Origin of the sequence: Pontivivens nitratireducens (assembly GCF_014235845.1) — a bacterium.
Classification (GTDB): Bacteria; Pseudomonadota; Alphaproteobacteria; order Rhodobacterales; family Rhodobacteraceae; genus Pontivivens; species Pontivivens nitratireducens.
In genome coordinates this window covers 1-42143 of the sequence record NZ_JACJUQ010000019.1, presented here as the reverse complement: position 1 = coordinate 42143, position 42143 = coordinate 1, and the positions used below count along the sequence as shown (strand labels likewise).

Genomic DNA, 42143 nt, shown 5'->3' with positions numbered 1-42143 from the left:
CCGGAGAACTTCCTGGCAGCCATCAAGCTCGCAGCGATCCGCATCTGGATTGCTGATCAATGAGTCCACACCCTAGGACGGGCTCGTCCGGCAGCAATAAGGCCCTAGGCTTCGAGCATCCGGCGCAGCAATTCGACATCGTCTGCGATCTGGCTGTCGGTCTGCTTCAGTTCCTCGACCCGCTTGACCGCATGGATCACCGTGGTGTGGTCCCGGCCCCCGAACTTGCGTCCGATTTCGGGCAGGCTCTTGGATGTCAGAGTCTTGGCCAGATACATCGCGACCTGACGGGGGCGGGCCACAACGCGGGCGCGCCGGGCGGACATCAGATCGTTCATGCGCAGGTGATAGTATTCCGCGACCTTGCGCATGATCTCCTCGATCGTGACCTTGCGTTCGGAGGCGCGCAACAGGTCGGTCAGGCATTCATGGGTCATGTCCAGATCAATGTGCCGCCCGACGAGGGACGCAAACGCATAGAGCCGCGTCAGCGCGCCTTCGAGAACGCGCACATTGCTGCTGATCCGATGCGCGAGGAAATCGATGACCTTCGGGTCGATGGTGACGTTTGGATGCTGCGCGCGCTGGGCGTCCAGCTTTGCTTGCAGGATGCCGAGCCGCAATTCGTAGTCGGTGGGGTGAATGTCCGCCACCAGCCCCCATTGCAGGCGCGACTTGATCCGATCCTCCATCCCGTCGATTTCCCCCGGCGCACGGTCGGCGGAGATGATGACCTGCTTGTTCTGGTCGATCAGGGCGTTGAAGGTGTGGAAGAATTCCTCCTGCGTGGAATCCTTGCCAGCGATGAACTGCACGTCATCCACCATCAGGACATCGACAGATCGGAACATCTGCTTGAACGAGATCGTATCACGAAACCGCAGCGCCTGAACGAAGCGGTACATGAACTGTTCCGCGCTGAGGTAGAGCACGCGGAAGCCGGGATTGTCCTGCTGAAGTTTCCAGGCAATGGCGTGCATCAGGTGCGTCTTGCCCAGTCCGACCCCGCCATAGAGGACCAGCGGGTTGAAGGCGACCTCGCCCCCCTCGGCCACGCGGCGCGCGGCGGCATGGGCCAGCTCGTTCGGCTTGCCCACGACGAAGCTGTCGAACGTGAAGCGCGGATCCAACGGCGATCCGGGCAGTTCTTCCTCCGCTGCGTGGGCGGTGGCTGTGGTTTTGGCCGATGGAGCGTTCAGGGGCGCGCTGCGCTGGCCCGCCGGAGTGGCGGCCTTGCGTGCTGCCGGGCTGACGCTGAAATCCAGACGGGTGACGCTGTACCCCTCGCGCGCAAAGGAGGAGCGGATACGCTCACCGTAATTGCGATCCACCCAGCGGCCGATAAAGCTGGTCGGTGCGGCGAAATGCGCGATGCCCTGTTCGATCTTGTGAAGCGCGAGCGGATCGATCCAGCTTTGATAGGCTTCCTTGCCGATCGTGGATTTCATATCCGTGCAAATCCGCCCCCAGGCATCGGTATCCGACATGTTTCGTCCCATCAAAATCCGGTTGTCACCGGACCACGCATCAGGCGGGCCGGCAGGCAAGAGTTTCAGTGCGGGCGTCGATCGCCCGGCGTTGGTTCTAGGTTTGTCGCCAAGGCAGCGCACCGGCCTTCCAGCCGTTGAGCTTTCCTCGCTGAGATTTGGAATCGAGATCACCCTCGAATCCCTCCGCGACATTGATGCAGCGAACGTCCCTGCCTGCCTGGGACATTTGCTGAGAGATCATCTGCGCCGCGTTCTGCGACCTGGCGCCGGAGCGGCAGATGAACAACAGCGTGTCGGGAATCTGCCCGCCAAGCTGATCGGTCAGTTCCTGAACGAAATTGGTATTCACGGCCATATCGGGGTAACGCGCCCACTGTACCAGTGCCATCGCGTTGCCCAGGTCCCTCGTGTCGGGGATGCCTACGAAACTCCATTCCGCCTGCGTTCGGACGTCAACAAGGGCCGCCGCAGGATTCGACCGCAGAATCTCGTACGCCTCTTGCGGTTTCATCTGTTCGATCTGCGACACGTTATGCCCTCCTCATTTGTCCGACGCGGTCTTCTCTTCGAAGCTGTCTTCGTCGTTCGAAGAAACTAGTCTGAGTCGGGTCTCGCACACAAGCGAAACCGAGACAAATTTCCGCGCTAAGATGTTGATATATTTGCGTTATCCAAGGAAAAGAGCCCCTCGCGAAGGGGGTTTTCCTTCGAAGGCGGGGCCATATGGAATCAATGGATAAGCCGGTGCGGTGCGTTGCCAGAACTTACGGATTGGGTGCGATTCTCGCAACAGGACCGAATGCGGAACATCCGAATGCGATGGTGAAGTGACGTCAGGGCGAATGGTGCGCCACGCGGATGCGGATCGAAGATTAGAGGGGCAAACGAAAAGGGCGCATCCGAAGATACGCCCTGTATTCACATTCGCCTGCGACGTCTGACCTCAGGCCATCGCCTTCACGCGGCTGGACAGCCGGGACACCTTGCGCGAGGCGGTGTTCTTGTGGATCACGCCCTTCGTCACGCCGCGCATGATCTCGGGTTGTGCATCCTGAAGCGCGGTTTTCGCCGCGGCCTGATCGCCACCGGCGATCGCCTCCTCGACCTTACGCAGATAGGTACGAATACGCGAGCGACGCGCCTTGTTGATCTCGGTGCGGCGCTCGAGCTGGCGCACGCGCTTTTTAGCAGAAGGCGTATTTGCCATGATTGATTCCGGTTCTTTTGATTCAAAGATGAGCCGCGCAAGTACACCCGTGCCCGTGGTCTGTCAACGCCATTGGCGGTGTTTGGGTTACTTGTCGCGGAATTTCGGGGTTCTCTTTTCAGCAAAGGCGGCCATCCCCTCGGATTGGTCCTCCGTGGCGAACAGGGAGTGGAAGACGCGGCGCTCGAACAGGATGCCCTCACGCTGCGTCATCTCGTAGGCGCGGTTGACCGATTCCTTGACCGCCATCACGGCAATCTGGGATTTCTCCGCGATTTTTCCCGCCGTCTTGAGCGCTTCGTCCAGCAGCTCCTTCGCCGGCACGACACGTGACACCAGACCGGACCGGTCTGCTTCCTCCGCATCCATGAAGCGACCCGTCAGGTTCATCTCCATCGCCTTGGACTTGCCCACCAGGCGGGTCAGACGCTGGGTGCCGCCCATTCCGGCCATGACGCCCAGGTTTATCTCCGGCTGGCCAAACTTAGCTGTGTCCGAACAGATGATGAAGTCGCACATCATCGCCAGTTCGCAGCCGCCCCCCAGCGCGAAGCCGGATACGGCGGCGATGATCGGCTTGCGCGTGCGGCCGACCGCGTCGGTTTGTTCGGTGAAGTAATCGGACACGAACATATCGACGGAGGACTTGTCCGACATCTCCTTGATGTCGGCCCCTGCGGCGAATGCCTTTTCCGATCCGGTCAGCACGATGGCGCGAACGTTGTCGTCGCGGTCCCACGCCTTCAGCACGTCCGCCAGCTCGGTGAGCAATTGGGCGTTCAGCGCATTGAGCGCATCGGGTCTGTTGAGTTTGATGAGTCCGACGTAATCGGAGACATCGGTTATGAGCATCTCATAGGCCACGCGAAATTCCTTTCCCTTGCCAACTGAGCCCAGCCGGGCGGGCCGGGCGGGGTTGTCGCGATTTGAAACGCCTAGCGGATGATTGCAAGTTGTTTCAGTCGTTACCCCTGACATACGGGACAGTGAAAACTCGACCGGCCCGCCTGCACGACCCGTTCGATCCGGGCCGCGCAACCGGGAGTTCGGCACGGCTCACCCTCGCGGCCATAAACCGCGAAAGAGTGTTGAAAATAGCCCAGTTCGCCGTCGGCCTGGCGGTAGTCGCGCAGACTGGAGCCGCCAGCAGCGATGGCATCCGTCAGGACGTCGCGGATGGTCTGCGTCACTGTTGCGATTTGTCGGGGCGTCAGGTCGCGCGCCAGTCGCATCGGGCTGATTCCCGCCCGCCACAGCGCCTCACAAACATAGATATTTCCCAGACCGGCCACGATTCGCTGATCCAGCAGGGCGGATTTGACGGGGGTGGCGCGGCCCTTCAGCTTTTCCGCCAGATAGGCATCGGAAAAGCCGTTGTCGAACGGTTCGGGGCCCAGCACGGACAGAAGCCTGTGCGTGTCCAATGCCCCGGTCGCCACCAGATCCATCGCGCCGAAACGGCGCACGTCGTTGAATGTGACACGGGTGCCGCTATCCATGTCGAAGATGACGTGGTCATGCTTTTCAGGCGCGGGATGATGGTGGTGGAAGCTGCCGGGAATCGTCGTCCCGCCGGGTTTCGCGATCAGCATCCGGCCCGACATGCCCAGATGCATGATCAGCGTCTCGCCCCGGTCGAGATCGGCCAGCAGATATTTCGAGCGTCGCCCCAGCCGGTCGATTCGTGCCCCGCTCAGGCGTTCCGCCATCCGTTCCGGGAAGGGCCAGCGCAGATCGGCACGGCGCACCTCCGCCCGCGCGATCACCTGACCCTCCATCACGGGGGCAAGGCCACGGCGGACGGTTTCGACCTCGGGCAGTTCGGGCATCGGGAATCCTTCGCGCTTGGCTGGACCCCATCTAGGGGCGCACTAGGTTCCACGCAATCTCTGCGACCCCAGAGCGCGCTTTCCAATCCCGCGCCAATCGCTAGGTTGCACCAACACGCGAGCGATGGAGCTGCCCAATGTCTACTGGTTCGAGGTCAAATGGTTCGGGTCCCGCCGATCCGAACACCACCCATTTCGGGTTTCAGAATGTGCCCGAGGGCGAAAAGGCGGGCAAGGTTCACGGCGTGTTCACGTCCGTCGCGTCGAAATACGACGTGATGAACGACGTGATGAGCATGGGCATCCACCGTATCTGGAAAGATGCGATGATGGATTGGCTGGCACCGCGCCCCCATCAGCATCTGCTGGACGTGGCGGGCGGTACGGGGGACATCTCGTTCAGGTTCCTCAAGCGCGGCGGCGGACATGCGACGGTCTGCGACATGACCGCCTCGATGCTGGAGGAAGGAAAGAAACGACCCGAAGCACAGGATGCGCCGCTGGAATGGGTGGTGGGCGACGCGATGGCGCTGCCCTTCGCGGACAACTCGTTCGATGTCTACACCATCAGCTTCGGCATTCGGAACGTCACGCGTCCGCAGGAGGCGCTGGCCGAGGCGTTCCGCGTGCTCAAGCCGGGGGGGCGCTTCATGTGTCTGGAGTTCAGCCAGATTCCCAACGACATGCTGCAAAAGGCGTATGACGCCTATTCCTTCAACGTGATCCCGCGCATGGGCAAGGTGATCGCGAACGATTCCGAGAGCTATCAGTACCTCGTCGAATCGATCCGCAAGTTTCCCGATCAGGAGGCGTTTGCGAGCATGATCCGTGCGGCCGGGTTCGAAAACGTCGCGTATCGCAACATGACCATGGGCATTGCCTGCCTGCATTCGGGGTGGAAGATTTGAACCCCATATCCAATGTCTGGCGCCTGATCCGAACCGGCGCCACGTTCGAGAGGACCGGCGCGCTGGACGTGGCAATGCGTGAGCTGGGCGCCCCCAAAGGTTTGCGGATCGCGGCGAAGATCGTGATGTGGCCGGTTCAGTGGCTGGGGGAGCAGGGCGATCCATCGCAGCCGCCCGTCGTGCGGGCGATCACCGCGCTGGGACCGTCCTATATCAAGTTCGGGCAGATCCTGTCCACCCGCCCCGACGTGACTGGTGACGACCTCAGCCAGCAGCTCAAGGTCTTGCAGGATCGTCTGCCTGCCTTCGATCTGGCCACCGCCCGTGCGGAGGTGGAACGGGAACTGGGCGCGCCCATCGACATGCTGTTCAGTGAGTTTAGCCCCCCCGTCGCCGCCGCCTCGATCGCGCAGGTGCACCGGGCGCGCGTGGCGGACACCGGACTTGAGGTTGCCGTGAAAATCCGCCGTCCCGGCATCGCCAGGGCGTTCGCGCGGGATATCAACGCCTTCTATTTCGCGGCGCGCACCATCGAATTGCTGTCGCCCAGATCGCGCCGGCTCAAGCCAACCGAAGTGATCGCCCATTTCCATGAGGTCGTGCAGCAGGAACTGGACTTCAGGCTCGAAGCCTCTGCCGGGGCGGAATTCGCGGCCAATTGCGCCAAGGACGACCGCTTCCGTGTTCCGGCGGTAATCTGGTCTCTTTCGGCGCAGACAGTCATGACGACGGAGTGGATCGAGGGGATCAATCTCAGCGAGGTCATAGCCCTGCGCGCGCAGGGGATCGACATGCAGGAGATGGCCGCCCGCATCGTGCAGGTCTTTCTGGGCCATGCCCTGCGCGACGGCTTTTTCCATGCCGACATGCATCAGGGCAATCTGAAGGTCGGCCCCGAAGGCGATCTGATCGCCTTCGATTTCGGAATCATGGGGCGGATAGATGCCTATACGCGCCGGATCTATGCCGAAATCCTGTTCGGCTTTCTGCGCAAGGATTACCTGCGTGTGGCTCAGGTACATTTCGAGGCGGGGTATGTCTCTCCCGATCATGATATGGAGGCGTTCGCCCAGGCGCTGCGGTCCGTGGCCGAGCCGATTTTCGGTCAGGATGCGTCGCACATTTCCATGGCCCGGCTGCTGGCGCACCTCTTCGACGTGACGGAGCGGTTCGGGATGGAAACCCGGACCGAGCTGATCCTGCTGCAACGCACGATGGTCGTGGTGGAGGGTGTGGCCCGCTCGCTCGATCCGAACATGAACATGTGGCAGGTCTCCCGCCCGGTGGTGGAGAAGTATATCCGCGACAATATCGGCCCCAAGGCTCTGGTGCGGGACCTCGCTGTAACCGCGCGGGTTCTCTCACGCTTCGGTCCCTTGTTGCCCCGAATGGCCGAGGAGGCGCTGATCCGAACGAACAACCCGCAGTGGCGCGACCGCGATCACACGGAATCGCGCCGCGATGGCATGGTCTATATGGTCGCAGGGGTCGTGTTGGGCGCTCTTGCCGTCATCGTGGGCGTGTGGATTGGGCAAGGGCTGTAAGCTCGGCCTGCAATGCCGGGCGATAGGCCTCGTGTCCCTGCTCGATGCGCCATTGGCAGTGACAGGCCATGCGCCAATGCAACGGGGCGATGGCCGTGTCCGGTATGGGGCCATACGCCTTGTGAAAGGCCTCACATTCGGCCGATGTCGCCACGCGCCCGCGCCCGAGGATCTGCATGGCGGGCGACAGGAACATCGCCACATCGTGCAGGGCAGGCCCGCGCGAGGGGCATTGCCAGTCGATCAGATGCGCCTGTCCGCGCTGCATCACGATATTGCCCGGTGCGGGATCGCCGTGCAGAAACACCTCCGGTCCGGTCAACGGGCTTGAATCCGGCATCGCCGCGCTCAGGCTTCGATCCTTGCAATGCATCAGGATCCCACGTCCGGCCTCCACCGCGCATCTGGGGGCCTCCGGCAGGCCCTTTGGCGCTTTGCGGGCGTGCAACGCGCGCAGTGTGGCCGCCGCGGCAGGGAAATCGCCGTCCCAGATCGTTCCGGCCACATATTCCGCAACGACAGCATGCGGGTATCGTCGCACCGGACGCGGGGCCAGCCCGGTTCCCTCCAGCGCGGTCAATGCCAGCCACTCCGCATCGGGGTCGCGCGCGAACAGGGGCGGGGCGGCCGTGCCATCGGTCATGCGAACGGTCAGATCCGGCGCCCCGGGAACCGCGACACGCCAGACATGGTGGCTCAATCCGCCCGAAAGGGGGGTCCACCTGCCCCCGATCTGCGCTCGTATCCCGGATAGGCCAGTCACTGGACCAAGATCTTGAACCGCTGCCCGGCCTGTACCTGCGCCCCGGCGGTCAGGTTATTCAGGGCGAGGAAGCGCTCACGTGCCAGACTGTCCACCTGCATCATCGCTATGAAATCATCGATCTGCTGTCCCGGCACTGCCGTCACGACCCGGATGCGGGTGGGTGACAGGTCGTCCAGCCGGGAGCGCGGCAGGATGCGGACGGTTTGCAGCGTGTCGAACAGGCTGTCCATCGCCGCGCGGTCCGCCGCAGGCGCGATCATGATGAACTCCAGCATCTCGCGCCCCAATGCGACCGCGACGAACCGCAAGGTCATCGGCCCCTGGAGCGAGCGCAGAGGAAAATCGACATAGGCTGTCTGTCGCCCGTTTATGACGCGGGTGCGCACTTCCGAGGCTTCGCCGCGAAGATCGTCAGCCTCCATCGTGGGCAGCCATAGCTCCGTCAGATACGCGGCAGGGGTCAACCCGCGCGACAGATCGCGCGCGAAGCTGATGTAGCGCCCCTCGGCATCGCCGGCGCGCACGACAATCTCACCCACGTCGAACGACAGCCCCGGTGGGGCGGTGATGGACAGACCCGTCACCGGATTGATCCAACGGTCACCCCGGATCAGGCCGTTGCGGCCATCCGCCCCCCAGATCAGGCCGTCAATCACGTCCAGATGCGCGTCACGCCCCATATAGCCTGTCAGGGTCGTGGGCAGCGCGGCTTCCACCGCAGCCACGCGTGCGGCGCTGGCGGGATGGCTGGACATAAGATTGGCCTGCGCAGGATCGAAGCGCCGGTGCGCCAGCGCGGCCTCAAGCGTTTCGTGGGCGATCATCGCCCGCAGGAAATCGACCATGGCTTGGGGCGCATAGCCTGCCTTTGCAAGATAGATCAGCCCGCGAGTGTCCGCATCGGCTTCCTGCTGTCGTGTGAACGCGGCAAAGCCGCTGGCAATCCGGTTTCCGGCGCGTTGAACGTCATCCATATCTGCCAAGACCGTTTCGGACAGCACCTGCCGTTCGACCTGCTCCATCCGCTCGGATCGGGCGGCGGAATGATGGGCGACCAGATGGGCAATCTCGTGCGCCATAACCGCTGCAAGCTCCGCCTCGCTATTGGCCAGGGCCACCAATCCCCGCGTCATGTAGATGGAACCGCTGCCCAGCACATATGCGTTCACCCGCGGCGTATCGAGCACATAGACATCCCAATCCGCGTTGACCGCAGGGGTCGCGCCGATGATCCGCTGCCCGACGCCCTCGACATATGTGCGCACATGCTGATCGGGGACCAGCCCATTGTTTTGCAACAGGATCATCGCATGATTGCGACGATCCGGATCCGATTGATCCAGAGGAGCACACCCGACAAGCGTCATCAGGCCCAGCAGCAGGAAAGTCACCGGTTTCAACATGCATACGATCCTTCGAGGGGCACGGGCGGTCGCCGGAACCGTATCCAGTTCGCGATTGCAGCGAAACCCCGCCCTCGCACGATTGACCATTCCACGCATGTGAGGCAGTGTCCGCGCCTGTGACCTCGTGGCTCAACTGGATAGAGCAGCCCCCTCCTAAGGGGCAGGTTGCAGGTTCGAATCCTGCCGGGGTCGCCAAAACTGCCTGAAAAATATGGCTTATTTACAGGGCTTTGTGCAGAAGCATGCAGAAAGTCCCGCGAGCTTTCGGGCCGAATTCTGCAGAAACGGCGGAAATCTCGTACAAAACCTGTACAAAATTCGCACGTCTTTGCGCGTTTTGGGGCCTTCCAATGAGCTGGCGGGTTGCGAACACATGCGCGGAACGAAAGTTCGGAAGCGCAACGCGCAAGCAGATCATCATGTTCTTGGCCGACAAGGCGAGTGATGACGGTTCTGGCATCTGGTGTTCCAAGGGGACGATTCAGCGACATACAGAGCTGGGCGAGACGACGGTCAAACGAACCGTGCGCGAATTCCTCAAAGAAGGCATTCTGGTCGAGACCGGCGCACGGACCTGCAAGAACGGATTCACCGTCGTCTACCGGATCGATCTGGCCAAAGTTGATGCGCTAGAACCGACCGCAGAGCCCGAGATTGAGACGGGGTCCACTGTGGCCCCCGTCCAGTCTGGCCCCGGTACGGGGGCCACAGTGGCCGGGGTACCGGGGCCACAACGGCCCCCAAACCATCCTAAAACCATCCATAAACCACCTACGCGCAAGCGCGAGGCGGCGGTGGAAGAAGAAGCTGAGAAGATTTTGGCCGCGTATCCACCTGATCGCCTTCGCGGCAAAGCTGCCTGCATCGCCCAGATCGAAGAAGCCATGAAGGAAGGGGTCGCACCGGAGGACTTGCGGCAGGCCGTCCAAGCCTATGCCAACGGTAGCGCAGGTTTCACTCGCTCCAAGGTCTGCTTTTCCGACAACTGGTTTCAGTCGCGGCGGTGGCAGGCCTATGTCGAGAAGCAGGCAGAAGACCGAGAAAAGACAGCAACGCTGCAGGCGGACCACCATGCGCGGCTGGCCTGCTGGATCAGTGATCGCAGCCCAATGTGCAAACACATCACGGGCACCCAGGTGACGGCGTTGCTTGCCTCAAAGCTGGTAACGCAAGCGCAAATCCAAGCCGCTGGCCTCAGATCATGAGCAGTACTAATTCCACCGAAGCGCAAACAGCAAGGCGACCCATGTCATACGCTGGCGCTGCTGACACGGGACCTTGCGAGGGGCGGCAAGCCTCCCCTTCGAACCCCACCGGTGCAGGCAAAGCCCGCACCAAAGAGCCGCTGACCGAGACCTTCGTCTTTCGGTGCACAGCGGCAGAGAAGGCCCAGTTGCGCGCCAAGGCCGAGGCCGCAGGCTTACCCGCCGCGACCCTGCTGCGCGAGGCGCTTGGCCTCACCGAAGCGCGCCGCCGCAAGCCCGTGCCGCGCGTCGATCCGGCGCTGGTGCTCGCTGTCGGACGCATCGGCGGCAATCTCAACCAGATCGCCCGCTGGCTGAACCGCGCGATGCTGGCGGGCCGCGTTGACCTCGACGCGCTGACCGTTGCTCGCCGCCTTCTCACCATCGAACGCCAGCTTGCCCAGATCGTCGAGGCCGCGCGCCGATGCTGATCAAGTTCTTCCGCAACGGTAAAGGCGCGGGCTCTGGTCCCATCGGCTACCTCGTCGCGGACAAGGTGCTGGCCTACGACGATAACCGCGACCTGATCCGCGATGCCGACGGCCAACCGATGACAGTGAACCGCGAACCTTTGCCCGAGGTGCTGCGCGGCAATCCCGACCGCACCGAAGCCCTGATCGACGCCAGCCGCCACCAGTGGACCTACCGCGCGGGTGTGATCAGCTTTGCCGCCGAGGATGCACCGACCGAGGAACAGCAGGCCGAGGTCATGGACGGGTTCGAGCGGCTGGCCTTCGCGGGGCTGGACCCGACGCAATATGACATGCTTTGGGTCCGACATACCCACGAAGACCGCGTCGAGCTTCACTTCTGCACGCCGCGTTTGGAGCTGACCTCGGGACGGAGCCTGAATATCGCGCCGCCCGGCTATGAGAAAGCCTTCGACAGCCTGCGAGACGTGATGAACCAACGCCATGGCTGGGCCGATCCGATGGAGTTGGAGCGTGTGCAAGAGGTCCGCGACACCATCGAGACCCCAACCCGCGCACAGGGGCGCGACGAGCTGCATGCGTGGCTGCAAGATCAGATCAGCGTCGGCCTGATCACCGACCGCGCAAGCATGCTCGACGCGCTCGCTGATGCAGGCTTTGACCTGCCTCGCGTCGGCAAAGCCTACCTGACCGCCCAAGACCCCGACACCGGCGAACGCTGGCGTTTGAAAGGAGAGATTTTCCATGCAGACTGGCAAGCCGACCCGGCTGAGCGAGAAGTTGAACGCGGAACTGGACACGATCCGGCAGGACTACGCCGCCTCGATGGCATCGCAATTGGAGAACTTCAGGACCGATTTGAGCAGCATTGCGACCATCGCGCATCGTACAATCGAGAGCGATACCCGCACCTTTCTGCGACAGAACAAGAGCTGGCTGACGATCTCGCCCTGGCTGATCACGGGGACGTTCTTGGCGGGGATCGCCTCGATGATGGCCGCGAGCTTGCTTTGGACGCTGATGTTGGCCAGCTCAGAGATGACGGACTTGGGCCTGACGCGGATCGACAGGGAGGATGGGACCTGGCTGGTGCTGGACCCGACGACAACGCGCGTGAGGACCTGCACACTGGGCGGCAGATCAGTGACCTGCATCAAGATCGAGGAGAATTAGATGACGACACCCCTGACAGCCTTGGAACGCGACTTGCTCGCCTGCGTCGAGCGGTTGGTGACGGCCTGCGAGGTCTCAGCAAAGGAATTGAGCGGCTTGGAAGCACGCTCGACGACCAAGATGCAGAGCCAACTGGATGGATTGGCCGCCTGCGTGTCAGTGCTGATTCAATCGCAAACAGCGTCCGTGGCTGCGTTGCACGGCTTGCTGAACGAGGGCTCGAATTACGGAAATCTGCGGAGGCAACTCGAGACCAGCTTCAAATTAGTGAAAGCCGCCGAAGAGAGGTTGAGACAGAGCTAGAAGAGCGGGAGGTTGAGATGGACCGGGGAATGACGCACTAGGGTCCAATGAGCGGCTCGATATTGGAAACGTCGACTGTTTTCGCCGCAACCGAGATGTCAAATATCGTCTGCAAGCTCACCCAGTAAGTTGGCGTTGTGTTGAAGACGCGCGCTAAGCGAAGTGCAGTATCAGGCGTGATCCCCGTTGTTCCTTTGATCAACCGCTCGATCCGAGTCCGTGGCACAGCCAGACGTCGCGCAAGTGCGATTGCCCCCAAGTCCAAGGGATCAAGGTAAAGTTCTTTCAGGACTTCACCGGGGTGTATTGGTTCCTTGAGTACGCTCATGGCCATGGTATCTTCAAAGCAAGGCCGAAATTCAACAACAAGAACCGATCTTGATCAAGTGGCCGAGTCTTCCGGTTGGCCTTCCCGCATCTGCATTTTTCAGCACTGTTTGCGAAAAACCTCCGAGCACCTGACGCCTTGAGAGCGCCAAATTTTGACTTGAGGAAAATGCGGGCAAACGGTATTAATGAGCAAAAAATTGACATCTTAAAATCAAGTACTTAGCGGAAATTCTCGCTTGAACTTACAAGGCACGACTGATCATGAAGGCCAAATCCACACCGGTGCTCCCACAAAAACTTACAGCAGTGGACCTGTTTAGTGGGGCTGGTGGACTGACGCTGGGACTGAAACAGGCGGACTTTAACGTGTTGGCTGGTGTCGAAAAGGAAAAAATCCCAGCCGCAACTTATAGGCTTAACCACCCTGATGTTCATTGCTTTGAAAATGACATACGTGAAGTCGGAGCGGCAGCGTTGTTGAAGACCATCGGCCTGAAACGGGGAGAACTAGACCTGCTGGCTGGCTGCCCACCTTGCCAGGGCTTTTCAACGCTACGAACTCGCAAGAAGTCAAATGCAGTCGCAGATGACCGTAACGATCTTTTGTTTGAGTTTCTGCGGATTGTTGAGGCTGTTTCACCTAAAGCTATCATGATGGAAAATGTGCCTGCTTTGGCGCAAGATAACCGCATGAAGACTTTCCTTAAGAGAATATCGGTCCTCGGTTACAAGGTGGGGCGGAAGAACGTAAGGGTGGAGGATGCTTCAGAATACGGCGTCCCTCAGCGCCGATACAGAATGATTTTGCTCGCATCCAAAATTGGCCAAGTTGAGGGTGCCGAAAAGTCAGAGACTATTACAGTTCGGAAATGTCTCGATGCCGTTCGGCTTGCACCAGTTGGTGAAGCAGGTGACCCACTGCATGACCATGTTCCAAACAGAGCTCCGCACGTAAAGGAAATCATCCGCAATATACCGAAGGACGGGGGATCGAGAACATCGCTTCCAGAACATCTGGTACTTGATTGTCATAAAAACAAGAAGTCTGGCTTTCGCGATGTTTATGGGCGCATGTCTTGGGACAAAGTTTCCCCTACGATGACAGGTGGCTGCGGGAATCCATCAAAGGGACGATACCTGCACCCGGAAGAAGATCGTGCAATTAGCTTGCGTGAAGCGGCATTGTTTCAGACGTTTCCTGCTGACTATCGGTTTGACCTCACTGAAGGTCGCGGCAAAGTTGCCTTAATGATCGGGAATGCGTTGCCCCCAGAATTCATTAGGCGGCACGCCATACAGATTGCAAAATCGTTGGCATACTGCTGACCCCAGACTAGGTGACAGCTAACCTTTACGAAATGGCTCGAATTCATCGAAGCCGATCCTAGAGATTTCCTGGCTCATATTCTGCGCAATTCTAAGTGCCCGCTTGTACTTAAGATTTGCGAGCCAGCGGTAGTCCGTATTGTTGGCATCCGGGACATGGTAAATTTCTCTCTGCTCATCATAGCATATTGGGATATGCCCTATGGCATCGTTTATCACACCAAAATCGAGAGACAGGGATTTGGTGTAGCACTTTGGCGGAACCGAAAGGCCCACGTAGTTGATAAGCGCTCCATTCCGTCCATGAGGAACAACGATATCAGGAGTATCACTATCCACGACTTCGAGCGGTACGAAGAAAAATAATCCTGCCCCACGAACAGTATCGCAGGTCGCTTGTAAGCATAGAAAATAGCCGCCGTCAGCATCCGAGAAAATGACTGATCCTAGCCCCAATTTTGGCGGTGCTTTTCGGTGTACCATACTGAGCTCGCTTGACTGAGAGTTAGTCAAGAACGAGAACTGCCGCATGGAGAAACTTGCCGTCTCAATGGTATCGCAGAACAGAGTAGAAAAACTCTTGGAAAACGCATCCTTTGGGGGCATTGGGCTGGCTTGCTTATCCTGTTGCCGCCCAACAGCTGCTTGCCTGTCCTTATCCGGCCAAGCGGAAAAACCACGTTCCATAATTGAAATGACATCGTCGATATGCAGCTTAAATTCCTTTTCTTGATCCTTTTTCGAGTACCGGAGTGTGAAATTTTCAGGGCTCTGAGGCATCTGACTTAAGCGACGTTTTATTGCGTCTACTGTTGTATATTTCGACGTGACTTTGGACTTATCCACCTCCGACTTCAACGCGCTCATTACGACAGAAACTGCATAATCCATTGAGTCAGAAGAATTTTTAAGGAGTGCGCGGTGGTGAAAGAATGGTCCATCGAGTTCTGACGAAAATTTGCTCAAAACATGATGCGTCGTGTCTCTCATCGAGGAGATCGTTGCGAGCGCGACGTTCGAAAGTAGACCATTCGACAACTCTGAGAATGCCTTCAACAGCTCTTTTGGAAGTTGCGTCTCGGAAACGGCATTGGCCAATTTTTCATTGCCCATCGATTTTTCACGCCAAATGATACGTAAACCTGACGAGTTGGTAAGGACATCACCTGTCTTAGTAACGTTGCCAGCGATTTCCTCAGCTGCGTTGAGCCTTTCGGCGATTTTTTCAAGGATGGCTCCCTGATCCTTGTTGCCGGTGTAGATCGCAATCAATCTCAGGCGTCCTCCAATGGCCTCATCCCCACGAAGAATTTCCTGAATAATCTCGGATGCTAGCTCGCCATCATCACCGTGATTCATGTGCCAGTCTAAGGATACGATATCAGCTCTCAACGAGGCCTTAGCGACACTTTTTGCTACACTACCTTCATCACCAGTCGGGTTAACAACCGAGCAGACAAGCCCCAAGTCTAGGGCACTCTTTATCAATCCTTTTGCGTCTAGCGGATGTGAGCGTTGTGCTTCAGGTTTCTGATCAACCTTCTTGGCGGCCGCAACATCGCGCCTACCAGGCGTCTTAACCTCAAGGGCGGGTTCTGGTTCGACAGGGTCATCTACAGGTTCGTCGTCAACCACGATCATTGTATACGCGAAGGAGCTGGCGGCGTTGTATTGGTCGTCGGCAAAATTCATCTGATCAAATCTTCTATTGAGACATCTTTGAGATACGGAAACAGGCACCAGAATTGGGGGTTGGTGGATCGATGTTCAGTTCGTAACCAAGCCGGCCAAGCGCCTGCCTTGAAATATGCAGTCCCATACCTCTCCCGCCCGGCTTTCGAGTAAAGCTGAGCTCAAAAATGTTTCGGACGTCAATGCTACTCACTCCACGACCGTTGTCTCTGACACAAAGGTCGCCATTGTCTTCAATCAGTTCAATGATGCCCGCGTCGTTTCTCGCACTGGACGCCCAATAGATCGCATTATCGATTAGGTTGACGAAGACAGGATAGAAGTCCGCGTGAAACCCATGAAGAGTATGAGCCTTAAACCCCTCATCAGCGACCAGCCGAACATTGTGACGTTTAAGCCGCTTTTCAAACAAGTCAGACACAAATCGAAATATGTCACTGCCTTTGATATCGACGGCTGTCGACTGAAGCTTCCGGTCAAGTGGGTTGAACAATGCCAAGTAGCTGTCCAAGTGATCAAAATTGACGCGCATGTCGTCGTATAGGCGCTTCATGTCAGGATTGGCATGGGCCCAAGATTTCATGCGTCTAAGGCCGTCTCGCAAGCTACCAGCCGTCTTTCCAAATTCATGGTTAATCGTGTTCAGCGCCATCCCAATTTGGGCGAGCTCGAAATCGACCTCTTGTCGCTCGCGAAGCGCCACGACTTCCTCTTCCAGCGCTTCAGTGACTTCGACCATATCTGAACCGCTGGATTGGGTTGATGATAGAACAGCGTCGAGTTGACTGTAGATCTTCCGCAGTTTTTCGCTCTCTTCTTCGAATGCGTCAGCTACCAAGGTCTCGAAAGCCTCCCGCTGTTTTGAGAAATCGAACTCTGCCTGCTTCTTACCTTTAACGGCCTCAAGCTCGGCGAGGACCTCATCAACGACTTTCGATACGTTTCGAAAGCTGTTTTTTGTTGTATCTCTTACTGTGCGTGTCAGGTCGGTTAGGGTCTCCTCCGTCTGCGTCCGCAGAGTTTTCATGGTTGAAAGGGTCTCTTTCGTGTGCTTTTGGACGGCAGCATTCAGTCGCAGCCCAGGCTCAAGGTTCAGCTTGTTTTTCTTTACAGTTGTTGTGACGATGTTCTCGATCGTCTTCTCGGCAGGCAACACCAGGTCATTCGTTAGCCTGCCCATTTCTGTTTGGTAGGCTTCCCAGTTGTTGCGTAGTTCAGTGTTTAGACCAACACCTCGCGGTTTCGAGATAGCATGCTCCTTGCGAAGTTGGTCCAGATGCAACTTCGCCTCAGCCTCCAGACGGCCAATTGCAAGTGCCTTGGCTTGTGGATTCTTCTTGCTATTGATTTCGTAAAGCACGTCCGCTTCAAAACCTGCAACCGTATCAGATATGGTTTTTGGCAACTGTCCGGAGTCTATAACCTTGAAGAATTTCTCTAGCTGATCACCGAACCTGTCTTTCTTGCCTTTGGACTGTTTCTCACGCTTCTTTCGAACTTCATCGAGGCGTTGAAGTTCATAACGTTTTTCAGTCCATTCTTCAGAATATTTGCCATTTTCCCGGAAGAAATCTGCCGCCGACTGTATGAAAAAGTTAATCAGAATACTTCGAAACTGCCGGTAAGCCTTATCCTCACGAAAACCTTCCCTCCCTGCTTTTTCTACCAAGTTGGGATTGTCTCGAGACGTTAGTTCGACCGCCCCCATGATATTTCTGAAGGAGTAGTAGGCTGTTGCTGCTCGCAAGTTTCGCCGGCGCTCAACATCGAGGAAGTCGAAGTCAGGACCGCCATATGGTTGAACTCGGACCCCATCTTTGTAGATGTAAACTCCACCATGCCGTTCAAGCTTTCTTCGGATTTTGGCGTGCTCGGTTGGATCAACTAACGAGTCCGTTGGCGTTGGCTGTATCACCGCGATTGAAAAGTCAAAAGGGCCGCAACTAGTCGGTTTACCGTCTGTATTTGACCAGTTGAGCACATATTCGGAGGGCAACGTTTGATAGACGCCAACCTTCCCACGAAACTGACCGAATTCATCGAAGCGACCGCGAATATGATGGTCGACTTGCTTGAACTCTTCGGGACTAAAGAATGCCTTCTCGCCGACTCTCTCTAAAGGCTCTCCCTCGTCTACGTGATCTCTAAACCGTGTTATGATCTTTGGCTTCCGGAATTCCGGTGTCATGGTATTTGTGAAGCCGATAAGGTTTTTCTCGAACCTTGTTGCCTTGGTGGACTCATCCCGATCATCAATATCGTCTTGGATGATCTCATCTGCAGGCAGTATGTAAAAATGAGTTCCGGAACCGTTCAAATCGAAAGAAGGTTGCCCAAGGTAGGTTGACGCATCTCGAGGGTCTACTTTGAAGGCGTCCATATCGTTGCGGATAGACTTTGCAACCTTTTCGTCTATCCGGCTTGCTAGGCTTTCCAAGCTGTCCCGGGCTTTTGACACCATCTCTTGCACGTCTTCAAGGTTCGGCAGGGTGTCAGCTCTGAAAGTTTCAAGTGGGATAACAATTTCGTCGAGATCGATCCCAGGTAGCTCAAACAAGCCCCAATGGATGTAAGCTGCGGTAATGCTGTCCTCAGCTTTTCCATCGACTTTTGCGCGAGTTAGTACAAGTACTTGTCGGCCGATAACCGCAATTGCTAGCCGTCCTATACCCTTTTCGCCAAGTAGCGGACGAATGTCTTGTGCGCTGTCAACTGGGGGACGTTTTAAGCCTGAAAACGATCCTACCTTGCTGTCAGTCCCAAGTGTGAGCCAGCGATCTTCAAAGTCTTGCTTAGTCATCCCGAGACCGTCATCTCTTAAGACAAATAATCCATCGTCTCGAAAGTAGTCGACTTCAGCTGTAGTGGCATAAGCATCATGCGCATTCTTGAAGAGCTCACTTATTGCCGTGGATATGTTGGCGATTTGCTGTCGACCAAGAAGGTCAATGGTTCGCGCTCTGATGTGAAACTTTGCCACTAACTTTTCAATCCAGCTTGGGTGGTTTTAGTTTGACCCAATGACAGGGCCAGTTCTTTGTCTTGTCCGGATCCGTTGTGTAAAGACACCACTGACAAACCCAAGCTTTTACAGGATGTTTTAGGGCCAGAAGTAAAGGACCTTTGCTGACTTGGAGTAAAGTGAAACAAGGGGTTATACACCATTGGCTTCTAGCCCTTCTTCAAAAAACGGTTTGTTAGGGTGCTGATATCTGTTGGATAGGAAAACATCGAAGGTGTAGTTATTGAGTAACTGGTTGCTTTCCTCAAGTGGCCGAATGACATGCCTCTCCGCAAACATACCAGCACCGGCGATTAGCATGGCTGGCATCCACCAAAGAAATGTACTGAGGGCGAAGCTATCAGACCAAAAAAGAGCATGTAGAGCAGGCATGATCATAAAAGGCAAGGCAAGCAGGTAGCAGTACCGGAGGGGCTTTAGTGTACGCTCAACCTCATTAGACAATTCTGCATTTCTAGCGTGGAGGCTCTGTTCGAAAGCAAGATACTCGTCTTGAAGTTGACCGCTCAGATAGTGACCACAGCGACAATACTCGCGGGTCAGATACTCGACTTGGCCACAACCCGCGCACAACAAGGCATTCAAACTGCCAGCTTTGGGTCGAGTCTCATCGTTAATCGGAACACCATTAGAATGCGCTAAGCCAGTTGCATTTAAGAAACTATCGAGTTTCCGCGACACGGAAACTTTTCGTGGCTTCAAGACATGGATGCTTCCGGGAAAGTCAGTGTCAGACATTATGCCACCAGTCCTAAAATGCTATCGATCCGCTTGGTATCTAGCTCGTGATCCTCGCCACCCAAAGCGTCCGTGTTAAGAAACTCAGCGAAAAGGAAGTCGATTGCGTCCCACTTCTTTTCTGGGGTTACCTTCAGGCTACGTTCGCTAATGCGATTCTCGACCGCGAGGCCAATCTTTCGGTAGGCTTGTGTCACCTCTTCGTGGCGCCTGCTTTTGCCAGTTTCGGTGTCACCTTCGAGCATCCAGAGCGGGTCAACGTCGAACTCTTTATAGACCTTGAACAGGAGTTCGGCGGTCAGGTCACGTTGCCCCCGTTCATAATTCTGGAACGCGCTGCGACTTATCCCCAAACGACGACACATATCCTCTTGGGAGAGCTTAGACATGGTTCTGACTGCCGCGAGGCGTTCTCCCATTCCCTGAACTGCCATTTGCAACTTTCGTTTGTAATCGCATTGACCTCATTCGTGATCATATTTAACAATATGTGTTACGAACGATGGCGATACGTCTGATTCATCCAAGATCAGCGTAGTTTTGTTTCTTTCTGAACGCAAAACTAATTCTTTCGCCTCGATACGTGAGCAATTGGCTGAGGGGCGATCCATGACTAAACTTCTCGAGACACCCAAAGAGCTGGCGGAGCGAGTTGGCATTCCTGTGACCAACGTTCGCTACCTGATCCGCGAGGACATGCTGGATCATATCTACACCGCGCCTGGGAAACGGAACCCGAAAATTCCCAGCGGGGCTTGGGAAAAGTATGTGGCCCAGTTCACGGTGAAAGCCGAAACCAAAGCGGCAATCTCGCGCAGGGAGGGATGAGTCATGTCTATCCAAGACACCACCGATGGTTCTCAAATCTTGGGGCTGGGAAAGACGCCGGCTCAATGGGTCGCGGTCATGTCGGACTTAGGGATCGACATCTCAGAGCGAACCTTGCGCGAGCGGGCAAATGAAACAGGGGCATTTTACCGCCTTGGGCGGACCATGCTGATCACGCCCGCGCAGATCGATACGATTTTTGAAGGAGGTCAGCCATGCCGCTCCAAATCTACAAGAGGGGTCGCTTCTACTGGGTTAAGGGCTGGGTCGAGTACAACGGCAGGCGTATCGCAGGCCCATACCGGCGAAGCACTAAGGCACCTACAGAAGCAGGCGCGCGGGACTGGGTAGCGCTTGAAACTGAAATGCAGATACGTCGACACGTTGTTGGCGATGAGATCAGCAAGACATTTTCAGATGCAATCATGCTCTACAACGCCTCAGAAGAAGACGCTGAGCGACTCATTCCAATTGTCAAAGAGATTGGGGCCATGCCGCTGACGGCTATCACAGGCGCTTTGTTGAAGGGGTTTGGGCCAGATTGGAAACCGATGGCATCGACCGATACTTGGTGGAGGGAAATTATTGTTCCAGCAAGCGCTGTCATCAATAATGCACACCAGATATTGGGGACGCCTCTGATCCGCGTAAAGCCCTACAGTAAATTTGAGCGTATTTCGCAGGACAAGCTGCGCGACAAGCCAAGCCGTGTTGAGCGTACCCCTGCGGACAAGGAGTGGATCGAGGCGTTTTGCAGCGCTGCTGATCCGTACAACGCGGCGCTTGTCCGGTTCATGTTCGAGACGGCGGCGCGGATCGATCAGGCTGTTTCGTTAGAACCTCATGATCTGCGGCCTGCCGAGAACAAGGTCAAGGTGAAGGCCCAGAAGGGACACCCCGAGAGCTGGATCACGGTATCGCCAGAGATGATGGACGAACTGCTGGCCTTGCCACCAAAGCGACCCAAGAACCGCAAGACCGGCAAATTCATGAAGCCGCGCGTTTTTGGCTATGGCAGCTCGACCGGATACAACACCCGCTGGAAGACCATCTGCAAGCGGGCTGGTATCCAATACCTATCCGCGCACCAAGCAGGGCGTCATGGGTTCTTCACTGAATTAGTCGTCCGGCAGGGTGTCGATCCCGTAACCGCGGCCAAAGCTGGCCGCTGGGCTGACCCTAATTTGCCGATGCGTATCTATGCCCACGCAGAGACGGATGAGGCCGATGTCAGGGCCCGTTTTCGTACAAACTATGTACAGGAAGACCTTGTACAAACACCCAAGCAGCAGAAATCAAAGAAGGACTAACGCTATGAACGGTTCCCTCCTAAGGGGCAGGTTGCAGGTTCGAATCCTGCCGGGGTCACCATTTTTCAAAAATTATATCAATGCTTGCCTGCTATTAGGTGGCGCGCCGTGCGAGCGCGCCTCTTGTCCTTCCTCCACCGTATGACCGAACTCGTTGGGCAAGGCTGTATGCGGTCACCTGCCGCCGGTTTGCGAAAATTCGAGGTTTTTCGCGCCGTGTCACACTCCTGTGATGTGTGACTGATTTGAGGGCGTCGAGTTGTCGTAGTCTTGGTCACGATGTCATTGCGCATCCATTCCTGCAAATTTCCATAGCTTCATGTTATGGAACCTGGCACGGGAATAGTCTTGAACCATGCGAACGCTCGGATAACGTGTAGAAATTCAGCATCGACAAGAAGTTTGATGCGATACTCGGGAGAAACACATGAAAAATCTGACAACTGGCGCCTTGATCGCCGGATCAACGATCCTTTCGCCGTTTGCGGCCTATGCCGAAACCGAAATCCAATTCTGGCATGCCTTTACCGGTCGCCTTGGTGAACTGGTCGCGGACCAAGTGGAAGATTTCAACGCGAGCCAAGACGAGTTTACCGTCGTTGCATCCCACAAGGGAAACTATTCCGAGACGTTGAATGCAGGCATTGCGGCATTCCGCGCCGGTGAACAGCCGCACATCCTGATGGTGTTTGAGGTCGGAACAGCCACGATGATGGCCGCCGAAGGGGCGGTACGCTCGGTCACTGAAGTCATGGAAGCCTCTGGCGCTGAGTTTGATCCCGATGCCTATATCGGTGCGGTCAATGGATATTACACCAACACCGAGGGCGAGATGCTGTCCTTGCCGTTCAACGCGTCCACGCCCGTCCTGTGGGTAAACCGTGATGCGTTCGAGGCTGCTGGCGTCGATCCTGACACTGATCTGTCCACCTGGCAAAACGTCGGTGAGGTGCTGACCGCGCTCAAGGACGGTGGCAGCACTTGCCCCCTGACCACTGCATGGCAGAGCTGGATTCACCTCGAAAACCTCTCTGCCTACCATGACGTTCCTTTTGCCACGCAAGAGAACGGATTTGCAGGGACTGATGTTGAATTGGTGTTCAACGGCGAAGCGCAGGTTGCGCATATCTCGGCCATGGGCGAGTGGGCGCAGGACGGAAAATTCATCTATCTGGGTCGGCGCAATGAAAGCGGCGCAAACTTCCGTGCCGGCGAATGTGCCCTGTTCACCGAAAGCTCTGCTGGGTATGCGGGTATCGAGGCAGATGCCGAGTTCGATTTTGACGTGCGCCCCCTTCCGTATTGGGAAGGTGTCGGCAACAGCCCGCAAAACACCATCATCGGTGGTGCTTCCCTCTGGGTGATGGAGGGTCATGAACCGGAAGAATACGAAGGTGCGGCACAGTTCCTCGCATATCTGTCATCCACACCGGTGCAAGCGCAATGGCATCAGGACACCGGCTATTTGCCAATCACCAACGACGCCGCCGAGGCCACGCGTGAATCCGGTTTTTACGCCGACAACCTCGGCACCGAAGTGGCCGTCCTTCAGATGACCGCGAATGAGCCGACCTCGAACTCCAAGGGCCTGCGTCTTGGCTCATTCGACCAGATCCGCGGGATCATCGACGAAGAGTTTGAGGCCGTCTGGGCCGGTGACAAGGACGCGCAATCCGCACTCGATAGCGCCGTGACACGTGGCAATCAGTTGCTGCGCCGCTTTGAGCAGGCGAACTAATCAAGCATATGATGCGGGCGGCCGATTGTGGTCGCCCGCATGTTTATTGAGGCGCTCTATTTATGGAAAAACGGGTCACGTTCAAAGGCTGGCTATTGCCGCTGTGCCTGATCGCGCCGCAGGTCCTGGTGTCTGCGGTGTTCTTTTTTTACCCCGCAGGACAGGCCGTTTGGCAGTCCTTGTTCATTCCGGACCCGTTCGGCCTGTCGATGCAATATGTCGGCCTGGGCAACTTTGAATACCTGCTGTCTGACCCCTACTATCGCGCCTCATTCCTGACGACGGCAATCTTCTCGACCCTCGTCACGCTGTGTTCCATGGTTCCAGCCCTGTTTCTGGCGGTTGTCGCGGATCGTTTGATCAAGGGCGCAGGCGTGTACCGTACCATGCTGATCTGGCCCTATGCCGTGGCGCCCGCCATCGCGGGCGTGTTGTGGCTGTTCATGTTCAACACGCGTGTCGGCGTCGTCTCGTGGTATCTGGGCCATTTGGGATATGATTGGAACCACGTGCTGAACGGTGGAGAGGCCATGGGCCTGGTTGTCGTGGCCTCCGCCTGGGGGCGCATCAGCTACAACTTCCTGTTCTTTTTCGCGGCGCTTCAGGCGATTCCGAAATCTGTCATAGAAGCCGCGGCGATTGACGGCGCGCGGTTCTGGCGTCGGTTCTGGACCATCGTTTTGCCGCTGTTGTCGCCGACGACGTTCTTCTTGCTGGTCGTCAACATCGTCTACGCCTTCTTTGAAACTTTCGGTGTGATCCACACGATCACGTCAGGCGGACCGCAACAATCCACGACCATTCTGGTCTACAAAGTCTTCTCGGACGGGTTCGTGGGCCAGGACCTCGGCTCCTCTGCCGCGCAGTCGGTGATCTTGCTGGTTGTCGTCGGGGCGCTGACAATCTTCCAGTTTAAATTCATTGAGCGGAGGGTGCATTATTGACCCAATATAATGATCCCCCCCCCGGCATGGTCGAAAGGCGCGGCGCGTCATTGTGGCTTAGCCATGTCATCATGATCGGTGGCGTTCTCATCGTGTTTTTCCCGATCTGGCTGGCCTTCGTCGCATCGACCGTCACCCAACCGGAAATCACGCAGCCCCCCATGCCGCTGTGGCCCGGCGATCAGTTCCTTGCCAACTATCGCGAGGCCTTGCTGTCGGGTGTGAACGTGCCCGTTGCAACGATGCTGTTCAACTCTCTGGTTATGGCCATGGGTATCGCGGTCGGCAAAATCATCATCTCGCTGCTGTCGGCGTTTGCGATCGTTTACTTCAAGTTTCCCGGCAAGATGATCTTCTTCTGGCTGATCTTCCTGACGCTGATGCTCCCCGTCGAGGTGCGTATCGTGCCCACTTATGAGGTCGTCGCGGGCTTTGGAATGCTCAACAGCTATGGCGGGCTTATCCTGCCGCTCATCGCATCAGCCACAGCGACGTTTCTGTTCCGCCAGTTTTATATGACCGTGCCCGATGAACTGGCTGAGGCCGCCCGCGTGGACGGTGCCTCACCCATGCGGTTCTTCCGGGATATCCTTTTCCCGATGAGCCGCACAAACATCGCCGCATTGTTCGTGATCCTGTTTATCTACGGCTGGAACCAGTACCTCTGGCCGCTGCTGATCACGACGGACCCGTCGATGAACACCATTGTGATGGGCATCAAACAGATGTTTCCGTCAGGCGATGACACGGCAAACTGGCCGGTCATTATGGCGACGTCCATTTTGGCAATGATCCCTCCGATCATCGTCGTCATTTCAATGCAGAAACTGTTTATCCGCGGTCTCGTGGACAGTGAGAAGTAGGCAACCATGGCAACTGTAGAGCTCCTCGATATCAAGAAACGCTTTGGCAGCACCCAGGTTATCCATGGTGTCAGCACGGCGATTGAGGACGGTGAGTTCATCGTCATCGTCGGCCCGTCCGGCTGCGGAAAATCCACGCTTTTGCGCATGGTGGCAGGGCTGGAAAGCGTGTCTGAGGGGGAGATCAGGATTGGCGGCAAGCGCGTCAATGAGCTCGAACCAATGGATCGCGACATCGCGATGGTGTTTCAGAATTATGCGCTTTATCCGCATATGTCCGTGCGCGAAAATATGGGATACGGGCTGAAGATTGCGAAATTGCCGAAGGCCGAGATCGTTCAAAAGGTCGAGGCCGCAGCAACACTTTTGCAGCTGACCGATTACCTTGATCGACGCCCCCGTGATTTATCTGGCGGCCAGCGCCAGCGTGTCGCCATGGGGCGGGCCATCGTGCGTGAACCGGCGGTGTTCCTGTTTGATGAGCCGCTTTCGAACCTGGATGCAAAGCTGCGCGTACAGATGCGTCTTGAAATCCGCGATTTGCAGAGCCGCCTTGGCATCACGTCACTCTATGTCACGCATGATCAGGTCGAGGCCATGACAATGGCGGACCGGATGATCGTCATGAACGCAGGTCGCGCCGAACAGATCGGCACGCCACTGGAGGTTTACGAACGCCCGCAAACCCTTTTCGCGGCGCAGTTCATCGGCAGCCCGTCAATGAATGTTCTCAATGGCAAGCTGACGGACGAAGGCCTTTCCATCGTCGATACAATCGTACCAACCCATATGAAGGCTATGGGCAACGTCACAGTCGGTATCCGACCCGAACACGTGGTCGCCGATCCAAATGGGCCGCTGTCGATGACGGTTCAGATGGGCGAACCTCTGGGCGCGAATACGCTGCTGCACGGGCGTATTGCAGGCAGCAAGGAGGCATTCACCATCAGCCTGCCCGGGGTGCATCATGCCGTTTCCGGTGAAACGATTCGGTTCAGCGTCGATCAGGATAACCTGCACTTCTTTCACCCGCAAAGCGGGCAGCGAGTTGAGGGCTCAGAATAAATGAAGGCGCACCCGGTCGCCTCGCTTGATGCCGCAGCATCTCCGACACGCGCGGGCGTCGGTGCCCTCGAAGCGAGAAACCTTGCGCGTTGATGGCATGGGCGGTGTGCCTCCCTTGCACCTGCATGCAACCGCACGTCCACCGGAATGCAAGGCGAGGCGGCACCCGACGAGTCCAGAAAGGCTTGCCGATCCCCGGTGAGCCCTGCAGCCCCGAAATGCTGGGCGCGCTATTCCAGCCCCGATCCCGGACAACGTGGTTCATCCCGAAAAACTGCTTTACTATCCATTTCTGACAGCAATTATCTCATCTTTGAGATCACCGGCTGTCTGGTGAAAATCGATCAAGGGTCCACCGCCTTCTCGGCTGCGCGGCGCCACAAACAGGGTAGTCGGATATGAACTCCTCGGAAAACCTGCAGCGGTATCTCGCGGCAATCGTCGAAAGCTCCGATGACGCGATAATCACCAAGAATCTTCAGGGCATCATCCAGACCTGGAACCGCAGTGCCGAACGGCTTTTTGGTTTTACCGCAGAGGAGGCCGTCGGACAGTCGATCCTCATGCTCATCCCGGAGGAACGGCACCACGAAGAGGTGGATATCATCTCGCGGCTGCGTCGTGGTGAACGCATCGAACACTTCGAAACGCTGAGGAGGCACAAGGAGGGAAAGCTCGTGCCCATCTCCTTGACGATCTCGCCAGTAAAGAATGCCTCAGGTGAGGTCATTGGCGCTTCGAAAATCGCGCGGGACATCACGCAGCGAATAGAGGCGGCCGAGCGGCAGAATTTGCTCTTGGCGGAGATGCGCCACCGGGTTGGCAACTGCTTTGCGGTGGCTGCAAGCCTGATAACTGTCAATGCCCGCCAGATGGAGACGGCCAGCGAACTCGCGGCTTTGATGAGGCAACGTCTGACGGCGCTTTCCGATGCTCACAGGCTCGCCGTGGCTGATCCGGAGAAGGAAGCCATAGGCACCACATCGTTGCGTGCACTCATCGCCTCGGTCGTCGAGCCTTTCGGCGGCGACCATCTCATTGAACTGGATGTTGAAGATCTGAATATCGCTTCAGATGCTGTCACACCCATGGCGCTTGTGGTCTACGAGTTCTGCACCAATGCAGCGAAGTATGGTGCGCTTGGGCAAAGCGATAGCAGTCTTTTGATCACGGCACGCCGTCAAGCCGGCAGGTTCCTGATCAAGTGGCAAGAACGTTGCTGCATTGATCCCCATACTGTTCATGGAGAGGGCTTCGGCACGCAGATGTGCGACAGCGTGGTCACAGCCTCGCTGGGTGGCACGATCAGTCGGCAGTTTCACACCTCGGGAATGACTGCGATGATCGACCTCGACCTCGCTGCGCTCGAGGCGAAATAGCGCAACCAAATCTCTCCATTCTCGGCCGAAGCCGTCAAGGTGACGCCTGATCGCGCCCTGTTCCGGCTATCTGAAGGTTGACCTTTCCGAGGAACCGGGCCGTTGCGAACTGGAATTTTTCACTTCTGAATGGCCGAAGGAGAAAGAGCCATGAAGCACAAACGGGGCACGGGGCCTTCTATCAATCCGAAGGAGCGGTGGCTGGTTTTCGTTCCGCGTCGAGCTCCCGCGCGGCCTCGTGCTGACTCAGAAAAATTTTCCCGGTCAGCTCATCCAACAGATGGCTGCGCTTGAGGCGATCCATCACCGGCCCCTTGACCTCGCTCAGGTGCAGGCGGATGCCGGCTTCCCGCAGTCGCGCGTTGATCGCCTCCAGCGATTCCAGCGCTGAAAGGTCCACCTCGTTGACCGCGGCGAACACCAGGACCACATCCGTCAGCTCCGGCTTGTCGGCGGCAAAGGTGGCCAGTTGGTCCTCCAGGTAGCGCGCGTTTGGGAAATAGAGGCTCTCGTCCACCCGCAGCGACAGCACATGCGGCTGGGTCTCGACCTCATGGCGCAGCACGTTGCGGAAATGCTCGGTGCCCGGCACGCGCCCGACGACGGCCATGTGCGGGCGCGAGGTCTTGTACAGGTGCACAAGGATCGAGGTGACGACACCCGCGGTCACGCCCGTTTCGACCCCGGCGATCAGTGTCAGCAGGATCGTGACCGATACGGCGGCGAAGTCAGCGCGGCTGAAGTCCCAGGCACGCTTCAGGATCGACAGGTCGACGAGGCTCAGAACGGCGACGATGATGGTGGCGGCGAGCGTTGCCTTGGGCAGGTAGTGGATCAGAGGCGTGAGGAAGAGGGCCGCCAACGCAAGCCCAAGGGCGGTGAACACCCCCGCCGCCGGGGTCTCGGCGCCGGCGTCGTAGTTGACGACAGATCGAGAGAAGCCGCCTGTGACCGGGAAACCTCCGGTGAAGGCGGCGGCGAGGTTGGCGGCGCCAAGGCCGGTCAGTTCCTGGTTCGGGTCGATGCGCTGACGTTTATTGGCGGCCAGCGTCTGGGCGACCGAAATCGATTCCACGAACCCGATGATCGAAATCAGCAGCGCGGGCACCACCAGCTGCGAGATGAGTTCCGGCGAGAAGGACGGCAAGGTCAGCGGCGGCAGACTTTGCGGCACCTCCCCCACGATCGCAACGCCCCACGCGCCCAGATCGAAGGCCCAGACCGCCAGCGTTGTGGCTACGATGGCCAGGACGGGACCGGTTCTGGCGCCGATATCCGCCATGCGCGGCCCGAGGCCGAACCGCCGCAACAATGGCTTGAGACCGCCGCGCACCCAGAACAGGAAAGCAGTCGCCGAGACGCCGAGGGCAACGGTCATCAGGTTGATCTCGCCCAGATGCGCCCAGAGGCTTGTCAGGATCTCGATCAGCGTATGGCCCTCGGCCTCGATGCCGAGGATGTGCCGCAACTGGCTGGCGGCAATCAGGATACCGCTGGCGGTGATGAAACCGGCAATCACCGGGTGCGACAGGAAATTGGCCAGAAAGCCCAGACGGAACAGTCCCAGCGCCAGAAGCATCGCACCCGACAGGAACGCCAGTGTCAGCGCCGCGGCCACGTAGCCGGCTGTCCCGCTTTCGGCGATGTTGCCCACCGCTGCCGCCGTCATCAGCGAAACCACCGCCACCGGCCCGACCGCCAGCGCGCGCGAAGTGCCGAAGATCGCGTATAGGATAATTGGCGCGATCGAGGCATAGATCCCCGCCTCAGGCGGCATCCCTGCCAGCAACGCATAGGCCAGCGATTGCGGGATCAGCATGATCGTGACGATCACCGCCGCGACGGCATCACCGGTGAAGGCAGTGTGGTCGTAGCGGCGCCCCCAGTCGAGGATCGGAAAGTAGCGCGACAGCGACATTGCTTTGGGTCCGGTCATGGTGAAGGACATGCGGGCGGTCGGAAGGCCGCCCGCAAAGGCTCAGTCGAAACGATTGACCGGCAGCTTCAGGTATTGGTGGCCATCATCCTCCGCCGGCGGCAGTCGCCCACCGCGCAGGTTGACCTGAAGCGCCGCGAGGATGCGATTCGGCAGCGGCAGCGTCGCATCCCGATCCTGCCGCAGCTTGATATATTCGTCGCGGTCCCTGCCGTCCCTGACGTGCTTGTTGTGCGCCTTGTGTTCGGCGACCGTCGCCTCCCACATCGGCTCGTCCCGGTCCGGTCCGCCGTAATCGTGACCGACGAAGAGCCGCGTGTTACCGGGCAGCGCCAGGATGTCCTGAATCGAATCCCACAGTTCGGCCGTCTTGCCGCCCGGGAAGTCGGAGCGCGAGGTGCCGATGTCAGGCTGCATCAACGTGTCGTGCACGAAGGCCGCATCCCCGCAGAGGTAGGTGATCGAGCCCAGCGTGTGACCGGGCGAGAGCATGACCTTCACATCGAGTTCTCCGATCCTGAAGGTCTCGCCTTCCTCGAAGAGGTGATCGAAGTCGCGATTCGGGTCGAAGGCCTCAGGCAGGTTGTAGAGATCGGCCCAGATCTGCGCGATCTCCGGCACCAGCGCACCAATGGCATTGGGGGCGCCTGTCCGCTCCTTCAGATGGGCCGAGGCCATGACGTGGTCGGCATGGGGATGCGTGTCGAGAACCCACTGCACCTCCAGCCCGTTGTCCCGAACAAGATCGAGCACCTGGTCCATGCTTTCGGTCGAGAAGCGGTAGTTCCGGTGATCGAAGTTCCATACCACGTCGATGAGCGCCGCCTTCTTCGTGGCCGGATCGGCGCAGATATACTGGATGGAGCCTGTGTCGGGCTCGTAGATTCCCCAAACATCGGGGCTGCCCTTTTCGGTCGAGGGCGAATGGCGGACCACGCGGGATTTCAATGGGTCACTCACTGCGTAGCTCCTTTCAATGCGAATGGTTTGTCGGGGGCGTGACGGGCGGCCCACATGCCAATCAGCATGAAGGGCACGAAGATCAGCGTACCGGTGGCGGCAATGGGCAGCGCGGTCAGGGCCGGGCCGGGGCAGAAGCCCCCGAGGCCCCAGCCGGTGCCGAAAATGGCCGCGCCCAGGATCAGTTTCGGCTCGAGATCGCTTTTCTGCGGGATGCGGAACTTGCTGTCGAAGAAGGGCCGGCTGCGTGCTCGGGTGAGCCAGGCGTAACCCGGTGCCGTGACCAGGATGCCGCCGCCCATGACGAAGGCAAGGCTGGGGTCCCAGCTGCCGAAGAGGTCAAGAAAATTCAGCACCTTCGCCGGGTTGGCCATCCCCGAGATGATCAGGCCAAGACCGAAAATCAGACCGGAAAGCAACGCGAATATCTGTTTCATTGATCAGACCTCAGATCAGGTGGCGGGTGACGAGGACGGTCGCAATCGCCGCCGACATGAATACGATTGTCGCGACGATGGACCGGGCCGAACCGCGCGAGATACCGCAGACCCCATGACCCGATGTGCAGCCGCTGCCGAAAACAGCTCCGAAGCCGACCAGAAGGCCGGCAGCGGCCATCAGGACCGGGCTGGAAGGCACCCATTGCTGTGGCCACTCGCCCGAGAGCAGCAACCACAGCGGCGCTGCCAGCAGCAGACCCAGCACGAACAGGGCCGAGACACTCCGTGCCTCTCCATCGGTGCTTCTCGCGAAGATGCGTGAGGTCAAGCCACTGATCCCGGCAATACGTCCGTTCGTGGCCATCAGCAGCACGGCTGATGCGCCGATCATCATGCCGCCGCCCAGCGACAGCCAGGGTGTGAATGCAGTCTCCATCTCTCGCCTCCGTGACAGCGCGCCGGGTCGTGCGCGCTTGATGTTGCCTACCCCCGAATATATATCCTCTTTCGAATATTCAATGAGAGGAATGTAAATGTCTGGCGACGACCTGCTCGAAGGCGACATCAAGAGGGCCTCTGAGTTGATGAAGATGTTGGCGTCAGAGGCTCGCCTGCGCATTCTGTGCCGTCTGGTTGAGGGTGAACGCTCGGTCGGACAGCTCGCGCAAGCCTGCGGCGTTGCGCAACCCACCATGTCCCAACAACTCAAGCGCCTCAGGGACGCCGGACTGATCGAGGGTAGGCGTGAGGCTCAGACGATCTACTATCGCTTGGCAGGAACTGAGACCGCCGCGGTGCTGAAGACGCTGCATGGGCTCTATTGCGCGCGCTGAAGCGCCCTTCGTGGCCAACCTTCAAAATGCTGGTGCAAGCCGCGGTTGTTATCCGAACCTGCGTGACGCAAGGCGGCGGGCCATTGGTCTGCTTTCGCTGATCGGGCTGCGCCCTTCCTCCTGAGGGTTCCAAATTCAGCTTCTTGTCTTCATCGTCTGTCTGCATGTTGATGAGAGGGCGAAAGCCTTCGTCGGCCGCCTGCTTGACTGATCGGCCTCAGGGGCGAATTTTGCGACGGTGAAGCGGTCGCTTATTTTCACTGTATCTTGCATGATGGTCCTTATCTCGCTTTTTGCGTTTCATAACCAGCAGCGGTCCAGGCCTTCCAGCTGCCCGGCACGTTGCGGACATTGTCGAAGCCATTCTTCTTGAGCAGGCTCGCGGCGATTGAAGCGCGGAAGCCGCTGGCGCAGTAGGTGGCGTAGGGGGCGGCGCGGTCGAGATCGGACAGTTCCTCGTGCAGCTTGCCAAGGAAGGCGTGGCGGGCACCGGGAATATGCCCGCCCTCCCACTCATCAGGCTTGCGCACATCCAGGGGCGTGACGCCCTCAGCGTCCTTCAACTCGTGGACCGAGACCTGCGGGATCTGCGCGAACTCGCGTCCCGCCTCGCGCCACGCGGCCATGCCACCGGCGAGGTAGCCGCCGAAGTCGGTGAAGCCGGTGCGCCAGAGCAGGCGCAGCACGCCGGGCAGTTCGGTGTCCTCATGCAACACGAGGTAGATCGGCTGCTCCGGGTCGAGCAGCCAGCCTGCCCAGACCGACAATTCAGGGCGCGCGCCAATGTTGATGCTGCCGGGCACGTGGCCGGCGCCGAAGTCCATCATGTCGCGCACGTCGAGGATCTGCGCGCCGCCCTGCCTCGCCCCGGCAAACCGCTCGACCGTCATCGGCTCGATCCGCGGCAGGTTGCGCAGCACCTCGGGACCTTGCGCGTTCACCTTCTTCAGGCGCGGGTAATGGGTCGGCACCGGCGGCGCGTCGGACTGCATCACGTCCTTGAACTTCTCGAGCTCGGTGATCTGGGCATAGCTGTTGAAGCGACGCTCGTAGCCGATGGTGGATGACATGCGGTCGCCGATGTCGGGCCCACAGGCGGAGCCAGCGCCGTGGCAGGGATAGATGATGACGTCGTCGGGCAGTGCCATGAAAACGTCCCGGACCGTGTGGAACAGCTTCTCGGTCAATTCCTCGGTCTGGTCGTCGCCCATCAGATCGGGCCGGCCGACCGAGTCCACGAAGAAGGCATCACCCGACAGCACGCCCCATGGCGTCTCCTTGTCGCCGTCGAAGAGCAGGTAGGACATGTGCTCGGGGGTATGGCCGGGCGTGAAGCGCGCCTTCATTCGCATCCCCCCGAAGGAAAACTCGTCGCCGTCCCGAACCGCCTTGTGCTCAAAGCCGTAGTCGGCGCCACCTTCCGCGCTGACATAGAGCTTGGCCTGTCCGCCGAGGCGAGCCACCAGTTCGCGGGCACCGCTCAAGAAGTCAGCGTGGATGTGGGTCTCGAAGACATGGGTGATGGCGAGGCCAAAGCGCCGGGCGGTCTCGAGGTAGATCTCCACGTCTGGGCGCGGGTCTACGACGGCGCAGGTGTGAGACGAGTCGTCACCCAGCAGGTAGGAGCACTCAGCGACGCCGTCGGCGAGAATTTGTTCGAAGCGTAAGGTCATGAAAGGTCCTCCTTCACAGCTAAACCAAGAGAAAAGGAGATAGGTTCCGGCGGCACGCTGCAAATCGCTCGTGCTACAGTCGGTAAAAAGATTTGGTGAGATCGCAATTGCAGCATGACGTGGCTCTGCCCCATGAGAACCAATTTGTCAGCAGCACATCGCCACTGTAATCTTGGGGCGATGCGAAATGGGGATGAAAGCGCCAACATGGAACATATCGACCTGTCACGGGAAGCTGAGTCTGAGCGACTGATGGCGGTGCGCCGATACTCGGTGCTGGACACACCGCCGGACGGAGCCTTCGATCGTATCGCCAGGCTGGCATCAAGGCTCCTTGAAACACCCATCGCCATCATTTCCATCGTCGACGAGGACCGGATCTGGTTCAAGAGCCGTGCTGGGCTTGAAGGGGTAGACGAAATCCCGCGCGAACCCGGTCTCTGCGCCTCGGCGATCCTGCAGGAAGATCCGTGGATTCTGCATGACGCGTCTGTGGAGCCGGTGGCGTTGGCCAACCCGCTCGTCGCGGGAGAGTTCGGATTGCGCTTTTATGCCGGCATTCCGCTCAGGACGCATGATGGGCACGGGCTGGGCACGCTGTGCGTCATCGACAAGGAGCCGCGGAGTTTCACGGCAAATCACACGGCGATACTCGAGGATCTCGCTGCGGTGGTCATGGATGAGCTTGAGCTGAGACGCGACGCCATCGAAACACACGAGGCTCTGCGGCGCGAGATGCGCGAAAAGGAGCTTCTGGCCGAAGAGATTGAGCACCGGGTCATGAACAGCTTGCAACTCGTCTCCTCGATAGCACGGCGCAAGGCAAAGCTACATGATGGGCAGACCGCTGCCGAACTGCGTGACATCGCTGCCCGGATCGGCGCCATAGCGCAAGCCAACCGACATATTCAGCAGAGCCTTCCCGGCCTGAGTGAAGACGGGGATCTGGGACTGTTCCTCGAAGTGCTGAGCCGCGAACTGTTGCCGCTCTGTCCACAGGGAGGCTTGATCGACGTCGAATGCCCCCCGATTCCACTGGCTCGAGAACGGCTGGTCTCGATCGGCCATCTGATCACAGAGCTTGTCTTGAATGCCGTAAAAAGTGGAGCTGCGCGCATCGACCTGCGTGGCGAAATGGTGGGTGAAAAACTGAGGCTCTGCCTCGATGACGATGGGCCTGGCCTCCCGGAAGGTTTCGATCCGCGCGAAAGCAAGGGATTGGGCATGGCAATCCTCCATGCGATGGCAGAAAAGGTTGATGCCGAGGTGACCTGGGACCGTAGCCCGCAAGGTGGCGCACGCTTCATCGCTGAGTTTCCTCGCGACCTCAAGCGAGAGCAGCGGCAAGCAACGCGTTCATAATGTGTTGCAAGGCTTGGCTGCGTCACGAGCACTAACTGCGCGAAGACCGCTGGTTACTTGCCCTCTCTTCTCTTGCTGTATCTACGGCATTGGAATCTTGACCTTTGAAGGCTCAGAGATCAACGGCCGGTCCCAAAAGTGCGACAAGGAAAAGAACTGTCGGTTCACCTGACCTTGGATATAAGGTCTTAGAAACGCATCGGTTTTTGTAGTAAAGATAATTACTGAACTGAAGTGGGCGGAATCAACCGGTCGTCGCAACATCTCGCTGATGTAGATGACAAATGGCCTGGTTCAGGGCATCCAGCACGAAGCCTGTCGTCATCGAGGCTGAGACGCACCAGCCCACGATCTTGCGGGCGAATACATCCATGACGAAGGCCACATAGACCATCCCCGTCCAGGTCGACAGGTAGGTGAGGTCCGACACCCAGAGCTGGTTGGGAGCATCGGCGATGAACGGCCGATTGACCTTGTCATCCGGGCAAGACTGCGCCGGATCCGGAATCGTGGTCTTCTTCTTACCACGTGTAACTCCCCGCAATCCATGTTCTCGCATGAGCCGCTCCACTGTGCAGCGCGCGATATCGTGCTTGTCCCGACTATCTTCCTCGGTGATCTTCCCGCTTTCGAGATCAGCCTCCTGCGCTTGCCGGCGAATGCGTTTGAGGCAGGCCTTCCACCGCTCCTCGACGTGGTGCAGCGTGACGATGTCGTCGATGAAGGTGAGATTGTGGAACGGCATCGTGGAGGTAGCTTTCGGCATGGCGGAGTCCTTTCCCAGGGCAAGTCGCAACCCGCCTCGCGGCTCTGTGCCGTTCGGCAGCAGAGCGGTTGAAAACGAAAGGTTCCGGAACCTGTGGAACTTTTAAGGAACATCTGGAGCTGTCGCGGTTTGATGCCGCTCCTTTGATAGCATTTAGTGCAACAAAGGAGACTGACTATGGGGCTGAAACTGGGGCGGCCCATCCTCGTCAGAGGATTCAGTCCTGGGGATCCTTCGCGCTCGGCGGGAACATCACCAGCTCCGATACCGCGACGGGGAAGTCGAGCTTGAGGCTGAAGAACTCCGAGCCATCCCTGCCGCAGACTGCCGATCACGCGTGACCGACCGCACGCGCCATGAGACATGCCGAAAGGACCGCGCCAAGCGCGACCCCCTCTCTTCAATCCCGCGACGCCGTCTTCGCCGGGTCCGCAACCCGCATGACCGTCAGGCCTTTCGCTTCCGCTTTCTGCCCGAGGTTCAGCGCGACCCCGTTGCGGCAATCACACTCCCAACCCGTCGAGGATTAGTTTCGCCTCAGGCATGCGTTTCAGTGAATTGCCGATATGCTCCCGCCAGCGCGGGCCAACCTCCAGAGCAGCGGCACAGGCGCGGACCAGGTCATCAGGGCGGTCCTCGGCCATCGTCTCGATCAGGAAAGCCGCCTGCTCGCGGTCCTTTGCGGATTTGAGGTTGCCTGCCCCATCGCGGCGCCGGTCCGCGATGATCAGTTTGTGGATCGCGTATCGCTCCGGGCGTGGCACCTGCACCAGAACGCCGGATCGATAGATCGCCGCTGCGTGGATCGGCTCAGCGATCAGGAAGTTCAGATAGTTCAATCCTTGGGCGTTCACGCTCAAGGCTGGCAGTTCACGGATGGTCTCATCTCCGAAGGCCGGTATGAGAAACTCGACCAACTGGCCGCTGCCACCCTGGGCCCATCGCCAGGTCCGTCCTTGATCAAGCGCCGGTAAGGGATCGAATTTGAGCGCCGCGAAGGTCTCGGCCAGACCCGGATCAACCTGATCCTGCAGCGCCACACTGAGCTTTTCGAACTGGGCGATGTCGATGTCGCCGGTATTGGCCATACCGCCAATGGGCAGGCGGATACCAAGCTCGCCTTCATAGAGGCGAAATGCATTGGTTCCGACGATGGTACCGCCCAGTCGGAAGGTCCCGGCTGCGGCCATCGCCGACAGGATAGAACCGGTTGCCCGGTCGGTGGGGGTCAAGCCTTCGGCGCGCAGGAGCCGAACAAGCCGAGATCGTTCCGCCTGACGTTCCTTGGCCGTTGCGCGCAATTCTTCGATCCGGTCGATGCGCGCGCGCGTCTCGTCGCTGTCTTCGCCGATATAGATGAACCGCATCTCCGTTCCGACACGGCGCGCGGCGTACCAATAGGCCTTGTCGCCGCGCTCTTTGAGCGTTGGCTTGCCTTCGACACCGGACAAGGCGTCATCCTTCAGAAGACGCACCAGATCAGTGTAGGCGCTCATTGCAATGCTGCTGAGTGGGGTCATGCCAATCATTTCCTAGTTTTGCTTGGCACGAATATACCTATCAAAACATGAAATTGCTAGGCATGATAATCTGGAAGCATTGCCACGCGCCATGAGACATGACGAAACGGCCGCGCCAAGCGCGACCCCCTCTCTTCAATCCTGCGACGCCTTCTTCGCCGGGTCCGCAACCCGCATGACCGTCAGACCTTTCGCTTCCGCCTTCTGCCCGAGGTTCAGCGCGACACCGTTGCCGCCGAAGAGCACAACCCCTGTCGCCGCGAACTTGTCGTCCAGCATTTCGTCGTTGCACTTGAACGGTGCGGCCCGCCCATGCGCGGACCAGCGCGGATCGAAGCGCGCCTGCGCGACCCCGCGTGCCCGGGCCCACCGGGCCGCAATCATCTCCGCCCCGTGCTTGCCACCCTTGTGGCAGAGGAAGATCTCCTGGTTACGGTTCTGCTTGATCCGTTCGCGAACCTTGTCGAGCGTGTTGAAGATCACATCGACATCGGTCCAGTCGGTAGCGCCCGAGACGATCAGAGGCACCCCCTCGACCTTCGACTTCTCGGCGGTTTCGCGGTCGTGCTGCTCCAAGAGCTGCCGCGCCTCGAAGACAGCACCTGTCTCCTGCGCCCGGACGCTTGCGCGCGAGCCCGCTGCCGGGATGAAGCCCGTCGCGTCATCAAGGACTGGATGGCCTTCTACAACACCAGACGACCCCATTCCGCGCTTGATCGGCAGACGCCCGACGAAGCATATTGGGCAGGCTTGGAAGAGCAAAAAGCAGCATGAAACCTAAACCCGATACACCTTAGAAACGCTGTAAACCTATCCGAAAAGGTGGGACCACTTCACTTGTCCAATGCCTGCTTTTGCGCGGTGAGGTCCTGGCCGTCGGTTGAGCACCGGGCATATCCAATTTTGTTGCTGCCCAAATTGGCCTAAAGCCTGACGATCTTCTTCCCTACGCCGCCCGAGAGAACACCCGCTACGAACATCTTGATGTATTGCGCAAGATCTATGGGTACAGGATGTTTAAGGGCAAAGCTGCAAAGAAGGTGAAACGTTGGCTCGATCAGCACGCCGAGGCCGCACAATCCAGTGAAGGCATGGTGCGCGGGTTTGTGGAAGAGTGTCGGCGGCGCCAGATCGTCTTGCCCGGTCCAACCAGAATAGAACGTCACTGTGCGGATGTGCTGGTTGACGCCGAACGGCGAGTCGATAACCGTATTGTTGCGCGTCTCGATAGCAAGATGCGCGCGCGCCTTGATGCCTTGCTAAACGAAGAGGTGGATAGTCGGGTCAGCCGGTTCATTTGGCTGCGGCGGTCCGAGGTCGGCAAGAACTCCGCCGATATGAATCGCCAGCTTGATCGGTTGGAATTTCTGCAAGGAATCGTCTTGTCACCAACGGTCCTAGACGACATCCCAGCACATCGAGTTGCGCGCTTGCGCCGCCAGGGGGAGCGCTATTTTACAGATGGTCTTCGGGACATCATCAGTGATCGCCGATTGGCCATTCTCGCCGCATGCGTTTTAGAATGGTCGGCTGCCATCGCTGATACCGTCATCGAAACCCACGACCGGATCGTGGGGTCGATATGGCGAGAGGCAAAGAGGATTTGCGATGCTCGTGTTACCGCGGCGCAATCGGAGATCGCAGCAACCCTGGCCGGGTTCGAGACCCTGGGCACGACATTGTTGATAGCCAAAGGCGATAACATGGCTGTCGCCGGTGCAGTAGATGCGTCCTGTGGTTGGGAGGTTTTGGAACGCCTCGTCGCAACGGCCGGAGCGCTTGGGAAAACCGTCAAGGCGGATGCACTGGCCTATGTCGAACAGGGATATCATCGGTTCAAGCTATATGCCCCACGTATGCTGACAGCATTGGACATCGCGGGAGCCAGCCTGGCGGAACCCTTGCTCGCAGCGGCAGATGTAGTCCGCGACAAACGCAAAGTTCCAAGCCGGTCTGCGCCATTTCTAAAACCGCAGTCAAAATGGCGAAGCCACTTACGGAATCCGGAAACCAACCGAGACCGACTATGGGTCGTTGCGGTATTGTTCCATCTGCGTGAAGCCTTCAGATCCGGCGATGTGTGGCTCGCGCAGTCCCGCCGCTATTCTGATATGAAACAGGCTCTGGTTCCGGTCGAGGCCGCGCAATCCATGGGCTTGGGCTTGTCGATGCCATTGGAACCGGAAGTCTGGATCGCAGATCGAAAACAACGGCTGTAAGACGGGCTGAACAGGCTGGCTCTGGCCGTCAGAAACGGAACCCTTCCCGGCGGGATCATCGAGGATGGCCGATTGCGCGTTGAACGCCTAGAAGTTGATGTTACCGCTGAAGCCGATACCTTGATCCTTGATCTCTACCGCCGACTGCCAAAGGTGCGGATTACAGATATCCTCATGGACGTGGACAATGATACCGGGTTGACCGAGGCATTCACTCATCTACGTACCGGGGCGACATGCAAGGACAGGCTTGGTTTGCTGAACGTCATTCTGGCAGAAGGCTTAAATCTTGGTCTGAGCAAGATGGCCGGGGCAAGCAGTACGCATAGCTTTGCCCAGTTGGCGCGGCTCTCAAACTGGCATGTGGAAAGTGAGGCCATCAATCGGGCATTGGCCATGGTGATTGATGCGCAAGCGCGATTGCCGATGGCGAAGTATTGGGGCGCAGGGCAGACGGCTTCCAGTGATGGGCAGTTCTTTCCAACCACGCGCCAAGGTGAGGCGATGAACCTGATCAATGCAAAATATGGTCATGAACCGGGCTTAAAAGCCTACACCCATGTGTCAGATCAATATGGCCCCTTTGCTACGCAGGTCATCCCGGCAACGGTGAACGAGGCATCATATATTCTGGACGGCTTGCTGAGGAATCCAACCGGGAAACGGATCAGGGAACAATACGCCGATACCGGCGGCTTCACCGATCTTGTGTTCGCGGCAACATCGTTACTCGGTTATTTGTTCATTCCTCGTATTCGAGATCTCCCCTCCAAGCGTCTGCATGTCTTTGATCGTCGCAGTGTCCCGAATGAGTTGAAGGGCTTGGTCGGCGACAAAATCAGGGAAAACACAATCATCGCCAATTGGCCGGACGTGTTGCGCTGCATCGCAACGATGCTCTCCGGCAGGATGCAGCCCAGTCAGCTTCTCAAGAAACTGGCGGCGCGACCACGGCAGCATGACCTGGCCATCGCCTTGCGGGAAATCGGAGGGGTTGAACGCACATTGTTTATCATCGAATGGCTGCTCGACACAGACATGCAGCGCCGCGCCCAGATTGGTCTCAATAAGGGCGAGGCACATCATGCTCTGAAGAATGCACTGCGGATTGGTCGGAACCTCGTTCAGCTTCGGCCCCATGCTGGCGGAATACGAAACGGATGAGGCAGGCGGTTTGACCGGGATATTGCTGCCACAAAGCAATATCGAAGCCGGGCACCTGAATTGGCAGGTCGAGCAGGGGCGCAGCGTGCCCGTGTTGCAGTCCGACGCCGCATCCGGCACGACAACCCGGCCACGCGCATTCTTGTGGGGACGTGTGGTTCTGGACATCCGGGGCGATCTTGGGGCGGAGGGTTGAACCATGGCGGGCCATCTCTATTCCACCGTCGCCTTCAATCCCTTTCCCGTGCAGGTCAGCGGTCAGGAAATAAAGACCGACGGCTCCAATCTCGACTCCCTGACGGCGACCACCATCACGTGGGAATTGTCCAATACGTCAGGCGTCACACCGCTGGGCAGCGACAGCACCGGCGCGGTGCGTGTCGCCCTGCCGATCGGGTCGGAATCCGCAGCCCTGTTGCAAAATACCGTACACAGAAAGCTGAGCGCGAATGCCGCCACGCGAATGACCTCTCCCGATGCGGCGCTCTACGTCGTCTATGACGTGAACGCGTTCAACCGGGCGGGACTGGCCTTGGAAACCGCCATCAGCACGGATTTCTGCACCTACAGATCAGGTGGAGCGGCGTGCATGGACGATCCTGTCTGAGTGCTGGCGGCGGGGTCGCCGCAGCGGTACATTATCCTCACGGTTTCGGCCCAGAGCGGTGCGACGCTGCCCTATCACGATATGGACGATATCTCCCTCACGCTGGTGAACGGTTTCACCTCGGCCCAGGCAGGGGAATGCACACTGCAGCTGTTGCAATACGATGTCGCGGAGGCGGGCATCACCAACTGTCCCTCGGCCCCTGTGATCGGCCTGCCGGTGACCAAGGTTCCGCTCGAACCCGGTGTCAGCAGCCTTCGCGCCGAACCGTGCACCCAGTTCGTCACCGACGCCGATATGGCCAAGGTGGTGGAGCTGAAATGGGCCTTCTCCGAAGGGGGCATGACCGATCTTCAACCGACGGGAACCCTGTGGATCGGACGTCAGGGTGAGGTGGCGTCGCAAGTCCCCCTCGATTCCGACGCCCTGCGGCGCGGCTCGCACCTTGTCACCCCGAATTCCGGCGTTACCTTCGTGCAGCTGGACTACGTCCTGGCCGGACAGGGCACCGGGCAGCCGATCGGCGGCAGGGAATATGTCGAATTCAACGTCGTCGCGCAAAGGCAGAGCCTCCTGAACCCGGTTTTTTCAGGAACGACACATATGCTGGGCACACCTGTCAGCGGTATCGCGTCCGGGTCCTACATGCCCGATGGCGACGGCTACCTGCTGTGCGTGCTCTACGCCACGGGCGCGCCAACGGCCGATCCGCCCACGCCGCAAAGTTATATCGAGGTCGTTCAGGGCGACACGAAATCGGTGCTGGCGATCAGCCTGTCGATCACCGCCGCCGCCAGTGTCACGGTGACCGCGGCCATGACACAACAAACCTCGCAACTCGTCCCGCTCCGCGGCGGAACCGAGGTCCAGATCAACATCAGCGACGATACGATCACCTGCGTCTGGCTGCCGATCGGGGATGCGAGTCTGGCGGCGATCTGATGCGACGTTGCGAGCGTCCGAAACTGCCCCAGGCCGAAGACCGCAGAAACGTTGTTTCCATGCATGACGAAGCAAGTCTATTGCACCGGCGCAAGGCCCCTCGCCAGACCTAGGGTGTGGACTCATTGATCAGCAATCCAGATGCGGATCGCTGCGAGCTTGATGGCTGCCAGGAAGTTCTCCGG

The 42143-nt window shown here is 58.4% G+C and carries 36 protein-coding genes, 1 tRNA gene and 5 pseudogenes; 21 read left to right on the top strand and 21 right to left on the bottom strand.

What is annotated here, in order from left to right; all coding sequences use genetic code 11:
* Positions 1 to 104: 104 nt before the first annotated feature.
* The 5 genes from dnaA to mutM all read right to left on the bottom strand — a co-directional run bounded on the left by dnaA (position 105) and on the right by mutM (position 4526).
* Positions 105 to 1487 (bottom strand): chromosomal replication initiator protein DnaA, encoded by a 1383-nt coding sequence (dnaA, locus tag H1S03_RS15490; RefSeq protein WP_185805150.1) that lies wholly within the window; start codon positions 1485 to 1487, stop codon positions 105 to 107.
* A gap of 97 nt (positions 1488 to 1584) precedes the next feature.
* The gene (locus tag H1S03_RS15485) at positions 1585 to 2019 is read right to left on the bottom strand and encodes a rhodanese-like domain-containing protein (protein WP_221892727.1); all 435 of its coding nucleotides are present in this window, start codon (positions 2017 to 2019) and stop codon (positions 1585 to 1587) included.
* A 414-nt stretch (positions 2020 to 2433) separates the two neighbouring features.
* Positions 2434 to 2697, bottom strand: a complete 264-nt coding sequence (gene rpsT / locus H1S03_RS15480) for a 30S ribosomal protein S20 (RefSeq protein WP_166187882.1) — start codon at positions 2695 to 2697, stop codon at positions 2434 to 2436.
* Positions 2698 to 2784: 87 nt separating this feature from the next.
* Complete coding sequence (locus H1S03_RS15475) at positions 2785 to 3561, bottom strand: enoyl-CoA hydratase (protein WP_166187880.1); 777 nt, start codon at positions 3559 to 3561, stop codon at positions 2785 to 2787.
* A gap of 101 nt (positions 3562 to 3662) precedes the next feature.
* Positions 3663 to 4526 (bottom strand): bifunctional DNA-formamidopyrimidine glycosylase/DNA-(apurinic or apyrimidinic site) lyase, encoded by an 864-nt coding sequence (gene mutM, locus H1S03_RS15470; RefSeq protein ID WP_185805149.1) that lies wholly within the window; start codon positions 4524 to 4526, stop codon positions 3663 to 3665.
* Between the two features lie 137 nt (positions 4527 to 4663).
* Here mutM and ubiE point away from each other — a divergent pair, with 137 nt between their 5' ends.
* Together ubiE and ubiB are read left to right on the top strand one after the other, a co-directional pair.
* Positions 4664 to 5434, top strand: a complete 771-nt coding sequence (gene ubiE, locus H1S03_RS15465; protein ID WP_185805148.1) for a bifunctional demethylmenaquinone methyltransferase/2-methoxy-6-polyprenyl-1,4-benzoquinol methylase UbiE — start codon at positions 4664 to 4666, stop codon at positions 5432 to 5434.
* A complete protein-coding gene (gene ubiB / locus H1S03_RS15460; protein ID WP_185805147.1) occupies positions 5431 to 6978 on the top strand; it encodes a 2-polyprenylphenol 6-hydroxylase in 1548 nt (515 codons plus the stop codon). Before ubiE ends, ubiB begins: the two co-directional genes overlap by 4 nt.
* On the opposite strand, the gene H1S03_RS15455 is transcribed toward ubiB, so the two are convergent.
* Together H1S03_RS15455 and H1S03_RS15450 are read right to left on the bottom strand one after the other, a co-directional pair.
* Entirely contained in the window at positions 6944 to 7741 is a 798-nt protein-coding gene (locus H1S03_RS15455; RefSeq protein WP_185805146.1) for a phosphotransferase, read from the bottom strand. The genes ubiB and H1S03_RS15455 overlap by 35 nt on opposite strands.
* Complete coding sequence (locus H1S03_RS15450) at positions 7738 to 9147, bottom strand: M48 family metalloprotease (RefSeq protein WP_185805145.1); 1410 nt, start codon at positions 9145 to 9147, stop codon at positions 7738 to 7740. Before H1S03_RS15450 ends, H1S03_RS15455 begins: the two co-directional genes overlap by 4 nt.
* Positions 9148 to 9268: 121 nt before the next feature.
* Between H1S03_RS15450 and H1S03_RS15445 the strand changes: the two genes are divergently transcribed.
* The 4 genes from H1S03_RS15445 (at position 9269) to H1S03_RS15430 (ending at position 12342) form a co-directional block, all read left to right on the top strand.
* Positions 9269 to 9345 (top strand) — tRNA-Arg (locus H1S03_RS15445).
* 155 nt (positions 9346 to 9500) lie between these two features.
* Positions 9501 to 10355, top strand: a complete 855-nt coding sequence (locus H1S03_RS15440) for a hypothetical protein (RefSeq protein ID WP_185805144.1) — start codon at positions 9501 to 9503, stop codon at positions 10353 to 10355.
* Positions 10352 to 10825 carry a plasmid mobilization protein gene (locus tag H1S03_RS17565; RefSeq protein WP_249777951.1) on the top strand — a complete coding sequence of 158 codons (474 nt, stop codon included), beginning with the start codon at positions 10352 to 10354 and terminating at the stop codon, positions 10823 to 10825. The genes H1S03_RS15440 and H1S03_RS17565 overlap by 4 nt, the downstream gene beginning before the upstream one ends.
* Positions 10819 to 12342 carry a relaxase family protein gene (locus tag H1S03_RS15430; RefSeq protein ID WP_185805143.1) on the top strand — a complete coding sequence of 508 codons (1524 nt, stop codon included), beginning with the start codon at positions 10819 to 10821 and terminating at the stop codon, positions 12340 to 12342. Before H1S03_RS17565 ends, H1S03_RS15430 begins: the two co-directional genes overlap by 7 nt.
* On the opposite strand, the gene H1S03_RS15425 is transcribed toward H1S03_RS15430, so the two are convergent.
* Positions 12339 to 12629 carry a HigA family addiction module antitoxin gene (locus H1S03_RS15425; RefSeq protein WP_185805142.1) on the bottom strand — a complete coding sequence of 97 codons (291 nt, stop codon included), beginning with the start codon at positions 12627 to 12629 and terminating at the stop codon, positions 12339 to 12341. The genes H1S03_RS15430 and H1S03_RS15425 overlap by 4 nt on opposite strands.
* Positions 12630 to 12892: 263 nt before the next feature.
* On the opposite strand from H1S03_RS15425, the gene H1S03_RS15420 reads away from it, so the two are divergent.
* Positions 12893 to 13957: a DNA cytosine methyltransferase gene (locus tag H1S03_RS15420; RefSeq protein ID WP_185805141.1), complete on the top strand. Its 1065-nt coding sequence runs from the start codon at positions 12893 to 12895 to the stop codon at positions 13955 to 13957.
* Positions 13958 to 13975: 18 nt separating this feature from the next.
* Here H1S03_RS15420 and H1S03_RS15415 read toward each other — a convergent pair whose 3' ends face one another.
* The 4 genes from H1S03_RS15415 to H1S03_RS15400 all read right to left on the bottom strand — a co-directional run bounded on the left by H1S03_RS15415 (position 13976) and on the right by H1S03_RS15400 (position 19828).
* Positions 13976 to 15649 (bottom strand): response regulator receiver domain, encoded by a 1674-nt coding sequence (locus H1S03_RS15415; protein ID WP_185805140.1) that lies wholly within the window; start codon positions 15647 to 15649, stop codon positions 13976 to 13978.
* Between the two features lie 13 nt (positions 15650 to 15662).
* Positions 15663 to 18629 carry an ATP-binding protein gene (locus H1S03_RS17725; protein ID WP_185805139.1) on the bottom strand — a complete coding sequence of 989 codons (2967 nt, stop codon included), beginning with the start codon at positions 18627 to 18629 and terminating at the stop codon, positions 15663 to 15665.
* Positions 18630 to 18803: 174 nt separating this feature from the next.
* Positions 18804 to 19409 (bottom strand): hypothetical protein, encoded by a 606-nt coding sequence (locus H1S03_RS15405; protein WP_185805138.1) that lies wholly within the window; start codon positions 19407 to 19409, stop codon positions 18804 to 18806.
* The gene (locus tag H1S03_RS15400; RefSeq protein WP_185805137.1) at positions 19409 to 19828 is read right to left on the bottom strand and encodes a helix-turn-helix domain-containing protein; all 420 of its coding nucleotides are present in this window, start codon (positions 19826 to 19828) and stop codon (positions 19409 to 19411) included. The genes H1S03_RS15405 and H1S03_RS15400 overlap by 1 nt, the downstream gene beginning before the upstream one ends.
* Before the next feature lie 190 nt (positions 19829 to 20018).
* Between H1S03_RS15400 and H1S03_RS15395 the strand changes: the two genes are divergently transcribed.
* The 7 genes from H1S03_RS15395 (at position 20019) to H1S03_RS15365 (ending at position 27536) form a co-directional block, all read left to right on the top strand.
* Entirely contained in the window at positions 20019 to 20237 is a 219-nt protein-coding gene (locus tag H1S03_RS15395) for a hypothetical protein (protein ID WP_185805136.1), read from the top strand.
* A gap of 215 nt (positions 20238 to 20452) precedes the next feature.
* Positions 20453 to 21547, top strand: coding sequence for a tyrosine-type recombinase/integrase (locus tag H1S03_RS15390; protein ID WP_185805135.1), 1095 nt, complete (start codon positions 20453 to 20455; stop codon positions 21545 to 21547).
* A gap of 427 nt (positions 21548 to 21974) precedes the next feature.
* Positions 21975 to 23285, top strand: coding sequence for a sn-glycerol-3-phosphate ABC transporter substrate-binding protein UgpB (gene ugpB / locus H1S03_RS15385; RefSeq protein ID WP_185805134.1), 1311 nt, complete (start codon positions 21975 to 21977; stop codon positions 23283 to 23285).
* Positions 23286 to 23347: 62 nt separating this feature from the next.
* Positions 23348 to 24229, top strand: a complete 882-nt coding sequence (gene ugpA, locus H1S03_RS15380) for a sn-glycerol-3-phosphate ABC transporter permease UgpA (protein WP_166190068.1) — start codon at positions 23348 to 23350, stop codon at positions 24227 to 24229.
* Positions 24230 to 24255: 26 nt separating this feature from the next.
* Positions 24256 to 25092: a sn-glycerol-3-phosphate ABC transporter permease UgpE gene (gene ugpE, locus H1S03_RS15375; RefSeq protein WP_166193947.1), complete on the top strand. Its 837-nt coding sequence runs from the start codon at positions 24256 to 24258 to the stop codon at positions 25090 to 25092.
* 6 nt (positions 25093 to 25098) lie between these two features.
* Positions 25099 to 26157 (top strand): sn-glycerol-3-phosphate ABC transporter ATP-binding protein UgpC, encoded by a 1059-nt coding sequence (gene ugpC, locus H1S03_RS15370; RefSeq protein ID WP_185805133.1) that lies wholly within the window; start codon positions 25099 to 25101, stop codon positions 26155 to 26157.
* Positions 26158 to 26555: 398 nt separating this feature from the next.
* Positions 26556 to 27536 (top strand): PAS domain S-box protein, encoded by a 981-nt coding sequence (locus tag H1S03_RS15365; protein ID WP_185805132.1) that lies wholly within the window; start codon positions 26556 to 26558, stop codon positions 27534 to 27536.
* Between the two features lie 181 nt (positions 27537 to 27717).
* Here H1S03_RS15365 and H1S03_RS15360 read toward each other — a convergent pair whose 3' ends face one another.
* From H1S03_RS15360 to H1S03_RS15345, 4 genes are read right to left on the bottom strand one after another with little or no spacing between them, the layout of a single operon-like run.
* Positions 27718 to 29484: a SulP family inorganic anion transporter gene (locus H1S03_RS15360; RefSeq protein WP_430700922.1), complete on the bottom strand. Its 1767-nt coding sequence runs from the start codon at positions 29482 to 29484 to the stop codon at positions 27718 to 27720.
* 30 nt (positions 29485 to 29514) lie between these two features.
* Entirely contained in the window at positions 29515 to 30432 is a 918-nt protein-coding gene (locus H1S03_RS15355; protein WP_185805131.1) for an MBL fold metallo-hydrolase, read from the bottom strand.
* Entirely contained in the window at positions 30429 to 30869 is a 441-nt protein-coding gene (locus H1S03_RS15350) for a YeeE/YedE family protein (RefSeq protein WP_185805130.1), read from the bottom strand. The genes H1S03_RS15355 and H1S03_RS15350 overlap by 4 nt, the downstream gene beginning before the upstream one ends.
* A 10-nt stretch (positions 30870 to 30879) precedes the next feature.
* Complete coding sequence (locus H1S03_RS15345; protein ID WP_185805129.1) at positions 30880 to 31308, bottom strand: YeeE/YedE family protein; 429 nt, start codon at positions 31306 to 31308, stop codon at positions 30880 to 30882.
* A gap of 97 nt (positions 31309 to 31405) precedes the next feature.
* Here H1S03_RS15345 and H1S03_RS15340 point away from each other — a divergent pair, with 97 nt between their 5' ends.
* Positions 31406 to 31705: an ArsR/SmtB family transcription factor gene (locus H1S03_RS15340; RefSeq protein WP_185805128.1), complete on the top strand. Its 300-nt coding sequence runs from the start codon at positions 31406 to 31408 to the stop codon at positions 31703 to 31705.
* Between the two features lie 281 nt (positions 31706 to 31986).
* On the opposite strand, the gene H1S03_RS15335 is transcribed toward H1S03_RS15340, so the two are convergent.
* The gene (locus H1S03_RS15335; RefSeq protein ID WP_185805127.1) at positions 31987 to 33378 is read right to left on the bottom strand and encodes an MBL fold metallo-hydrolase; all 1392 of its coding nucleotides are present in this window, start codon (positions 33376 to 33378) and stop codon (positions 31987 to 31989) included.
* Between the two features lie 207 nt (positions 33379 to 33585).
* On the opposite strand from H1S03_RS15335, the gene H1S03_RS15330 reads away from it, so the two are divergent.
* The gene (locus H1S03_RS15330; protein ID WP_185805126.1) at positions 33586 to 34740 is read left to right on the top strand and encodes a sensor histidine kinase; all 1155 of its coding nucleotides are present in this window, start codon (positions 33586 to 33588) and stop codon (positions 34738 to 34740) included.
* Between the two features lie 265 nt (positions 34741 to 35005).
* Here the strand turns inward: H1S03_RS15330 and H1S03_RS17555 are convergent.
* The 4 genes and pseudogenes from H1S03_RS17555 to H1S03_RS15315 form a co-directional block, all read right to left on the bottom strand.
* Positions 35006 to 35326, bottom strand: a pseudogene (locus tag H1S03_RS17555) (DDE-type integrase/transposase/recombinase); the annotation flags it as partial.
* A 580-nt stretch (positions 35327 to 35906) separates the two neighbouring features.
* A pseudogene (locus H1S03_RS17550) lies at positions 35907 to 36002 on the bottom strand (DUF2493 domain-containing protein); the annotation flags it as partial.
* A 7-nt stretch (positions 36003 to 36009) separates the two neighbouring features.
* Positions 36010 to 37002, bottom strand: a complete 993-nt coding sequence (locus tag H1S03_RS15320; RefSeq protein WP_249777950.1) for a nucleotidyltransferase family protein — start codon at positions 37000 to 37002, stop codon at positions 36010 to 36012.
* Positions 37003 to 37161: 159 nt separating this feature from the next.
* Positions 37162 to 37677: pseudogene (locus tag H1S03_RS15315) on the bottom strand (DUF2493 domain-containing protein); the annotation flags it as partial.
* On the opposite strand from H1S03_RS15315, the pseudogene H1S03_RS15310 reads away from it, so the two are divergent.
* The 5 genes and pseudogenes from H1S03_RS15310 to H1S03_RS15285 form a co-directional block, all read left to right on the top strand.
* A pseudogene (locus tag H1S03_RS15310) lies at positions 37675 to 37800 on the top strand (integrase core domain-containing protein); the annotation flags it as partial. The pseudogenes H1S03_RS15315 and H1S03_RS15310 sit on opposite strands and share 3 nt — an antisense overlap.
* 119 nt (positions 37801 to 37919) lie before the next feature.
* Positions 37920 to 40361, top strand: a pseudogene (locus H1S03_RS17545) (Tn3 family transposase); the annotation flags it as partial.
* A 22-nt stretch (positions 40362 to 40383) separates the two neighbouring features.
* Positions 40384 to 40605, top strand: coding sequence for a hypothetical protein (locus H1S03_RS15295; protein WP_185805121.1), 222 nt, complete (start codon positions 40384 to 40386; stop codon positions 40603 to 40605).
* A 3-nt stretch (positions 40606 to 40608) separates the two neighbouring features.
* Entirely contained in the window at positions 40609 to 41016 is a 408-nt protein-coding gene (locus H1S03_RS15290) for a hypothetical protein (RefSeq protein WP_185805120.1), read from the top strand.
* 81 nt (positions 41017 to 41097) lie between these two features.
* Complete coding sequence (locus tag H1S03_RS15285; protein ID WP_185805119.1) at positions 41098 to 41958, top strand: hypothetical protein; 861 nt, start codon at positions 41098 to 41100, stop codon at positions 41956 to 41958.
* Positions 41959 to 42143 lie beyond the last annotated feature (185 nt).

What these genes read in the sequence shown, in the direction of transcription:
- H1S03_RS15290 (WP_185805120.1), top strand. Translation starts at nt 40,609, where the DNA reads ATGGCGGGCCATCTCTATTCCACCGTCGCCTTCAATCCCTTTCCCGTG.
- ubiE (WP_185805148.1), top strand. Translation starts at nt 4,664, where the DNA reads ATGTCTACTGGTTCGAGGTCAAATGGTTCGGGTCCCGCCGATCCGAAC.
- H1S03_RS15450 (WP_185805145.1), bottom strand. Translation starts at nt 9,147, where the DNA reads ATGTTGAAACCGGTGACTTTCCTGCTGCTGGGCCTGATGACGCTTGTC.
- H1S03_RS15340 (WP_185805128.1), top strand. Translation starts at nt 31,406, where the DNA reads ATGTCTGGCGACGACCTGCTCGAAGGCGACATCAAGAGGGCCTCTGAG.
- H1S03_RS15365 (WP_185805132.1), top strand. Translation starts at nt 26,556, where the DNA reads ATGAACTCCTCGGAAAACCTGCAGCGGTATCTCGCGGCAATCGTCGAA.
- H1S03_RS15400 (WP_185805137.1), bottom strand. Translation starts at nt 19,828, where the DNA reads ATGGGAGAACGCCTCGCGGCAGTCAGAACCATGTCTAAGCTCTCCCAA.
- H1S03_RS15420 (WP_185805141.1), top strand. Translation starts at nt 12,893, where the DNA reads ATGAAGGCCAAATCCACACCGGTGCTCCCACAAAAACTTACAGCAGTG.
- mutM (WP_185805149.1), bottom strand. Translation starts at nt 4,526, where the DNA reads ATGCCCGAACTGCCCGAGGTCGAAACCGTCCGCCGTGGCCTTGCCCCC.
- H1S03_RS15350 (WP_185805130.1), bottom strand. Translation starts at nt 30,869, where the DNA reads ATGAAACAGATATTCGCGTTGCTTTCCGGTCTGATTTTCGGTCTTGGC.
- ugpA (WP_166190068.1), top strand. Translation starts at nt 23,348, where the DNA reads ATGGAAAAACGGGTCACGTTCAAAGGCTGGCTATTGCCGCTGTGCCTG.
- ugpB (WP_185805134.1), top strand. Translation starts at nt 21,975, where the DNA reads ATGAAAAATCTGACAACTGGCGCCTTGATCGCCGGATCAACGATCCTT.
- H1S03_RS15335 (WP_185805127.1), bottom strand. Translation starts at nt 33,378, where the DNA reads ATGACCTTACGCTTCGAACAAATTCTCGCCGACGGCGTCGCTGAGTGC.
- H1S03_RS15390 (WP_185805135.1), top strand. Translation starts at nt 20,453, where the DNA reads ATGCCGCTCCAAATCTACAAGAGGGGTCGCTTCTACTGGGTTAAGGGC.
- H1S03_RS15320 (WP_249777950.1), bottom strand. Translation starts at nt 37,002, where the DNA reads ATGAGCGCCTACACTGATCTGGTGCGTCTTCTGAAGGATGACGCCTTG.
- H1S03_RS15440 (WP_185805144.1), top strand. Translation starts at nt 9,501, where the DNA reads ATGAGCTGGCGGGTTGCGAACACATGCGCGGAACGAAAGTTCGGAAGC.
- H1S03_RS15395 (WP_185805136.1), top strand. Translation starts at nt 20,019, where the DNA reads ATGACTAAACTTCTCGAGACACCCAAAGAGCTGGCGGAGCGAGTTGGC.
- H1S03_RS15345 (WP_185805129.1), bottom strand. Translation starts at nt 31,308, where the DNA reads ATGGAGACTGCATTCACACCCTGGCTGTCGCTGGGCGGCGGCATGATG.
- H1S03_RS15330 (WP_185805126.1), top strand. Translation starts at nt 33,586, where the DNA reads ATGGAACATATCGACCTGTCACGGGAAGCTGAGTCTGAGCGACTGATG.
- H1S03_RS17565 (WP_249777951.1), top strand. Translation starts at nt 10,352, where the DNA reads ATGAGCAGTACTAATTCCACCGAAGCGCAAACAGCAAGGCGACCCATG.
- H1S03_RS15425 (WP_185805142.1), bottom strand. Translation starts at nt 12,629, where the DNA reads ATGAGCGTACTCAAGGAACCAATACACCCCGGTGAAGTCCTGAAAGAA.
- H1S03_RS15415 (WP_185805140.1), bottom strand. Translation starts at nt 15,649, where the DNA reads ATGAATTTTGCCGACGACCAATACAACGCCGCCAGCTCCTTCGCGTAT.
- H1S03_RS15405 (WP_185805138.1), bottom strand. Translation starts at nt 19,409, where the DNA reads ATGTCTGACACTGACTTTCCCGGAAGCATCCATGTCTTGAAGCCACGA.
- H1S03_RS15295 (WP_185805121.1), top strand. Translation starts at nt 40,384, where the DNA reads ATGCTGGCGGAATACGAAACGGATGAGGCAGGCGGTTTGACCGGGATA.
- ugpE (WP_166193947.1), top strand. Translation starts at nt 24,256, where the DNA reads ATGGTCGAAAGGCGCGGCGCGTCATTGTGGCTTAGCCATGTCATCATG.
- rpsT (WP_166187882.1), bottom strand. Translation starts at nt 2,697, where the DNA reads ATGGCAAATACGCCTTCTGCTAAAAAGCGCGTGCGCCAGCTCGAGCGC.
- ugpC (WP_185805133.1), top strand. Translation starts at nt 25,099, where the DNA reads ATGGCAACTGTAGAGCTCCTCGATATCAAGAAACGCTTTGGCAGCACC.
- H1S03_RS15360 (WP_430700922.1), bottom strand. Translation starts at nt 29,484, where the DNA reads ATGTCCTTCACCATGACCGGACCCAAAGCAATGTCGCTGTCGCGCTAC.
- dnaA (WP_185805150.1), bottom strand. Translation starts at nt 1,487, where the DNA reads ATGTCGGATACCGATGCCTGGGGGCGGATTTGCACGGATATGAAATCC.
- H1S03_RS15430 (WP_185805143.1), top strand. Translation starts at nt 10,819, where the DNA reads ATGCTGATCAAGTTCTTCCGCAACGGTAAAGGCGCGGGCTCTGGTCCC.
- H1S03_RS15285 (WP_185805119.1), top strand. Translation starts at nt 41,098, where the DNA reads ATGGACGATATCTCCCTCACGCTGGTGAACGGTTTCACCTCGGCCCAG.